Origin of the sequence: Acinetobacter sp. ANC 5054 (assembly GCF_002135295.1) — a bacterium.
GTDB lineage: Bacteria > Pseudomonadota > Gammaproteobacteria > Pseudomonadales > Moraxellaceae > Acinetobacter.
The window spans coordinates 173,014-230,684 of record NZ_NEGG01000002.1; the positions used below are offsets into that span (position 1 = coordinate 173,014).

General features: G+C 39.3%; 62 protein-coding genes, 2 tRNA genes and 1 pseudogene (1 of these 65 running past the window's edge). 29 read left to right on the forward strand and 36 right to left on the reverse strand.

The genetic code is table 11. The features are described 5' to 3' along the window. The 4 genes from B9T33_RS03115 to hemE all read right to left on the reverse strand — a co-directional run. Positions 1–1,020 carry the 5' portion of a DUF4105 domain-containing protein gene (locus B9T33_RS03115; RefSeq protein WP_086177491.1) on the reverse strand. It extends 894 nt beyond the left edge of the window, so the window shows 1,020 of its 1,914 coding nt (coding positions 1–1,020); its start codon is at positions 1,018–1,020; the stop codon falls past the left edge of the window. A gap of 77 nt (positions 1,021–1,097) precedes the next feature. After that, complete coding sequence (locus B9T33_RS03120; protein WP_086177492.1) at positions 1,098–1,568, reverse strand: DUF3015 family protein; 471 nt, start codon at positions 1,566–1,568, stop codon at positions 1,098–1,100. A gap of 151 nt (positions 1,569–1,719) precedes the next feature. Further along, positions 1,720–2,517 carry a DUF817 family protein gene (locus B9T33_RS03125; RefSeq protein WP_228145776.1) on the reverse strand — a complete coding sequence of 266 codons (798 nt, stop codon included), beginning with the start codon at positions 2,515–2,517 and terminating at the stop codon, positions 1,720–1,722. Positions 2,518–2,553: 36 nt separating this feature from the next. After that, a complete protein-coding gene (gene hemE / locus B9T33_RS03130; RefSeq protein ID WP_086177494.1) occupies positions 2,554–3,624 on the reverse strand; it encodes a uroporphyrinogen decarboxylase in 1,071 nt (356 codons plus the stop codon). A 205-nt stretch (positions 3,625–3,829) separates the two neighbouring features. On the opposite strand from hemE, the gene B9T33_RS03135 reads away from it, so the two are divergent. From B9T33_RS03135 to B9T33_RS03145, 3 genes are all read left to right on the forward strand, one after another. Next, positions 3,830–5,044, forward strand: a complete 1,215-nt coding sequence (locus B9T33_RS03135) for a L,D-transpeptidase family protein (RefSeq protein ID WP_086177495.1) — start codon at positions 3,830–3,832, stop codon at positions 5,042–5,044. Between the two features lie 142 nt (positions 5,045–5,186). Continuing rightward, complete coding sequence (locus B9T33_RS03140; RefSeq protein WP_228145770.1) at positions 5,187–6,281, forward strand: hypothetical protein; 1,095 nt, start codon at positions 5,187–5,189, stop codon at positions 6,279–6,281. A 119-nt stretch (positions 6,282–6,400) separates the two neighbouring features. Then, complete coding sequence (locus tag B9T33_RS03145) at positions 6,401–7,096, forward strand: pirin family protein (RefSeq protein ID WP_086177496.1); 696 nt, start codon at positions 6,401–6,403, stop codon at positions 7,094–7,096. A gap of 61 nt (positions 7,097–7,157) precedes the next feature. On the opposite strand, the gene B9T33_RS03150 is transcribed toward B9T33_RS03145, so the two are convergent. From B9T33_RS03150 to B9T33_RS03170, 5 genes and pseudogenes are all read right to left on the reverse strand, one after another. After that, the gene (locus B9T33_RS03150) at positions 7,158–7,832 is read right to left on the reverse strand and encodes a hypothetical protein (protein WP_086177497.1); all 675 of its coding nucleotides are present in this window, start codon (positions 7,830–7,832) and stop codon (positions 7,158–7,160) included. Between the two features lie 63 nt (positions 7,833–7,895). Further along, positions 7,896–8,525, reverse strand: coding sequence for a TetR/AcrR family transcriptional regulator (locus B9T33_RS03155; RefSeq protein ID WP_086177498.1), 630 nt, complete (start codon positions 8,523–8,525; stop codon positions 7,896–7,898). Between the two features lie 600 nt (positions 8,526–9,125). Further along, positions 9,126–10,400, reverse strand: coding sequence for a Glu/Leu/Phe/Val family dehydrogenase (locus tag B9T33_RS03160; RefSeq protein WP_086177499.1), 1,275 nt, complete (start codon positions 10,398–10,400; stop codon positions 9,126–9,128). 21 nt (positions 10,401–10,421) lie between these two features. Beyond that, positions 10,422–10,751, reverse strand: a pseudogene (locus tag B9T33_RS03165) (arginase family protein); the annotation flags it as partial. 374 nt (positions 10,752–11,125) lie between these two features. Continuing rightward, positions 11,126–11,201: transfer RNA gene (locus B9T33_RS03170), tRNA-Arg, on the reverse strand. A gap of 188 nt (positions 11,202–11,389) precedes the next feature. On the opposite strand from B9T33_RS03170, the gene B9T33_RS03175 reads away from it, so the two are divergent. From B9T33_RS03175 to B9T33_RS03210, 8 genes are all read left to right on the forward strand, one after another. Beyond that, a complete protein-coding gene (locus B9T33_RS03175) occupies positions 11,390–12,325 on the forward strand; it encodes an ABC transporter ATP-binding protein (protein WP_086177501.1) in 936 nt (311 codons plus the stop codon). Then, complete coding sequence (locus tag B9T33_RS03180; protein ID WP_086177502.1) at positions 12,322–13,095, forward strand: ABC transporter permease; 774 nt, start codon at positions 12,322–12,324, stop codon at positions 13,093–13,095. Before B9T33_RS03175 ends, B9T33_RS03180 begins: the two co-directional genes overlap by 4 nt. Then, complete coding sequence (queF, locus tag B9T33_RS03185) at positions 13,095–13,919, forward strand: NADPH-dependent 7-cyano-7-deazaguanine reductase QueF (protein WP_086177503.1); 825 nt, start codon at positions 13,095–13,097, stop codon at positions 13,917–13,919. Before B9T33_RS03180 ends, queF begins: the two co-directional genes overlap by 1 nt. Positions 13,920–13,936: 17 nt before the next feature. Continuing rightward, positions 13,937–14,587 carry a hypothetical protein gene (locus tag B9T33_RS03190; protein ID WP_086177504.1) on the forward strand — a complete coding sequence of 217 codons (651 nt, stop codon included), beginning with the start codon at positions 13,937–13,939 and terminating at the stop codon, positions 14,585–14,587. Positions 14,588–14,717: 130 nt separating this feature from the next. Next, positions 14,718–15,860 (forward strand): rod shape-determining protein RodA, encoded by a 1,143-nt coding sequence (gene rodA, locus B9T33_RS03195; RefSeq protein ID WP_086177505.1) that lies wholly within the window; start codon positions 14,718–14,720, stop codon positions 15,858–15,860. Between the two features lie 22 nt (positions 15,861–15,882). Continuing rightward, on the forward strand, positions 15,883–16,884 hold the full coding sequence (gene mltB / locus B9T33_RS03200) for a lytic murein transglycosylase B (RefSeq protein WP_086177506.1): 1,002 nt from the start codon (positions 15,883–15,885) through the stop codon (positions 16,882–16,884). Positions 16,885–17,171: 287 nt separating this feature from the next. Continuing rightward, entirely contained in the window at positions 17,172–17,786 is a 615-nt protein-coding gene (locus tag B9T33_RS03205) for a septal ring lytic transglycosylase RlpA family protein (RefSeq protein WP_086177507.1), read from the forward strand. Positions 17,787–17,962: 176 nt separating this feature from the next. Then, entirely contained in the window at positions 17,963–18,418 is a 456-nt protein-coding gene (locus B9T33_RS03210) for a DUF962 domain-containing protein (RefSeq protein ID WP_086177508.1), read from the forward strand. A gap of 92 nt (positions 18,419–18,510) precedes the next feature. Here the strand turns inward: B9T33_RS03210 and B9T33_RS03215 are convergent, their stop codons facing one another. The 6 genes from B9T33_RS03215 to rpsB all read right to left on the reverse strand — a co-directional run bounded on the left by B9T33_RS03215 (position 18,511) and on the right by rpsB (position 23,157). Further along, positions 18,511–18,828: an AzlD domain-containing protein gene (locus tag B9T33_RS03215; protein WP_086177509.1), complete on the reverse strand. Its 318-nt coding sequence runs from the start codon at positions 18,826–18,828 to the stop codon at positions 18,511–18,513. Continuing rightward, positions 18,825–19,466, reverse strand: coding sequence for an AzlC family ABC transporter permease (locus B9T33_RS03220; RefSeq protein ID WP_228145771.1), 642 nt, complete (start codon positions 19,464–19,466; stop codon positions 18,825–18,827). Before B9T33_RS03220 ends, B9T33_RS03215 begins: the two co-directional genes overlap by 4 nt. Positions 19,467–19,703: 237 nt before the next feature. After that, positions 19,704–20,534 carry an AraC family transcriptional regulator gene (locus B9T33_RS03225; RefSeq protein WP_086177511.1) on the reverse strand — a complete coding sequence of 277 codons (831 nt, stop codon included), beginning with the start codon at positions 20,532–20,534 and terminating at the stop codon, positions 19,704–19,706. 160 nt (positions 20,535–20,694) lie between these two features. Then, complete coding sequence (locus tag B9T33_RS03230) at positions 20,695–21,204, reverse strand: DUF3465 domain-containing protein (RefSeq protein ID WP_086177512.1); 510 nt, start codon at positions 21,202–21,204, stop codon at positions 20,695–20,697. 189 nt (positions 21,205–21,393) lie between these two features. Further along, entirely contained in the window at positions 21,394–22,269 is an 876-nt protein-coding gene (tsf, locus tag B9T33_RS03235; RefSeq protein WP_086177513.1) for a translation elongation factor Ts, read from the reverse strand. A gap of 141 nt (positions 22,270–22,410) precedes the next feature. Beyond that, positions 22,411–23,157, reverse strand: coding sequence for a 30S ribosomal protein S2 (rpsB, locus tag B9T33_RS03240; protein WP_086177514.1), 747 nt, complete (start codon positions 23,155–23,157; stop codon positions 22,411–22,413). A gap of 208 nt (positions 23,158–23,365) precedes the next feature. Between rpsB and map the strand changes: the two genes are divergently transcribed. Then, positions 23,366–24,193: a type I methionyl aminopeptidase gene (map, locus tag B9T33_RS03245; protein ID WP_086177515.1), complete on the forward strand. Its 828-nt coding sequence runs from the start codon at positions 23,366–23,368 to the stop codon at positions 24,191–24,193. Positions 24,194–24,459: 266 nt separating this feature from the next. Continuing rightward, positions 24,460–25,686: a pyridoxal phosphate-dependent aminotransferase gene (locus B9T33_RS03250; RefSeq protein ID WP_086177516.1), complete on the forward strand. Its 1,227-nt coding sequence runs from the start codon at positions 24,460–24,462 to the stop codon at positions 25,684–25,686. Positions 25,687–25,777: 91 nt separating this feature from the next. Here B9T33_RS03250 and B9T33_RS03255 read toward each other — a convergent pair whose 3' ends face one another. Continuing rightward, positions 25,778–26,647 carry a DMT family transporter gene (locus tag B9T33_RS03255; protein WP_086177517.1) on the reverse strand — a complete coding sequence of 290 codons (870 nt, stop codon included), beginning with the start codon at positions 26,645–26,647 and terminating at the stop codon, positions 25,778–25,780. A 127-nt stretch (positions 26,648–26,774) separates the two neighbouring features. Then, on the reverse strand, positions 26,775–27,197 hold the full coding sequence (locus tag B9T33_RS03260) for a GFA family protein (protein WP_086177518.1): 423 nt from the start codon (positions 27,195–27,197) through the stop codon (positions 26,775–26,777). Positions 27,198–27,534: 337 nt separating this feature from the next. Between B9T33_RS03260 and B9T33_RS03265 the strand changes: the two genes are divergently transcribed. Further along, positions 27,535–27,969, forward strand: a complete 435-nt coding sequence (locus B9T33_RS03265; protein ID WP_086177519.1) for a PaaI family thioesterase — start codon at positions 27,535–27,537, stop codon at positions 27,967–27,969. Positions 27,970–28,021: 52 nt separating this feature from the next. Here the strand turns inward: B9T33_RS03265 and B9T33_RS03270 are convergent, their stop codons facing one another. Then, a complete protein-coding gene (locus tag B9T33_RS03270; RefSeq protein WP_086177520.1) occupies positions 28,022–28,480 on the reverse strand; it encodes a hypothetical protein in 459 nt (152 codons plus the stop codon). Positions 28,481–28,731: 251 nt separating this feature from the next. Here B9T33_RS03270 and B9T33_RS03275 point away from each other — a divergent pair. After that, positions 28,732–28,807: transfer RNA gene (locus tag B9T33_RS03275), tRNA-Asn, on the forward strand. Positions 28,808–28,991: 184 nt separating this feature from the next. Here B9T33_RS03275 and B9T33_RS03280 read toward each other — a convergent pair. From B9T33_RS03280 to B9T33_RS03335, 12 genes are all read right to left on the reverse strand, one after another. Next, the gene (locus B9T33_RS03280) at positions 28,992–29,822 is read right to left on the reverse strand and encodes a DUF4198 domain-containing protein (protein ID WP_228145772.1); all 831 of its coding nucleotides are present in this window, start codon (positions 29,820–29,822) and stop codon (positions 28,992–28,994) included. A gap of 124 nt (positions 29,823–29,946) precedes the next feature. Then, positions 29,947–30,600: a tRNA-(ms[2]io[6]A)-hydroxylase gene (locus B9T33_RS03285; protein ID WP_086177521.1), complete on the reverse strand. Its 654-nt coding sequence runs from the start codon at positions 30,598–30,600 to the stop codon at positions 29,947–29,949. Positions 30,601–30,618: 18 nt separating this feature from the next. Beyond that, positions 30,619–31,344: a pyridoxine 5'-phosphate synthase gene (gene pdxJ, locus B9T33_RS03290; protein WP_086177522.1), complete on the reverse strand. Its 726-nt coding sequence runs from the start codon at positions 31,342–31,344 to the stop codon at positions 30,619–30,621. A 9-nt stretch (positions 31,345–31,353) separates the two neighbouring features. Beyond that, a complete protein-coding gene (gene recO, locus B9T33_RS03295) occupies positions 31,354–32,070 on the reverse strand; it encodes a DNA repair protein RecO (RefSeq protein WP_213033187.1) in 717 nt (238 codons plus the stop codon). Positions 32,071–32,078: 8 nt separating this feature from the next. Further along, entirely contained in the window at positions 32,079–32,282 is a 204-nt protein-coding gene (locus tag B9T33_RS03300) for an NF038104 family lipoprotein (protein ID WP_086177524.1), read from the reverse strand. Positions 32,283–32,313: 31 nt separating this feature from the next. Next, positions 32,314–33,342 (reverse strand): GTPase Era, encoded by a 1,029-nt coding sequence (gene era / locus B9T33_RS03305; protein WP_086177525.1) that lies wholly within the window; start codon positions 33,340–33,342, stop codon positions 32,314–32,316. Next, positions 33,342–34,040 (reverse strand): ribonuclease III, encoded by a 699-nt coding sequence (gene rnc, locus B9T33_RS03310; RefSeq protein WP_086177526.1) that lies wholly within the window; start codon positions 34,038–34,040, stop codon positions 33,342–33,344. The genes era and rnc overlap by 1 nt, the downstream gene beginning before the upstream one ends. Then, positions 34,012–34,383, reverse strand: coding sequence for a DUF4845 domain-containing protein (locus tag B9T33_RS03315; RefSeq protein ID WP_086177527.1), 372 nt, complete (start codon positions 34,381–34,383; stop codon positions 34,012–34,014). The genes rnc and B9T33_RS03315 overlap by 29 nt, the downstream gene beginning before the upstream one ends. Before the next feature lie 20 nt (positions 34,384–34,403). Next, the gene (lepB, locus tag B9T33_RS03320; protein ID WP_086177528.1) at positions 34,404–35,231 is read right to left on the reverse strand and encodes a signal peptidase I; all 828 of its coding nucleotides are present in this window, start codon (positions 35,229–35,231) and stop codon (positions 34,404–34,406) included. Positions 35,232–35,252: 21 nt separating this feature from the next. After that, complete coding sequence (lepA, locus tag B9T33_RS03325; RefSeq protein ID WP_086177529.1) at positions 35,253–37,070, reverse strand: translation elongation factor 4; 1,818 nt, start codon at positions 37,068–37,070, stop codon at positions 35,253–35,255. A gap of 175 nt (positions 37,071–37,245) precedes the next feature. Further along, positions 37,246–37,710, reverse strand: a complete 465-nt coding sequence (locus B9T33_RS03330; RefSeq protein ID WP_086177530.1) for an acyl-CoA thioesterase — start codon at positions 37,708–37,710, stop codon at positions 37,246–37,248. A 128-nt stretch (positions 37,711–37,838) separates the two neighbouring features. Then, positions 37,839–39,221, reverse strand: a complete 1,383-nt coding sequence (locus B9T33_RS03335; protein ID WP_086177531.1) for a Do family serine endopeptidase — start codon at positions 39,219–39,221, stop codon at positions 37,839–37,841. Between the two features lie 227 nt (positions 39,222–39,448). Between B9T33_RS03335 and nadB the strand changes: the two genes are divergently transcribed. After that, complete coding sequence (gene nadB / locus B9T33_RS03340) at positions 39,449–41,083, forward strand: L-aspartate oxidase (RefSeq protein WP_086177532.1); 1,635 nt, start codon at positions 39,449–39,451, stop codon at positions 41,081–41,083. Positions 41,084–41,165: 82 nt separating this feature from the next. On the opposite strand, the gene B9T33_RS03345 is transcribed toward nadB, so the two are convergent. From B9T33_RS03345 to pabC, 4 genes are all read right to left on the reverse strand, one after another. Beyond that, positions 41,166–41,585 (reverse strand): PaaI family thioesterase, encoded by a 420-nt coding sequence (locus B9T33_RS03345; RefSeq protein WP_086177616.1) that lies wholly within the window; start codon positions 41,583–41,585, stop codon positions 41,166–41,168. Between the two features lie 70 nt (positions 41,586–41,655). Beyond that, positions 41,656–42,261: a dTMP kinase gene (tmk, locus tag B9T33_RS03350; protein WP_086177533.1), complete on the reverse strand. Its 606-nt coding sequence runs from the start codon at positions 42,259–42,261 to the stop codon at positions 41,656–41,658. 9 nt (positions 42,262–42,270) lie between these two features. Then, complete coding sequence (gene mltG / locus B9T33_RS03355) at positions 42,271–43,323, reverse strand: endolytic transglycosylase MltG (protein WP_086177534.1); 1,053 nt, start codon at positions 43,321–43,323, stop codon at positions 42,271–42,273. A 1-nt stretch (position 43,324) separates the two neighbouring features. After that, the gene (gene pabC / locus B9T33_RS03360; RefSeq protein ID WP_086177535.1) at positions 43,325–44,134 is read right to left on the reverse strand and encodes an aminodeoxychorismate lyase; all 810 of its coding nucleotides are present in this window, start codon (positions 44,132–44,134) and stop codon (positions 43,325–43,327) included. A 161-nt stretch (positions 44,135–44,295) separates the two neighbouring features. On the opposite strand from pabC, the gene B9T33_RS03365 reads away from it, so the two are divergent. From B9T33_RS03365 to B9T33_RS03400, 8 genes are all read left to right on the forward strand, one after another. Continuing rightward, positions 44,296–45,303, forward strand: coding sequence for a sulfate ABC transporter substrate-binding protein (locus tag B9T33_RS03365; protein ID WP_086177536.1), 1,008 nt, complete (start codon positions 44,296–44,298; stop codon positions 45,301–45,303). Between the two features lie 174 nt (positions 45,304–45,477). Further along, the gene (locus B9T33_RS03370; protein WP_086177537.1) at positions 45,478–46,491 is read left to right on the forward strand and encodes a sulfate ABC transporter substrate-binding protein; all 1,014 of its coding nucleotides are present in this window, start codon (positions 45,478–45,480) and stop codon (positions 46,489–46,491) included. A gap of 26 nt (positions 46,492–46,517) precedes the next feature. Beyond that, complete coding sequence (locus B9T33_RS03375; protein ID WP_086177538.1) at positions 46,518–47,123, forward strand: alpha/beta hydrolase; 606 nt, start codon at positions 46,518–46,520, stop codon at positions 47,121–47,123. An 86-nt stretch (positions 47,124–47,209) separates the two neighbouring features. Then, the gene (gene cysT / locus B9T33_RS03380) at positions 47,210–48,043 is read left to right on the forward strand and encodes a sulfate ABC transporter permease subunit CysT (RefSeq protein ID WP_086177539.1); all 834 of its coding nucleotides are present in this window, start codon (positions 47,210–47,212) and stop codon (positions 48,041–48,043) included. Further along, entirely contained in the window at positions 48,040–48,927 is an 888-nt protein-coding gene (gene cysW, locus B9T33_RS03385) for a sulfate ABC transporter permease subunit CysW (RefSeq protein WP_086177540.1), read from the forward strand. The genes cysT and cysW overlap by 4 nt, the downstream gene beginning before the upstream one ends. 11 nt (positions 48,928–48,938) lie before the next feature. Continuing rightward, entirely contained in the window at positions 48,939–50,000 is a 1,062-nt protein-coding gene (locus B9T33_RS03390) for a sulfate/molybdate ABC transporter ATP-binding protein (protein ID WP_086177541.1), read from the forward strand. Between the two features lie 53 nt (positions 50,001–50,053). Then, on the forward strand, positions 50,054–50,977 hold the full coding sequence (locus tag B9T33_RS03395) for a CysB family HTH-type transcriptional regulator (protein WP_086177542.1): 924 nt from the start codon (positions 50,054–50,056) through the stop codon (positions 50,975–50,977). A 163-nt stretch (positions 50,978–51,140) separates the two neighbouring features. Continuing rightward, positions 51,141–52,367, forward strand: coding sequence for a transport of long-chain fatty acid (locus B9T33_RS03400; RefSeq protein WP_228145773.1), 1,227 nt, complete (start codon positions 51,141–51,143; stop codon positions 52,365–52,367). 80 nt (positions 52,368–52,447) lie between these two features. On the opposite strand, the gene carO is transcribed toward B9T33_RS03400, so the two are convergent. Further along, on the reverse strand, positions 52,448–53,191 hold the full coding sequence (carO, locus tag B9T33_RS03405) for an ornithine uptake porin CarO (protein WP_086177543.1): 744 nt from the start codon (positions 53,189–53,191) through the stop codon (positions 52,448–52,450). 375 nt (positions 53,192–53,566) lie between these two features. Here carO and dapD point away from each other — a divergent pair, with 375 nt between their 5' ends. The 5 genes from dapD to B9T33_RS03430 all read left to right on the forward strand — a co-directional run bounded on the left by dapD (position 53,567) and on the right by B9T33_RS03430 (position 56,905). Beyond that, positions 53,567–54,388 carry a 2,3,4,5-tetrahydropyridine-2,6-dicarboxylate N-succinyltransferase gene (gene dapD, locus B9T33_RS03410; protein ID WP_086177544.1) on the forward strand — a complete coding sequence of 274 codons (822 nt, stop codon included), beginning with the start codon at positions 53,567–53,569 and terminating at the stop codon, positions 54,386–54,388. Between the two features lie 95 nt (positions 54,389–54,483). After that, positions 54,484–55,194 carry a 7-carboxy-7-deazaguanine synthase QueE gene (queE, locus tag B9T33_RS03415; RefSeq protein WP_086177545.1) on the forward strand — a complete coding sequence of 237 codons (711 nt, stop codon included), beginning with the start codon at positions 54,484–54,486 and terminating at the stop codon, positions 55,192–55,194. 26 nt (positions 55,195–55,220) lie between these two features. Next, a complete protein-coding gene (gene queC, locus B9T33_RS03420; RefSeq protein WP_086177546.1) occupies positions 55,221–55,892 on the forward strand; it encodes a 7-cyano-7-deazaguanine synthase QueC in 672 nt (223 codons plus the stop codon). 13 nt (positions 55,893–55,905) lie between these two features. Next, positions 55,906–56,313 (forward strand): hypothetical protein, encoded by a 408-nt coding sequence (locus tag B9T33_RS03425; protein ID WP_086177547.1) that lies wholly within the window; start codon positions 55,906–55,908, stop codon positions 56,311–56,313. A gap of 133 nt (positions 56,314–56,446) precedes the next feature. After that, a complete protein-coding gene (locus B9T33_RS03430; protein WP_086177548.1) occupies positions 56,447–56,905 on the forward strand; it encodes a peroxiredoxin in 459 nt (152 codons plus the stop codon). 58 nt (positions 56,906–56,963) lie between these two features. On the opposite strand, the gene B9T33_RS03435 is transcribed toward B9T33_RS03430, so the two are convergent. Beyond that, entirely contained in the window at positions 56,964–57,563 is a 600-nt protein-coding gene (locus B9T33_RS03435; protein ID WP_086177549.1) for a LysE/ArgO family amino acid transporter, read from the reverse strand. Between the last annotated feature and the right edge of the window lie 108 nt (positions 57,564–57,671).

Sequence of the window (57,671 nt, forward strand, 5' to 3'; positions counted from 1 at the left end):
AATTTCTGTCAGTCGACGCGCTTCTCTCGCCATGTAATAGCCATGCTGTTCAGCCTGTGAAAGCAATTGTGTTTCTAATGCTGGACGATAAACCGCCGCTTGAATAATTCCCTGCTTGTCTGCTTCTTTAATCGTTTCCACTGGAATCGATGCAACTTTAAAGTGTTCTTTTAAATTTGAGTTTGGACGAACCAAGTCAATTAAGCCTAGTAAACGATAGGCACAATTATCACTCACAAAATAATAGGGAAAGCTCACATGCTTCATTTCCCAAATATGCTTAACCAATAACTGTGTTTCTTCAGGATTTAAACTCAATTCATATTCCCAAAGGTCTCGACTTTCTAAATCTCCATATTCTTTAACCTTCCTGTAATATGGCATCAGTGAATATTCACCTGGATACTGTCCCGTTAGTCCCTTCCACGCAAAGGCAAATCCATCACTATCATCGACTGTCGCGGCATAATTAACGGCATAAGAAATTAGATTTAATTCTTTCTGATCTTTAGGGTCTAGACGCAATAAAGTATGTCCAAACATCGAGCTTGGATTGCCCATAAAGTCGGTCGCATAGATCAACGTGGCTTTATAAGGTTTAATTTGTTTTAACCATTCATCTAATTCTGGACATTCTGCTTGAGGAAGTTGCTCAGACGGAATGTTCAACTGTTGAATAAGCCACTGACTACGTGCTGGGAAGCGACAACGAAAAGCTTGATTGGGTTCTGCACTTTGAAAGAGTGCCTGAATGTCAGCATCCATTTCCGCTTGCAAATCATTTTGACCATTTTCAGCTTGAAAATAACCTTGATAAGTGACTTCACTTTGTCCTTTTTGATCCGCATACATAAATCGCTGCCAACTGGTTTGCTGTTCCAGTTTGAGTGAATATGCACGTGCAATATAGCTTTGAACAGTTGAGGAAGATGCGATTGTAGACTTAAGCTCAATCACATTATTTTGTGCAAATACTACACTTGGAATAATACAGGTACAAAATAAAGCAAGGATTTTCATTATGTTATATTTAGATCCATCTATATAATTTAGATAATAAAAAACCCTGTCATTTGACAGGGTTTATCTCACAGCAATTAAACGTAAGCTTTTAGTACTTCGTCTTTTGCCATTACTTTTTGTAATGATTCTAGAACTTGAATTGAAGATTGATTTTCAGCCGAATAGATTTCAGTAAAATTAGCTTTTGATACAGCAAAGAAACGTGCTTTATCTGAAGATTGGATGTTAAGTAGTTCAGCCAAAACGTTCAGGCTTTCACCTTGACCTACCGCCATATCACGAGCAAGTGATTCTGCATTTTCATTGGTAAAAGTTACTGCTTGTGCTGTAACTGTACCTGTTCCGCTACAGCCTAGGGTACCAAATGTAATACCAAATAATTGGTTAGCAAAAAGTCCATTGGTCGTACCCGCAAGTATTTTTGGAATTTTACCTGATTGACCTGCCCAGACTTGCGAACCGATACCACAACCTACATCACGATCAGCAAAAGCAGCTGTAGAACCTAGTGCCACAACGGCAACTAAAGCTAATTTTTTTAACATAGCATTTCTCCAGGGAATTTTGTTCCATTGTTTTTTAATTATTAAAACACATGTAAAATTTATTACACTTCTGTAGATTAACTTGATCGTTCAGATAAGGCAAAGCATTTTCATCTAAAACTTTTGACTAAAAAAACAGCGTAATTTCGCCCTATTTTTTAAGTTCCCATGCGCCATTTTCATCACGGATACCTAAAATTTTAAGTACCAAAACCAAGCTCAAAAGTAACAACAAATACCATGATCCCAGTTTCCCCCAGCCAACCATGTGCCATGCATCCACTTGACTTGGGTACAGCCAAATCTTGTAAAAAGTACTGATATTCTCCGCAACCCATATGATAAAAGCCAAAATCAACAAGACGGGTAACATTGGCAACTGCATCACATGATTTTGCAGTTGAAAACTCAATTTAGTTTTCCAAAAGATCAGCACACTCCAAACAAACAACAGCACTCGGATGTCGGGTACAAAAAATTTGGTCATAAAGTTAAAGTAAGACAGCACTGCCAGAGTGAGCATATTGGAAAAGCTCGGCAGTCTTAAAAATGATACCTGATATAGCCGCAGTGAACGCGCAAAAAAACTACCTACTGCAGAATACATAAAACCTGCAAATAAAGGCACCGTTAAAAGTTTAAACACTGCAGGTTGTGGATATTGCCACGAGGCAATAGAAGGATGTGTAAGGAATATTTCCATCCCCATTGCAAGGATATGAAACAGTGCAATCACTTTGGCTTCAGCCCAAGACTCAAGTTTCAAATACAGTAAACAGATTTGAATAACTAAGGCATAAAACAATAAATAATCATAACGAAAGAAGCCAAAGTATTCCTGACTTCCCATAGATGCTGTTAAAGCAAATGCAATCAGTAGCAAGATCCCAAATAAGGCAGCCGAAGCTGCCTTAAATGAGAACTCAAAACATGATTTAAAAATCGTGATCACGGTTGAATCCTAAACCTATTTTCCTACAACGTTTTACAGATACTTCGCACTGTATTCATGTACGGTATCAATAAATGCTTTCGGATTTGCAGGATCAACCCATTGGGTAATACCATGACCCAAATTGGCGATATAACCTGTTTTTTCGCCATTGGCATAAGCATCGTCCAACATGGCACGCGTTGCTTTGGCAATGGCTTCAGGTGAACCATATAAAGTTGCAGGGTCTAAGTTACCTTGTAATGCGGCACGACCATTGACTGTTTGACGCGCGACATTCAGTGGAGTCGTCCAATCTAAACCAAATGCATCTGCACCTGTTGCAATCATCGGCTCAAGCCATTGACCGCCACCTTTGGTAAATAAAATGACAGGGACTTTTCGTCCATCTTTTTCACGCTGTAAGCCTGCAACAATTTTTTGCATATAGTTGAGTGAGAACTCAATATATTCACGATGTGCAAGTGCACCGCCCCAGCTATCAAAAATTTGAACTGCTTGTGCGCCTGCATCAATTTGTGCATTTAAATATTCAGTCACTGCCACTGCTAAACGGTCAAGTAAAGCATGTAAAACTTCTGGCTGTGCGTACATCATTTGCTTTGTGAAACGGAAGTCCTTACTAGAACCGCCTTCAATCATATAAGTTGCTAAAGTCCACGGGCTACCTGAGAAACCAATTAATGGAACCTGACCACCCAGTGCTGAACGAATGGTACTAACCGCATTCATGACATAATCAAGATCTGATTTGGCATTGAATTTTGGCAAATTTAAAACATCTTGCTCAGTACGAACGGTTTTATGAAATTTAGGACCTTCGCCTGCTTCAAAATAAAGCCCTAATCCCAACGCATCTGGAACCGTTAAAATATCTGAAAATAAAATCGCAGCGTCCAATTCATAACGACGCAAAGGTTGCAAAGTCACTTCGCATGCAAAGTCTGTATTTTTACATAGTGATAGAAAATCACCGGCTTTTGCACGAGTTTCCCGATACTCAGGTAAATAACGGCCAGCCTGACGCATCATCCATACCGGAGTGCTATCTACCGGTTCACGTAATAAAGCACGCAAGAAACGATCATTTTTTAAGGTCGTCATTCACTTTTCCAACTCTATTCAACATTCGCATCATCATATCAAAAAGGTTGTAAATATAATAACTTCTCAATGATTTAAAAACCGATCATGTTTAGGGTCAAAAATAATAATTACACAAAACAACTACTGCATCTCCACTTTTTTTCTGTAATACTTAGCCAGTTTTTAATACACAGTAAATGAATAATTCTTAAGGTTAAATTACATGTTCGTTCGCCCAATGCTCGTCCTGAGCCTAAGTTGCATATTTGCTGGTACAGCTTTTGCCGCATCTACTACTGAACAACCATTAACACCAAAAAAAGTGACTAATGTTGCAGTTCAGGATCCGATTGATCCGCTAGCGACTGAAGCTTCATCTGTAACAAGCCAGATTAGCACTCAAGAACAAGAAGATCTAAATCAAGCATCGCAAACGCTAGATACACTTCAAAAATCTGAAGATGTTAAAGCGGATATTGGTGCTGCGCCAGTGGCTCAAACAACGACCACAACCGCGACTCCAGCAGGTAAAGTAGCTTGGGGTCTCAATGATCTAAACAATGCTCAATGGTATGACAACATTGGTAAAGGTCAGTTCCCTATTTATGCACGTGCACATGTTATGCTCAACAACGCACACGCTTCACCGGGTGCAATTGATGGTACAAGTGGTAAAAACACCTTAAAAGCGATCGCATCATTCCAACAAATGAATGGTCTTAAGCCAACAGGTACATTAACCAAAGAAACTTGGGATGCTTTAATTGCTAAACAAGGTTCTAAACCTGCATTTATTGAATATACGTTGACTCAAACAGATCTTGATGGCCCGTATGCAGCATCAATTCCACACGACTATGCACTACAGGCAAAAATGAAAGGCTTGTATTACACCCGTGTGACTGAAATGTTAGGTGAAAAATTCCACATGGATGAAGATTTCTTGAAGAAATTGAATCCAAAAGCAACCTTCAAAAAAGCAGGTGAAAAACTGCTCGTTGCTAATATTCGTAACGAAGTTCCTGAAGATATCCATTTAATTGTTGCACATAAAGGCGCTAAACAACTTTACTTGTTTAACAGCCGTAACCAAATGATTGGTTCATTCCCTGCAACGATTGGTAGCTCGGATACCCCATCTCCAACAGGTACGTATAAAGTGACGGGTGTTGCACCAAACCCTTGGTACAGCTATTCACCTTCTAACTTTGTTCAAGGTAAAAATACTAAACCATTGTCTTTACCACCAGGCCCAAATGGTCCTGTAGGCAACATCTGGATTGGTTTAAGTAAAAAATCATTCGGTATTCACGGTACTCCAAACCCATCTGCGATCTCTAAAACTGCGTCACACGGTTGTATCCGTTTGACCAACTGGGATGCAAATGACCTTGGTAAAAAAGTGAAATCTGGCGTAACAGTTAAATTCTTAGAATAATTTTTTATTTTAAGATCAAAAGGTGTTTTGCTTTCGAGTAAAGCACCTTTTTTTATACATAATCAATTATAAAAAATAAATTTTTATTTTATTCAAACACTTAAATTTCATTACTTAAATATAATTTTGTGGATTTTCACCTATGTTTTTTATTTTAAAATTTCCTATTTTTCGTACATCTATAGCTATAGTCGCGCTCAATAGTCTTTCAGCATTTAGCCATGCAGAACTTGAGGTACAGGTTCAGAAGGTCATCTACATACAGGCTGAATTAGATAATGGAGATGGTTCTATTTATCCTGAAAACTGGTCTGATGAAAAGAAAATTCTGGATCAAAAATATAATCCGCATCAAGACTCATCACAGCAATATTTAAGCAATAGCCGCCATTTTGTGATTAATGGTCAAAATACAGTGCATTACTACCCTTTATCTGAATCGGCTAATCCTGCACTACTTTATACGAAGGTCGGCAATAAAAATTATTTTGCTATCGCTCAATCTTTTGGTACAGCGAAGCAACCGATTATTATCAAACCACAATTACAACATCGACTGAAAGACCATCAACTTTTCAGTATTCAGCCACATGATAAAAACTTGATCTTAATTTTCCGTAGTCGATATTTTCATACTGCCGATGAAATGGCACGGAATATTGCATTAAATCCAAATTTTAAAAGTTATTTTTACCGTAACAGCTATGAACTGATTGAAGTCACACCTCAAGGTAAAATTTTGCACCGTACTCAGTTTACCGCGCCATCCCCCGAAGATGGCATGGGATTTGGCCCGAAATATGATGCAGCAAGTGGTGATTATGAGGACAGTAAACTTGAATACAGCACCAAAACACCCGGGGTTTATCAAACTTTAAATCCTTATGATATTGAATATCGTTATGTGTATTCTCACGGTACATTGACCAAACATACTGAAAAACGCCTGCTCACACCCAGTGAACGTGCAGCGAACAAAATTGAACATGACGGCATAAATGCTGAAAAGATGGAAGATGAATATTTAGAAGCCAACCCAAATGAGCTGCCTCAAGCCAGCAGTTGTTTAAATGATTATTGGGTATTCCATGATAAAGCCGCCGCAAAAAATGTACATTGGGGCAATCCATGGTTACAGAAGCAGCCAGCCTTATATGCTACATTTTTAAGCGAATATTCAAATGGGAAAACTTACCGTTGGACAGATTTTCGCAAGCAATATTGTGATTTAAGTTAAAATAAAGTATTCAAATTATCATTGCATAATTGAAACGCTACATTGCTAATTCTGTATTTCTAACTCAATTTTAAAACATTAAAATAGCCTCAAGTTAAAAATAATATAGGAGCAACACCATGAATGCTTTTCTACATCCGAGTGAAAACCGTGGTCATGTAAAAATGGGTTGGCTTGAATCTAAACATAGTTTTTCATTTGGCGAATGGTATGACCCTAAATACATGGGCATCAGTGCTTTGCGTGTCATTAATGACGATATGATTGCAGCCCATCAAGGTTTTGGTCAACACCCCCATGACAATATGGAAATTTTGACTTGTGTGCTTAATGGTACCATTACTCACAAAGACAGCATGGGAAATCATGGTGGCATCTCTGCGGGTGAATGGCAGTTGATGAGTGCGGGTACAGGTGTTCGCCACAGTGAAATGAACCAAGGTGACGAAGATGTTCATTTACTCCAAATTTGGATTATTCCAAATGAACGTAATGCTGAACCAACATATCAACAAATTAAATGTGATCCACGTGAGCAGCCAGATCAATGGCATCTCATTGTCGGACCTAATGACAATGCAGCTATGCATATTCGTCAACAAGCGGAAGTAAAAACAGCCTTTATTCATAAAGGCCAATCTTTAGCGATTGAAGCAACACAGCATATTAACTATGTTCATGTTATTTCGGGTTCTGTACAAATTGCTGAGCATAAAGTTGAAGCTGGTGGCGCAATTGCCTTTTTAGAAGCCAGCCAAATTGAAGCTTTGGAAGATGCTCAAGTGATTTGGTTTGATTTACCTGAAGTGAAATAAGCTAACTTAAAAAAAGCCTCGCAGATGTGGGGCTTTTTTATTTCTGCATGATGATTTTGAATCAAACATGGCTTAATCGTTCACTGCGTTTATATAACCAAGCCAATATGATGGTGGGTACAATAAAGCCTGTCGCAACTAAAATGCCATGTAATACTGAAGCGTATGGTTCAGCAAGCATTGCAACCTGTTTCATGGGTGAAGTCCACGGTGACATTTGTAAGGCAAGTAAAGCGATGAAGCATAATTGCCATTTAATATTTTCACCAAATTTCAAATGTTTCTGATAGGCATAAGCCAACAAAATCGCTGAAAATCCAATTTCAAACACCCAAGACCAAATCCCCCATTTTCCCCACAAACCAAAGCCTAAATAGTGCTGTGCATAGGGATAGAGTGCCAAATCAGCATTATGCATTGGAATATCGACAATAAAATGTAAAAAGCACGATAAGGCTGCGACCATCGCAATCCTTTTATCTTTTAAGAAAAATGCACCCCAAAGTAAAGACCAAACAGCTGCCATCAAAAGCGAGTGATCCCAATCAATAAAGGTCAAATCAAAATAGAGATATGGTAGAGCATTTAAATTCGCTGTGACTTTTTCAATACCAACGGCTACCAATGTACCATTAATAATATCTAAGAAGCCTGCTCCCAATATAATGGGGATCAATGGTACATCTCGATACTTGGCTTTAAGTGCCACACCTACAGCAAAATGACCAAAGTACATTGCTCTACTCCTACTTCATTGAACAAACGTTCAGTTAAAAGTTAAATTTTTTCTACTCTCAGCTTATATCGCCGTAGGTTGCCATAACATCAAAGTATGCTGAATCATCTTTTTGCGTTCATCTATATTTGCAATATCGCAGCCTATATTGAGATTGAGTAAATACGTCAATCCATATTGAATATTCACTGCCATAAACTGCTGTGCAGCAGACGCATAATCCATGACTCGAATTTCACTATTTACTGCGCGTTGTGCCAACAATTGAGCAAGCCATTGTTGTCGAATCTGAAATAAATGGCTAACCACATGAATTTCATTTAATTGCATATTTTCACTTTCACGCAAAATAACTTTTAATAAATCCTTATTTTTCGAAAACATCACAACACAAAGCTCACAAAGTGTATTAAGCACCTGATCTAAAGGAACATTCTCAAGGTCCTGATTAAACTGACTCAGTTGTACCAAAGCGTGCTGAATACCACGATTGAGTAGTACAGATAAAATTTGCTGCTTACCCTCTGGAAAATGATGATAAAGAATACCATCTGACAACCCTGCTTGACGTGCCAATGCACGAACTGAGGTTTTGTTATAACCTTGCTCGGAAAATAACACCAAAGCATTGTCTAAAAGTTTTTGCTTGGTTTCTTCAGCTTGATCTGCTCTAGTACTAGAAATTTTAGGCATTACACTATTCACTGAACAATCGTTCAATCAATAATAAAATGTATTAAGCTAGGTTTCAAATATTAACTTTGAGTAGTTAACTTCAGGTTGAATAAAAAGGCGTAGATATTTTCAATATGAAATACTAAAAAGTAATGCTCAGCAACAACGATGCGAATGGTTAAAGTTAATACGCAAAAATCATCATGCAAGTGAGTTTAAAATAAGTAATCAAGCTTATTTCTTCATTAAAAAAGCCCGCATCTCTGCGGGCTCTATGTTGGATGGCTAGTGCTGATTTATTGTCTTAACCGAAGTTTGCGACTCAATTAGCTGTCATTGATCCGTCCAACTCATAGCAGCGTCATTATTTTTATTGACCTGCTGTAGTATCAATATAGCACTGCTGTTTTTAGACGCAAGTCGCTTTAACACTTCCAAACATTTGAACAAAATAAATACAATTGCTTTCATCTTCAAATAAGCAGAAAATGTGTTCGGTTCAAATTAACGTTGATTGGAATCACAACGGTCAAACTTAAGTCCATGTTTGCAAAAGCCATTGCTAAATCTAGCTTCACGTTAAGTTGAATAAAAACGGTTATCGGCCCTATCTGTCTCTTAGCCAGGAAAAATACCGCGTTCTTTCCGCGCTTTTAAAATACGTTCACAAGCTAAAATATAGGCCGCGGTACGCAAGGTACAGGCATTATTATTAGCACACGTCCAAACATCTTCTACCGCTTGAATCATCAATTTATCTAAACGGTCATTAATTTCGGCTTCACTCCAGAAATAGCTTGCCATATCCTGAACCCATTCAAAATAACTGACTGTCACACCGCCAGCATTACAAATTACATCTGGAACAATCATAATTTGACGTTCGCGCAAGATGTCATCTGCTTCAGGATACGTCGGACCATTAGCCCCTTCTAAAATCATTTTGGCTTTTAAACGTTGTGCGCGTTCGGCATTAATCTGACCTTCCAGTGCAGCAGGAATAATAATGTCTGTCTCTACATCCCAAAATGCTTCGTTATCAATTGAAGTTGCACCTGCAAAACCTGCAACGCCCTGATTTTTTTCTACATGTGTATGCAAGCTGTTTAAATCAATACCCATGGCATTATAAATCGTGCCTGTATGATCTTGAATACAGATAATTTTTGCATCAGATAAGGCAAATAAATTGGCAGCTTCACTCCCCACATTACCATAACCCTGAACACTGACTTTGGCACCTGCAATGTCCAAATCAATCTTTTGCGCTACTTGGCAGCCTGTAATATACACACCGCGACCCGTGGCTTTGACACGACCTAAAGATCCGCCTAAATGCACGGGCTTACCGGTTACCACACCTGTCACTGTATAGCCCTGACCTGATGAATAGGTATCCATCATCCAGCCCATCACATTGGCATTTGTACCTACATCTGGTGCTGGAATATCTTTTTGAGGCCCAATAATATGCGCAATTTCACTGGTATAACGTCGAGTTAAACGCTCTAGCTCACGTGGTGAAAGTTTACGTGGATCAACACGTACACCGCCCTTTGCACCGCCAAAAGGTAAATTTAGCACCGCAGTTTTAATGGTCATCCACGCCGAGAGCGCCATCACTTCATTTAATTCGACTTCTGGATGAAAACGGATACCGCCTTTGCCCGGCCCGCGCGATAAATTGTGCTGAACACGGTAGCCCTCAAAATGCTGAATTGTTCCGTCATCCATAATGATTGGCACATCGACAATTAAAGCGCGTTTTGGGCGTTTTAAAGTATCGACATAATCTGCCAGATCTTCACTTAAATAAGGCGCCACGCGGTCTATCTGCGCCAGAAAAGTTTGCCATGCACCGTTGCCGCCATTTGCGTAAGAGAGATTAGACATTATTGTTCCTGTATTTTTAAATTATTGTAGGTTAAATATATAACTGTGGGCGATGAAAGCTGCAAGTCTTGCAGTTCTTGCATCCTGATCATAAGTTGGATTGCACTTAGCAATATCCAGCAACTTGATTTTTCCACTGTTCTGAATGTGCTGCATAAGCTGTTCAAACATCTTTAAATCAATACCTCTGACCGCAGGCGCACTAACCCCGGGCGCAATCGATGCGGCAAAAACATCTAAATCAACTGTGATATATAACCAATCTACCGATTGTATAAATTGATCTATTTTAGATAAAACTTGTTCCAGCTGAGCTGCTTCAAGCTCATGATCAAAAATACAACGAAGATAGACATGTGAAAAGCCTGAAAAATAAGAATGATTTTAGGATTGGTCTTACATACTCTTTATATATGTAAGCTTAGCTTTAATAGCATTTATTACTATTTTAAATTTTTTTGAACTTATTAAGGGCAATCAGTTTGTGCGAGGAGTTTGGTATTTCGTTTTATTTAGCCTTTTGGCGTACTTTTATTTTTAAGAAAAACCTAATTCAAATGAAAAGTCACATCACACATAAAATACTAATTAAGGATTCCTTCAAAATTAACCATATCAAAGAAAACTAAAATATTAGAGGCTGCGATTTTTGATGAGTTGAATAGCGACTTTTGAATACTAAATGTAGAAATATCTAAAAATTAGAAAAATGTGATGTAAAAATATGGTGCGCTCAGCGGGACTCGAACCCACGCCACAGGCTTCGGAGACCTGTACTCTATCCAGTTGAGCTATGAGCGCTTATTTTGGATTGCGCACATCATAACAAAAAAAACTCCAAGGTAAAGCAACTATATATAAGTCAGCCATTTTTCTGCCTAAGCTTTGTACAACATCCTATTTTTGCAATGCAGAATTCCGTACGATTTACTTGGTTTATTTTGTCCGATATCGCACAATACTCACACTATTTATAGAGTGAAAGATTTATGACTGATGCACTGACGTTAACGCAGTTGTCAAAAACCTATAAAAATGGGTTTCAGGCACTTAAAGGTATTGATTTAACCGTACCTGAAGGTGAATTTTATGCACTTTTGGGTCCAAATGGTGCAGGTAAATCGACTACGATTAGTATTATCAGTTCACTCACTCGTAAAACCTCAGGGACTGTAGAAATTTTTGGCCATAATTTGGATACCCATCCGTCTCATGCCAAACAATGCTTAGGTGTAGTGCCACAAGAGTTTAACTTTGGTCAATTTGAAAAGACTTTTGACATTTTAGTCACTCAAGCAGGTTATTACGGTATTCCTAAAAAAGTTGCAGAACAGCGTGCTGAAGAATATTTAGAAAAATTGGGACTCTGGGAAAAGCGAAATACCCAAGGTCGTATGCTTTCTGGCGGTATGAAACGCCGTTTAATGATTGCCCGTGCGATGATGCATGAACCGAAACTTCTAATTTTGGATGAACCCACTGCGGGCGTTGACATCGAACTACGTCGTTCAATGTGGGATTTCCTGACTGAAATGAATGATAAAGGCACATCAATCATTTTAACCACACACTATTTAGAAGAAGCAGAAATGCTTTGTCGTCGTATCGCGATTATTGACCGTGGTGTCATTAAAGAAGATACAACGATGAAAGGCTTCCTAAGTCAGCTTAATGAAGAAACCTTTATTTTTGATTTGGCAGAACCCATCGAACCTTTAAATATTGAAATTATTGGTGTGCGTTTTAATTTAGTCGATCCTGTAACACTTGAAGTGACTATGGATAAAGCCCATACCATGAATGACCTATTTCAACTCATGGAATCTCAAGGGATTCAAGTACGCAGTATGCGTAATAAATCCAACCGTCTTGAAGAACTATTTGTACGTATGGTTGAAAAAAATCTTGAAGGTGCAGCACAATGAATTTTAATCAACTTTGTATTGCCCTCTATACATTGGTTCACAAAGAAATTCGCCGCTTTATGCGAATCTGGCCCCAAACATTATTACCACCAGCAATCACCATGAGTTTGTACTTTGTGATCTTTGGTAATTTAGTGGGTTCACGCATTGGACAAATGGGTGGTTTCACCTATATGCAATTCATTGTGCCCGGCTTGATTATGATGGCGGTAATTACTAATAGTTATGCCAACGTATCTTCAAGCTTCTTTAGTGCTAAATTTCAAAAAAGCATTGAAGAACTGATTATGAGTCCTGTGCCATTACACATGGTGCTTTGGGGTTATGTGATCGGTGGTGTCTGCCGTGGTGTTCTGGTCGGCATGATTGTGACTGCTATGAGCCTGTTTTTTACGGAATTGCACATCACCAATATTTTCGTAACTATATATACAGTGATTATTACTTCTTTATTGTTTTCGCTTGGCGGCTTTATTAATGCTGTCTATGCAAAATCATTTGACGATATTTCGATTATTCCGACATTCGTCCTGACTCCGCTCACTTATTTAGGCGGCGTTTTCTATGCCATCTCATCATTGAGTCCTTTTTGGCAAAATCTCTCTTTAATTAACCCTGTCGTGTATATGGTCAATGCATTCCGCTACGGTATTTTAGGCCATAGCGATGTCAATGTAGGCATTTCACTGACAGTTATTACTGCATGCTGCGTTTTACTTTATGGCGTAGCGTATCATTTACTTTCTCGTGGTTCAGGAATGCGTGAATAATGAGTGTAGAACATTCTCTCTTAGGTAAAGACACCAACTATCCAACAGCATATCAACCCGATATTCTGTTTCCGATTGCACGTGCTACAGCACGTGAAAAATATGCCCACGTTGAAGGGATTCGCCAAGGCAAAGACTGGTGGCATGTATTTGAAATTTCATGGCTAAATGTGTCTGGTGTGCCTCAAGTGGCAATTGGACGTTTAACTTTGCCTGCTAGCTCTGACAATCTCATCGAATCAAAATCCTTAAAGCTCTACTTTAATAGTATGAACTTTACCAAGTTCGAGTCACGTGATGCCTTTAAGGCAACTGTTGAAAAAGATTTATCTGCTGCGGCCAATGCACCAGTGACCATTGATCTTTTTCATGTCGATGGTGTGGAAATTTCTCAACCTGAAGGCATTTGCATTGACGATCTAGAGCCCACTGCATTAGAAAATCATCCAAATGCAGATTTATTGGCGCTTGATCAAACTGCAATAAATGGAAATGAAGAAGTTGAAGTTCAATTTTATTCACATTTATTAAGAAGTAACTGCCCAGTCACGGGTCAACCTGATTGGGGAACCGTATTTATAAGGTATAAAGGTATTCAGCCTTGTTATCGTAGTATTCTGGCTTATATTATTTCTTACCGTCAGCACAATGGTTTCCACGAACAATGTGTGGAACAGATGTTTGCCGATATTTGGCAGAACCTCAAACCAAGTAAGCTGATGGTTTATGCAACCTATACACGTCGTGGTGGATTGGACATCAACCCTTGTCGTGTATCGGATTTAACATGGATGCCTCGCCCAATTCGTTTGGCGCGACAATAAAAAATTTGAGGTTAGTGATGCCATTTTTTGGATTTATTCCGACTGAGGAACTTCTCAGCAGTATTCAAACCGGTCATGAGAAAAAAAATTCAAGTGAACCACTTTATCCTTTACGTGATAAAACTGCATTACTGATTAATGAAGAAATCATTGGTGCAACTATTTTAGCTCCTGTACATCTTTTCCCAGCAAGCGACAAGCGTGATACCGCTGAAAAACTTGCAGGTTATGTCAAATCAACCGTTGCCGTTTTACTCAAGCAATTATTAGGTAAATCGTCAAATGATGTGGTGAAACAATCCATCGAGTTTTCTGAAAAAAGTTTATTTCAAGATGCTGCAGGCAAGCATCGTGTTGGTTTAACCCTTGATTCAGGCTTAATCACTAACCTTAAAAATAGTTATGCTGAAATTAAAGCAGGCACTGACGTTAATAAAGCGGCTTTTGCTGAACTATATAAACAGTTCGCTGAAGCTGCCGTGCGTCATTTTATGAATGACTTTAATAAAACGTTGGACTTGGGCATGATTAAGCGCAAAGCAGCCGATATCGGTTCTTCTGCTGTGATTAAAGCGATTCATATTGCGATTGATAAAATTTTCCCAAATCTGACCAAAGAAGAAATGGGTGCTTTAGCAGAAGCACATGATTCGATGTTTAATCACTAATTGAATCTTTGTTCAAAAAAAACCTAGCTGCCGCTAGGTTTTTTTATTGCAAAATATTGATCTGCCTTATTTTAGTGCAAGACTGTGCTAGCATGCGCCTATAAAAAAAGCCCATAGCTTCATTATACTTATGACTTTAGATTCTCAATATAAGTTTTTGCGTCAGTCACCACGAGATGGCCTGAGTACGGCGATGCAGCCTTCAATTTGGGAACGACTACATATTGACCCTTGGCTCACAAGTTTCATATTCCTCAATGCCCTATTAGGACTTGTGACTTTATATAGTGCATCTGGTCAAGACATCGGTATGGTGACACGCCAAGGCATCAGTTTCCTGATTGGATTTCTGGTGATGTTTAGTCTGGCTCAAATACCACCCAAGGTTTACCAAAGCTTTAGTCCATTTTTTTATATCTTTGGCTTACTTTGCTTATTTGCAGTGATGTTCGTCGGTGAAGTGCGCATGGGTGCGCAGCGCTGGCTGAGTATTCCGGGTGTCGCAAGCGTACAACCCAGTGAATTTATGAAAATTGGCATGCCAATGATGATGGCATGGTATCTATCAAAGTTTTCACTTCCTCCTAAATTCAAGCACATTGTAATCAGCTTAATCCTGATTGGTTTACCCTTTTTACTTATCGCTGAACAACCTGATCTTGGAACATCGGCTCTGGTGCTTGCCAGCGGCATTTTTGTCCTATTTTTAAGTGGCTTACCGTGGTGGTTAATTGTAAGTGCGATGACAACGGTTGCCGTACTCATTCCACTGACTTGGCAATTTTTACTTCAGGATTATCAAAAAAAGCGTGTTATGACGCTCTTTGACCCAGAAGCGGATGCATTAGGTGCAGGTTGGAATATTATTCAATCAAAAACGGCGATTGGCTCAGGTGGAATCTCAGGTAAAGGCTACTTACAAGGCAGCCAATCTCACCTACATTTTTTACCTGAAGGTCATACAGATTTCATCATTGCTGCCTATTCTGAAGAATTTGGTTTCTTTGGTATCTGCATTTTAGTTTTACTCTATTTCGCCATCATTTTTCGTACACTTATGATCGGACTGAATAGCTTCCACAATTATGGTCGCTTACTTGCAGGCGGACTAGGTTTGTCTTTTTTTGTATATGTATTTGTGAATGCAGGTATGGTCAGTGGTATCTTACCCGTTACAGGTATTCCTCTACCTTTTATGAGCTATGGCGGCACAGCCATCATCACCTTAATGGCTGCTTTTGGCCTTGTAATGGCCATTCATACTCATCGTTAATAAACTTGGAAATTTTTAATTTATGTTAAATCGAAATTTATATAAAAAATTGACTCACCTTGCCGTAATTAGCGGTGCTCTTTCTCTGACCAGTTTTTGTCAGGCCAACGATTTCCAGTCTCATCCTGCATATGCAGCCTTTAAACAAAATACCATGCAAACCTATGGGCTGAGTGAAAATCAAGTTGACTGGGCAATGCAAGGCAGTAAAAATCTGCCCAATATCATCTCGATTATGAATCGTCCAGGTGAATCAAAACCCTGGTATCAATATAAAACCAATTTTCTCGCTGAAAGTACGATTCAACGTGGTATTCGTTTTAAAAACCAGTATGCAGACACATTAAACCGTGCAGAACAGCAATTTGGTGTCCCCCAGTCAGTGATTTTAGGCATTTTGGGTGTAGAAACAGGTTATGGCAGCAATAAAGGTAATTTTATTACCCGTGATGCGCTTGCAACACTCGGTTTTGGCTATGAACGTCGTGCGCAATATTTCCAAGATGAACTCGCCGCATTGATCGCATGGTCATATAAAGATGGTGTACCGACCAATTCTGTAGTCGGATCGTATGCAGGTGCCGTTGGCTACCCACAGTTTATGCCAAGTAATATTCCAAAGTTTGGAGTTGACTACGATGGAAATGGTCATGTTGACCTTCGAAACTCAGCTGTCGATGCGATTGGATCGATTGCAAATTACCTAGCAAATTATGGTTGGCAACGTAACCAACCGATTGCCTTTGCTGCTCGTTATTCTGGAAACAATCCTGATGCCATCATTGCCAAGGATTTAAATCAGCCTACTCCTTATGGCGTTTTAAAGGCTCAGGGCGTAACCCCTATGAATCCATTGGTAAAAATTGATGATTTAGATCTGGTTAATGTGATCCAACTTCAGGACAGTTATGGCCCAATTTATTACATCACTTACCCAAATTTCCAAGTCATTACGACCTACAACAAAAGCCGTATGTATGCGACTGCATTGTGGCTTTTAGGTACTGAAGTTACAGGTCGTTAAGACTTGTAACTTACTACAAAAATCAAAAGTCAATAAATTTCTCAAGCAAAATGGGTGTTTTTTAAACTTTCTAAACATCTTGTTACATTATTGACTATTTTTTAACCATTAAGTGTTATTTTTTTAGACAATTTCAAAGTATTTTAATTAAACACTAGACAGCCTCCCGATCGCATGAATATTATCCATCTCGTTAAAAGTAGTTGCAAATGTGAAATATCAGACGTGTTTACGTGGTTTTCAGCCACTTAGTTGAGCCATGAAAATATGCCATTGGGAGATAAACAATGCAGTCATCAATTATTAAATATGCCTTAGCGGTTGCCACGGCAGTTGCGCTAAGTCAGTCTCAAGCTGAGATGGTTCAATCATCGTCATTCAATCATGACAATGATAATTCTCGTCTTGCGGCACGTGTATTGAATAAAGAAGCGCAAAGCTTCAATTCAAACTTTACAAATTTAAGTAGCCTTTCAATCACTGAGCGTTCTGGCGATAAAATTCGTCGTGAAACAATCGCTGCTAAAATCGAAATCCCTGAAGACGAGCCTTCAGTGATTGAAAAGTTAAATACAGTCGCATCAAATACGGTGCGTAAATTTAGCCAAACAGGTACAGCGTCTTGGTACGGTCGTCAATTTCACGGTCGTAAAACAGCAAGCGGTGAAACATTCGATATGAATGCATTAACTGCAGCTCACCGTAGCCTGCCACTAAACTGCTTTATTCGTGTAACGAATCGCAATAATGGTAAAAGTGTTGTGGTAAAAGTAAATGATCGTGGTCCATTCCATGGTAACCGTGTTCTTGACTTGTCTTATGGTGCTGCAAAACAACTGGGTATTACCAGTGCAGGTACAGCCAATGTCAGCATTGAGCGTGTAGACGGTCCAAATTCTTAATCCCCAATTGAGTGACTACATTTAACAAAGCCACGCATCGCGTGGTTTTTTATTTGTCACTTATTTCTTCTTTCATCGTTTCACACCTTTTATAACTTGATCTCTCCCTGCCCGTTTTGGCCAACGTCTATTTCTCGTTTATATTTTAGTCATTATCGGCATGATCAAGGATTGTCATGAAATCAATTACCGAATGGTTTGATGAATACAGTGAGAGCCATCAGAACAAAACCAATAAAATAATTCATTGGATCTGTGTCCCGACCATCTATTTTTCTATTGTTGGCATCTTGGCTCACTTTAGTGCTTTATTGACTGCCGTACTTCTAGCGCTCGCATTTATTTTCTACGCACGTTTAGACATCGTATTGGCCGTTGCAATGGCTGCGTTAACCTTAGTCATGGCATGGCTCATTTGGGTACTACCCGTTGGATATGGCCTCTATATTGCGCTGTTCATTTTTGCTTGGATTGGCCAATTTTATGGACACAAAGTGGAAGGTAAAAAACCTTCTTTCTTTAAAGATCTCCAATTCTTCCTCATTGGTCCTATTTGCTGCATTGATTCCTACCTAAACAAAGTACTACCAAATTGGAAAACACGCCAAAAAACGCAAATAGCGAGCATTTAGAGCATATATAAATTTAAATTTGACGAAAAGAATGTTTTGACGCTTTTTTTGATGCTTTTCCCATATTTTTTATAAGGTTTATTTCGCCCAATTTAGAACGAAATAAAGTAGATATAAATATAGAAAAGCATCAAACTCAGGCTAATACTCAAAAGTAATTTTCGCGTTATACAAGTTACAAGAATGGTCAATAGTGCACCATAAAAATAGCTATTGCCCCACCCCCCTTTCCACTCACCACCCTCAAAAAATATTACAGGGCTCACAATAGAAATCATTAAGCACGGTGCAGCGTATTTCAACATATGCAACGTAAATTTAGGCAGGCGGATCATAGTTTTGGGTTCAAGAAATACATAGCGATTAAAAAAGGTTACAGCTGTCAACGCGAACAATAATACCCAACTCACGACTGACCCCGCTTAATATCCAACATTGCGGTAACTGCCATCCCAATCATGCCAGCAGCCAAAATGGCCGCGTCAAATTTAAACCAACTAAAAACCACTGCGAGCAAGGCAGAGATCAACATGCCAAAAATTGCTAAAGTCTCTTTTATCACCAAGATAGCCATCACAATAAAAATGACCACAATGGAAAATTCCAAATGAAAGGCAGATAAATCCGGAACGATTCGAGCTAGATAAATCCCAACCACACTAAATCCGACCCAACAGAGATAAAAACTAAAACCCGCACCAATTAAATAACGATAGCTAAAACGATGTTCGTATAACATTGCAGTAGCATAAAGTTCATCTGTCAGTAAAAAACCTAACAATATGCGCTTAACCAACGGTAATTGGATCGCATTATGACGAAGCTGTAATGCATAAATAAAATGTTGACTGGTTAAGAAAAAAATAGTCAAGATGATACTGAAGATTGAAGCACCAGCTGTAAGCATGCTTAAACTCACCAATTGGGCTGCGCCAGCAAATACCAATGCAGACATACCGAATGCTTGCATCACGCTTAAACCTGCATTTATTGCGACCGATCCCGCCAATATCCCCCAAGGAATAACAGCTAATGATAATGGCAACATATCCACCACCCCCTTCCAAAAACCCATAGGTTTTAAAGTGAGATCAATCTCATTTTTGGAGCAATTCATTTTTAAACACGTCAACTTTATTGATTAGTGAATAGAATGAAATAAATGTCGGGGTATGAATTGAACAAAATTGTGGATGACGGCTTATTTTTAATCACAGCTTAAAAATGTTTTTTCATTGATTTATGTTTTATTTATAGAACTTTAAAAATTAATCTATTTCAACTTTTAAAAATTCAGCATGTACTGTGCAGGTGTACAACCAACAGCTTTTTTAAAATGGCGGTTAAAATGACTCTGATCTGAAAATCCACATAATTGCGCTGTGAGCGCAATTTCTTGACCGCTTTTTAACAATCTCAATGCCTTGTGTAAGCGACATTGTACTAACCAAGCATGCGGCGGCAAGCCCGTATATTTTTTAAATTGCCGTAATAAATGCCACGGACTCAAACCAACAATCTCTGCCAGATCAGATAATTGATGTTCTTTTTCTGGCTCATGAGCCAATATCTCTTGAATAAGCTGTATTTTTCTCTGGGCTTCAGGCAAATTTTTTAAAGTCTGCCTTGTCATTGCATGGCGACTAATCAAATAGGCTGTGGTCGATAAAAATAAGCTTTCTTTAAACAATGAATTTTGCGATTGGATCAATAAATCAAATAACATGTTCAACTGGATTGCCAGTCCCTCATCATGTACAACCGCATGAGGAAACCAAGGTGCACTCCCTGTCGATTTAAAAAAATCACGACTGATGTCTGCCATCATCTCAGGGGTTGGGTATATTGCGCGATAGCACCACCCTGAATCTACCGCAGATGAACCCGTATGAACTTCGTCTGCATTCACTAATATAATGTCACCTTTGGGAGCGATATGCTGATGACCTGTACGCAAGAAAGATTGCGCCCCCTCATCAATTAAACCGATACAATAGCCTTCATGTGTATGCTTAGAAAATTCAGTTTCATGATAGGATGCTTTAAGCAGTTCAAGTCCACCTAGTTCTTGAACGTGCCAATAATCGACAAACTCATGTGCTTTACTTTCTTGCATAAACTATTCCACATCGCTAGCATTTCACTTTAACGACTTATTTCAAACTGCATAGAACAAAATTGCTCATTTGATTTTTTCATCTTTAAAAATGTTTCAAAATAAACAAAATTAAGATGCTTTCATCTAGGTTCAACTTGCTGTGGAAAATGATTTGAATCTATTGATATGTTTTTCCATTATGCTTTAACCAGCCATTTACATGACGACCGTTGGGATCACGATGTGTCCAGTGCATTACCCCACCTTTATCAGAATATTCATATTCTCCATTGAACTGCACTGTATCTCCCTTTTGCAGATGTTCAATTCGTGGTGCAAGATCAATATTGTGTGCAACCAAAACAGTTTGCCCATTGCTCAGTTCTAAAATGAATTTTTGATGACGGCTACCTTCATTATCATCTCTTAGTACCGCAACCACCTTACCAGCACCTTCAACCTGTATATCACTTAGTTTATTTTTAAAGGCATGTGCAATGACTTCAGTTGCATTAGAAGCTTTTGATGTCGATGTTGGAATTTGCGTTGATTCTAATTCAACTTGCGGTGTTTGCTGTATAGTTGATTGAACCGAGTCTTTATTTTGCTGTTGTAAATCAATACCGTAATACGCTGCAGCCAGCGCAATAATTACACCACCAATGGTTAAATTTGTTTTATTTGCCATAATCTTTATCGCCCAAACTAGGCTGTGTTCGCTAATTCAAGACATTATAGCCATGAAATAGGTTTTGATTAAAACCGATGTAAAAGATTTTAACTGAGCGATAGATTTACTTTAATCTTAATATTTTCAAAAACCAAAGACATAAAAAAAGCCCTCAAAAGAGGACCTTTTTTTGCAAATAATCAGTGATTATTTTGCAGCAGCTTGAGCAGCAGCAACTTCTTCAGCGAAGCTCATTTCTGCTTTTTTCTCAATACCTTCACCCACTTCGAAACGAACGAAGTTTGCAACTGTAGTGCCAGTAGCTTTAAGAACGTCTGCAACTTTCTTATCGTTATCGATAACGTACATTTGGTTCTCAAGAACAACTTCGTTAAGGTATTTCTGAACTGAACCAGTAACCATTTTTTCAACGATGTTAGCAGGTTTACCAGATTCAAGCGCTTTCGCTTCAGCAATTTCTTTTTCTTTAGCGATAAGATCAGCAGAAACACCAGCTTCGTTTACAGCAACCGGGTTGAATGCAGCAATGTGCATAGCCAAACCTTTACCAGTTTCAGCATCACCAGCGTATGCAGCTACAACACCGATTTTTAAACCGTGTTTGTAAACTGCAAGGTTTTCGCCTTCAACGATAGTTGCACGACGAACTTGGATGTTTTCACCGATTTTTTGAACAAGCGCAATACGAGCTTCTTCTACAGTGTGACCATCTTCAAGTTTCAATTCTGCAATTTGAGCAGCATCAGTTACGCCAGCAGCAAGTGCAGCAGCAGCAACTTTAGCAGAGAAACCCGCAAAGTTTTCGTCTTTAGCAACGAAGTCAGTTTGGCAGTTTACTTCTAAAAGAATAGCTTTGTTGCCTTCTTGAGCGATAGTGATCGCGCCGTCAGCAGCGATGTTACCCGCTTTTTTAGCAGCTTTAGCTTGACCAGATTTACGAAGGTTGTCGATCGCTAATTCGATGTCGCCACCAGCTTCTGTCAATGCTTTTTTACATTCCATCATTGCAAGACCAGTACGATCGCGCAATTCTTTAACCATGCTTGCTGTAACTGCAGTCATGTTAATCTCCTAAATACGGTAGAAAATGAATTCTTTTTAGAACAGAAACGGCCCAGAGCTGTCTCTTGGGCCGTCTGCATACATGACGCTTACTTTGCCACCATCACATGTCGCAAAAATGACAAGCTTACGTCAAACGCATTAAGCCTCAGAAGCAGGAGCTTCGTCGCCTTTCGCTTGTGCATTTGCTTGTGATTGAGCATATTCTTTACCAGCAAGAATCGCATCAGCCATAGCAGAAGCATAAAGAGTAACTGCACGGATCGCATCGTCGTTACCAGGAATAACGTAGTCTACGTTGTCTGGGTTAGAGTTTGTATCAACGATACCGATTACAGGAATACCAAGGTTTTTAGCTTCTTTAATTGCAATTGCTTCGTGATCAACGTCGATTACGAATAATGCGTCAGGTAAACCACCCATGTTTTTAACGCCGCCAAGACCGCGTTCAAGTTTATCCATCTCACGAGTACGTTCTAAAGCTTCACGTTTAGTAAGCTTAGCGAAAGTGCCGTCTTGAGATTGAGTTTGAAGGTCTTTTAGACGGTTGATTGACTGACGAAGAGTTTTCCAGTTAGTCAACATACCACCTAACCAACGGTGATCAACATATGGTTGGCCAGCGCGTTGAGCTTGTTCACGGATGATTGCAGAAGCTGCACGTTTAGTACCAACGAACAAAACTTTGTTCTTTTTGCTAGCCAAGTTGTTAGCAAAGTTCAAAGCATCATTTAACGCAGGAACAGTGTGTTCAAGGTTGATGATGTGAATTTTGTTGCGCGCACCAAAGATGTACTCGCGCATTTTTGGATTCCAAAAACGTGTTTGGTGACCGAAGTGTGCGCCTGCTTGAAGAAGGTCGCGCATGCTTACGTTGTAATCTGCCATTTTCTTTACCTTAAAGTTTGGGTTAGGCCTCCATATACCCGCATTCTCCACCTTTAAAAGGCACCCAGAGAAATGTGTCGATATATGTGCGGATTTTATTGCCCCATCGCACAAAGCTCGTAAAAGATATTCACGAAAAAGCATTTGATAAAATGGGCGGCTATTTATACCATAGTCACATACAAATTTCCAAAAGTTTTTAGAGATCATGAACAGTACTTACGAAGCTCCCCGTCGTTTAATCAAAACCCCTGACGAAATTGAAAAAATGCGTATTGCGGGACGACTGGCAGCAGAAGTTTTGGATATGATCAAACCGCACATTGTTCCAGGTGTGACTACCCTAGAACTTGATACGATTTGTCATGACTATATTGTCAATAAACAAGAAGCCATTCCTGCTTGTTTAGGCTACGGAGCAGCACCGGGTCGCCCAGCGTTCCAACATGTCATCTGCACTTCAGTGAACCATGTGGTATGTCACGGCATTCCATCTGAAGCGAAAAAGTTAAAAAAAGGTGACATCCTGAATATTGATGTCACTGTTATTAAAGATGGTTACCACGGCGATACCAACATGATGTACATCGTGGGTGGTGAAACCACTATTTTGGCAAATCGCCTTTGTAAAGTTGCACAAGAAGCGATGTACCGTGGTATGGCTGTCGTTAAACCAGGTGCAACTATGGGTGATATTGGTCATGCCATTCAACAATATGTTGAGTCAGAACGCTTTGGTGTTGTACGTGAATATTGTGGTCATGGTATTGGTACTGTGTTCCATGACGAACCACAAGTACTTCATTATGGCCAACCAGACACTGGTATGATTTTAGAAGAAGGCATGACCTTTACAATTGAGCCAATGGTCAATGGTGGTGACTGGAAAACTAAATTACTAGGTGACAAATGGACTGTGGTGACTAAAGATCATAGCTTGTCAGCTCAGTACGAACATACCTTACTTGTAACAAAAGATGGTGTCGAAGTTCTTACTGCTCGCCCTGAAGAAGATCTATCACGCTTTGGTCAATAAGTACGTTGTTCAATTCAATGTAATTTAAGCAAAAGGTCACCCATAGTGGTGGCCTTTTGTATTTTCTGGATTAAACCAATTCTAAACTAAACATAAAAAACTTGCCTTAAAATAAAGTAACTAAATATGATTTTATTCAATAAATGGCGTTCATATGGAGACACACTTTTTTTCACAATGTTGGTTTTGCCACTCCCCATTAGTGTGCAATTAAGCTAAGATAGTGTGCTTTTTAATTTTTAATCCCTATAAGAAGGAATACTGCCGTGGACGTACGTCTCTCTGATCGTGTAAATGCTATCAAACCGTCCCCAACTCTTGCTGTTACCAATAAAGCAGCTGAATTGAAAGCTGCGGGTAAAAACGTGATTGGTTTGGGCGCTGGCGAACCTGATTTCGACACACCACAACACATCAAAGATGCTGCAATTACTGCTATCAACAATGGTTTTACAAAATACACAGCTGTTGACGGTACTCCAGGTCTTAAAAAAGCAATTATTGCTAAATTAAAACGCGACAATAATCTTGAATATGCTGCAAACCAAATCTTGGTATCTTGCGGTGGTAAACAATCTTTCTTTAACTTAGCACTTGCTTTGTTAAATAAAGGTGACGAAGTAATCATCCCTGCTCCATACTGGGTAAGCTACCCAGACATGGTTATCATCGCTGAAGGCGTGCCTGTAGTTGTAAAATGTGGTGAAGAACAACGCTTCAAAATCACTCCTGCTCAATTAGAAGCAGCAATTACTGACAAAACTCGTTTAGTGGTTTTAAACAGCCCTTCAAACCCTACAGGTATGATCTACACTAAAGCTGAATTAGAAGCTTTAGCTGAAGTTCTTCGTAAATACCCAGAAGTTTTAGTTGCTTCTGATGATATGTACGAACCAATCCGTTGGGACGACGAATTCTACAACATCGCAACTGTTGCACCTGACCTTTACGACCGTGTAATCATTCTTAACGGTGTATCTAAAGCGTATGCAATGACTGGCTGGCGTATTGGCTATGCAGCGGGTCCTGCTAAACTGATTGGCGCAATGAAAAAAATCCAATCTCAATCAACTTCAAACCCAACTTCTATTTCGCAAGTTGCTGCTGAAGCTGCATTGAATGGTCCTCAAGACGTGCTTCAACCAATGATTAAAGCTTTCCACCGTCGTCATGACTTAGTGGTAAATGGCTTGAATGCAATCAACGGTATTACTTGCCTTCCTGCTGATGGTGCATTCTATGCATACGCAAACATCCGTCCATTGATTCGTGCGAAAGGTTTAAAATCTTGCACAGAATTCTCTGCATGGTTATTGGAAGAAACTGGTGTTGCTGTTGTTCCTGGTGATGCATTCGGTCTTGGTGGCTACATGCGTATTTCATACGCAACTGCTGACGAAGTACTTGTAGATGCGCTTGCTCGTATCAAAAAAGCTGCTGATTCAATCGAAGGCGTAGATGCTGCGATTGCTTCAATTGCTGCTGAAAAATAATTTGATTTAACCATCAAATTTAAAAACCCGCGAACTTCGCGGGTTTTTTTATATGCAATTTACGCATCAAAAAACTTTTATTTGTAAATACTTACCTCTCCAGAGAGTTATCTGATGTTGGCTGAAGCAATGAAACAGGTTTAGCAGAAGCCCAAATCACTAAGCCAATACCTGCCAAAACAATTGCAGCAGATATGATGATGCGCCAACTTAAGGGCTCACCAATAAACAACGCACCACCAATAATTGCCAAACACGGTACAGATAACTGCACGCTACTAGCGGTCACACGGTCTATCTGCTTCACTATGGCATACCAAAGTACATAAGCTCCACTAGACGCTAAACCACCTGAAAGCATCGCTAGAATGATACCTTTGGGCTGTGCGAAGCTTTGGCTGTACAAAGCAATATAAGCCAATAGGACAAAAGGAATTGCCAGTACAAAATTGGCTAAACTGCTTGCCAATGGATTTTGCATATTTTTGCCCGCAATACTGTACATGGCCCAGCCAATACCTGAGAGCACCATCATCCCTGCATAAATCAAATTGGGCGCTGAAGCACCCGGCAACAATAGAATTAAAATACCAATAATGGCGATGGCTAATCCCACTCCGCGGCGCAAGTTAATTTTCTCTCCATGGCAAAGTCCATACCCCACCATGCTGAGCTGTACTGTGCCAAACAGCAACAAGGCGCCTACACCTGCATCAATATGTAAATAGGCTAAGGAAAATGCAACAATATAGAGCGCAAGAAAAAAACCGTTTTTAATGCTCCATTCTATTTTTGTTTTATGTGCTGACAATGCATATAAAGTCAGCAAAACAGCCGCCCCGCTGCACACCCGAATCAAGCTAAAACTCATCGGATCAATCTGATGCTGTGCCAAGGCCAAACGGCATAAAATAGAATTCGCCGCAAAGGCAATCATCGCAATACAAATTTTCAGCAGCATGGTTGAGCATCCTTATTCAACGTCTACTTTAGATATATCGAATATATCTTATTAAATCTAGAGAGTTTTTCTCATGCGATTTATCAGCAATATCGATGTGTAACGCAGATAACTCAAACTCAATACCTTATTTTTTGACATCATCTGGTGAAAATAAAGCAATCACATCCGCTTCCGTGAGCTGCTCTGTAGAATGCTTGAATTGGTAAAAATCAGGCTTATTATCAATATAAATTTCTGTTGTCAGCTTTAAATCTTTTGGCTGTTCTACCATCGCAAATACATTGATATTACAATAGTTGCCATCCTGAGTTCGCCAAAAAAGTGACGTGCCACATTCGCCACAAAAACCACGCTCGCCCCAATCCGATGATTTGAATAGTTTTAAAAATTCTTGATTTTCAAACCTTAAACTACTTGGTTCAACATCAATACTCATGAGTACTCCGCTCGACTGCTTGCGACACATTGAACAATGACAAGCATGGACATCATGATTTTTGAGTACGGCTTGGAACTTGGTTTTACCGCATAAACAAGACACGTTCATTGTGAGTTCCTTCTCCATGTGAAGACTATGTAAATTACTAAATCCTTGTTTATCTTATACATAAAAAATAAAACCGTGTGTAAATTTTGTGCACCACTTTAAAAACAACAATCTCGTAAAGCTCTCCCAATGCCAACAACACTCAGCTCATTAAAATAAATACTCCTACACTATTTATGTTTCGTATGTTCAGAGCATGACTTCAATCTATGATTAGGATTTCATTGATTTTGTACTGATCAATCCAATGCTGAATATTGACGAAAAGGCTGAATTTTGTTTAATTGAACATCAAGTTCCAAAAAGAAACTAATAGATTAATTTAGAAATGAACAAAATGAATCCAAAAGAAATGTCAGGGCTACAAATTTTACAAGCGATGTGTGATGGGTATATTCCTGCGCCATCTATGAGTGAAACCATTCCAATGCTCACTGGAAAAGTTGAATTAGGTGAGGTGCATTTTCAAGTTCAGGCCGATCACAGACACCTCAATCCACTCGGTGGGGTACATGGTGGATTTGCTGCAACAGTTTTAGATTCTGTCACAGGTTGTGCGGTCTTTTCGATGTTAGAAGCAGGTGTAGGCTATGGCACAATTGATCTCAATGTCAAAATGTGTAGACCAATTCCAATCAATACCCCACTTAAAGCTTGGGGAAAAACCATTAATATCAGTAAAAATTTAGGGATTGCAGAAGGTCAAATTGTCGATGATGAAGGCAAGTTATATGCACATGCTACAGCAACTTGCATGATCATCCGTGCATAAATAGACTTGCTCGCATTTGTCGATGCGAGCAACTCAAAATTTATAAATTATTTTAAATAGCCGAATGTAATGCACGAATCAGTTGAGTATCGCTTAGGTTGATTCGATTGCTTCCCTTTTGGAAACAGTAGTATTTCAAAGCACTATCAAGCTCAACAGAAAGGACTTTTTGTTCCGAAAGCGACCATACTTTAGAACGATTTGAACCTGAAAGCGCACTTCCCGCCAATTGATATAAATACAAATCCTGTTGACGATGTAAAGGTGTTTTACATCCACCATCTTTATGCTCTTGGCGTAAACGACATGGCACATCAATCAACCATTTTTGGCTGAACCACAGTTGTAATAAATCACCTAAAGACAATTGACGATGCCCAAGTGGCCATACATCAACATATGCTTCTTCGACAGGAATTTGATATTGAGATTGATCCGCAAGTATAGAAAGGTAATTTTCTTGATAATAAGAAAAGTTTGAAAAAATTTGAGAAATAGTGAGCGTATTCATTCGCTTTCTCCGATTTAGCCATTTTAGTGCTGGCAAGTTGGGTTTAAATCCACACTGTTTAAGTTTTCACTTAAACGCTCTGTTGTTGCATTCAGACTAACAACTGATTTTTTTCATTGCAAGCCAAACTGCACAATTTTTTGGAAAATAGAATCTTTTGTTCAAATATAAAGCATACGCACTTAAATCCTGTATTAGAGCTTAATTTTAGCTTGACCCACTTTAAAATCTGCTTATAATCGCATTCAGATTCTCCAATAGCTCAGTCGGTAGAGCGACGGACTGTTAATCCGCAGGTCCCTGGTTCGAGCCCAGGTTGGAGAGCCAAATTCTAAAAAGCCCATTTCATAATGAATGGGCTTTTTTATGGCCTATAATTTTTTACTCCATAAGTCTTTCACTGCAAGTTGTTGAAATCTTTGCAGCAGATAATGTATAGCTTTTAAAAAGGATAAAAAAACCTCTATAGATGATATAGAGGTTTATAGAACTTCAATGTGCCTCTAAGCTTTTAAATCACATTAAAACTCAAAGTATATTTAAAGCGCTTCAACTCATCAGCTTTCATTGAAAAAGGTTGCTGATAATCAATTTTCAATAAATATTGCCCTTTATCTGCCAAACTAAAATTCAAATTGCCCTGCTGATCGGTTTCAAGATTTTTATATACTTTCCCATCACGGCTGTAATCCGTAGTTTGTGCCAAAATTTCAACTTTTACGTTTTCAATACCTTTGTTTTTATCTAATACTTTAAGTTGAATCAGTTGACCATTTTGAATTGCATTTGGATGGCTTAAAAATTCGATATTAAATTCAGGCTGATCCATTTTTAAAACATTGCTTGAGCTACTACGGCGTGAAACAAAGGTTTCAATAAGTTCTACAGTTTGAACTGTCTTCACTTTTGTCTTTTTAGAGAGCTGAGATGCATAAACAACATTGGCAGGTGCTGGTTTTGTAGGATCGGCATCTGCATGAATCAATGTTTTCCATTGGTTCTGATCAAAGGCAAAGCTTGTTTTATTCGCTAATTTTTCGCCTCGAATGCGGTATGTTCCGTCAGTTTTATTTTCAAGACTATAGCTACTTAATGTCTGTGTTTTTGCCCAATCAGCCTCTTTTAATTGCAATTTTTTTCCTTCAGGGGTGTAAACCGTAAAATTGAAATTTTTAATAGCAATTTCTGACACAAATGGATTGTCATAAAAACCTGAAACGATTGCGCTATGATTATTAAAGGTTTGGTAATTTAAAGGTGCGACATAAGGATAATGTGCATGGCTGCTACCCGCGACAAGAAACATTGCACAAAATAATGCATAAGATTTAGTTAAAGTCATGAGACGAATCGATTTAGAAAAATTAGACTATTCTAGTGATTCAAAACCAACAATGTAAATGATTCTTAATTTCAATTATATTGAACGTATAAAAAATCCCCCTTTCGGAGGATTAAGTGTGAAGTTAAGCAGCTTGCTTCGGCACTCCACTGTGAAAACGAAATAGTTCATCAGGTGTACTAATTAAGTTTTTTTCAACTTCACGGATATGCTCAATACGCATCTGAATATCTTCTTTCGGATTTTTCAGCTTCGATGTAGTCGCCACATCCACTGCTAATGCGAGATAGTCCTCATAATGGCGTGATTCCGACTTAAGCAAGTAACGGTAATAACGACCTAATTCTTCATCTACAAGCGGAGCAAGCGCGTAGAAACGCTCACAAGAGCGTGCTTCAACAAACGCCCCGATCACTAGAATATCAATTAAAGCTTCAGGTTCAAATGTACGCACTTCTTTACGCAAACCACCTGCATAACGTCCTGCACTAATGGCAGTCCATTCTTGACCACGTTTTTCCATCAGTTCAAGCACTTGCTCATAATGCAACATTTCTTCACGTACTAACTGAGCAAGCTTCACTTGTAAATCAGAGAAGAAACTATATCTGAACATTAAGTTCATCGCTGTACTTGCTGCTTTCTTTTCACAGTTGGCATGATCTTGCATTAAAATATCAAGATTATTCACAGCTTCATCAAGCCAAGCTTTAGGTGTTTCACAGCCTAAGAAGCCAATGACTGGCTTCATTAGTGCATCATAATCAATATTCGACATATCACTTAACTTAAAAAATTAACGTGCTGCTTTAATGGCAGCTTTCATTTGCTGTACAGACTGAGCCAAACCAATAAATACTGCATCCGCAATAATAGAATGACCAATGTTTAATTCATGGATTTGCGGAATACGTGCAATTGGAGCGACATTTTCAACGTTTAGTCCATGACCTGCATTAACTACCAAACCTTTAGAAGCAGCATACTCTGCCCCTTGAATAATGCGTTCCAATTCATGCTGCTGTGCTTCTGCTGTTTCTGCATCAGCATAAGCACCTGTATGCAATTCAATGGTTGGCGCACCACATGCAATTGCTGCATCAATCTGAGCGATATCAGCATCAATAAATAAAGAAACGTCACAACCTAATGCTGAAAGTGCCTGTGTCGCATTTTTAACATCTTCAAAATGACCGACAACATCCAAACCGCCTTCAGTCGTCACTTCTTCACGCTTTTCAGGTACAAAACATACATGCTGCGGCTTAATTTCTTTGGCAAATTCAACCATTTCAGCAGTAACAGCCATTTCTAAATTCATATGCGTTTTTAAAACAGGACGCATACGGCGTACATCATCATCTTTAATATGGCGACGGTCTTCACGTAAATGTAGGGTAATGCCCTCCGCACCTGCCTGCTCGCAGATCAACGCTGCATTTACAGGATCTGGATAAGTGGTGCCACGTGCATTACGCAATGTTGCCACATGGTCAATATTTACACCAAGCAAAGCTGCCATAATAATTTCCTAATGACGTTGAGTTTGAGAATTCTGTATCCACAATTGGCGACTCTTTAATGGTCGATCTCCCAATAATGAAGTGATCATTTGTCGATAGAGCTTCGAGAGTAATTGTAACTGTTCAGGGCTAAATTCCCTACCTTTTTCATAGTCACACATACTCAAAATATGCTGTCCAAATAAGCTTGAACGTGAAGCTTTCACAACAGGTAAAAAACCATCGGTTAAGTGAAATTGATAGTTTTCATTTTCTTGAATTTGTTGCTGATTTGAATCCGTTGAATAATCGAGTGCGTAGCCCAACTCTTCCAGCAATTCATGTTCAAATTGTCTTAAAATTTGCCTTAAGAAGAGGTCAGGATTTTCCTGTTGAGACATAAGCTGCAATTGCTCAAGCGTGTGCGCATATTGAGCAAAGGTTTGCGACATTTCAACTTCGAGTGGACAAAGTCGAAGTAAGACTTCATTTAAATAAAATCCCGAAAAAAACGCATCGCCATAAAAGAAAATCGGTTGATTAACGATTTCCAGTTTACTGAAGTTTTTTAATTCAGATTTACCTGAGGCTTGTAGACAAATAGGTTGATATTGCGGTGGTGGCGTTTGTCTTAAAATACCATCCACACGGCCATGCTCTTGTGTAAACAAGTGCACGATATGGCTTTTTTCGCGATATTTTCGATGGTGAATTAAATAACCATGCAGTACTTCATTACGCATGATTTAAATCGTTAATCCTTATTTTTTTTCTTTTTTGAATCTTCTTCGTCTTCTTCATCATCCCCATCAGGAATGATTGCACCCACGACTGCTGCTGTACCTTTAACAACACCTTTGGTGGTTTTATAAGCGACTTTAACAGGAACAGTAACGATTTTATGAATACACCCTTGTAGAAACAAAACACATGCAACTACGGCCAATACTTTCATCATTACTATTCCCTCAAAGTTTGTTGTTTAACGATTAGATATCGCTATAACCTAAGCTTTTTAATGCACGCTCATCATCAGACCACCCGCCTTTGACTTTCACCCAAAGCGTTAACATGATTTTTTGCTCGAACATTTTTTCCATATCTACACGTGCGTCCATACCGATTTTTTTCAGTTTGGCACCTTTCTCACCAATCACAATAGCCTTCTGACCAGAGCGATCGACAAAAATAGTCGCATCAATATAAGTACACGCCGCTTTTGGACGACCAGTTTTAGGATTTACCGTCGCTTCTTCAGTCTTAAATGATTCAATTTGAACTGTTAAATCATAAGGAAGCTCTTCACCCAATTGACGCATGATTTTTTCACGAATAATTTCAGATGCAAGGAAGCGCTCTGAACGATCCGTTAATTGTTCAAGTGCATAAAGAGGTGGCTGGAACGGTAAATAGTTTTCAATGGTATTGCGCAAATGATCTAAATTGGCACCGCGCAATGCAGATACAGGAACAATTTCTGCAAAATTCATCAATTTTGCACGTTCTTGAATCAATGGTAATGCATGGTTTTTATTTTCTAGCGTATCAATTTTATTGATCACTAGAATCACTGGCATATCCGCATTTTTCAGCTTTTCTAAAACTAGATCATCATTTTGTGTCCATTTGTCTGCATCAATAACGAATAGGACAAGGTTCACATCACGAAGTGCTGAATGTGCTGCACGGTTCATCATTTTATTGATAGCACGTACTTCTTTTTTATGCATCCCTGGGGTATCAACAAATACCGCCTGAGATTTTTCACGCGAGTCAATACCGACAATTTTATGTCGAGTTGTTTGCGGTTTTCGTGAAGTAATCGATAGTTTCTGACCCAAAATATGGTTCATTAGGGTCGATTTACCTACGTTCGGACGACCAACAATCGCCACAAATCCACTTTTAAAATCTGCCGGAATTTCAGTGCCTTGTGCACTAAAAAATTGGCTAATTAAATCGTTACTGTCGCCTTGCGACTCGTGATCAGCATCTACGTGATCGGAATGAGTAGTCATTAAGACTTTTGCTCCAAAATTTCTAAGATATCTGCCGCTACTGCTTGTTCAGCAAAGCGACGGCTTGATCCTTCACCAGATTTCACAGGCAAACCCACCACAGTACATTCCACTTTAAAATGCTGATTTGGTGCATCACCTTGAATATCCACAACCTCGTAAACCGGGAGAGGTTTTTTACGTGCTTGTAAATACTCTTGTAAGCGTGATTTAGGATCTTTTAGTTGATCCGTTGGTTCAATATGGTCTAAATAAGGTACATACCATTTTAGAACAATAGGTTCCAAGACTTTTAAATCCTGACAATCCACATATATCGCGCCAATAATTGATTCAACTGTATCGGCAAGTATAGACTCGCGATGATGACCGCCAGATTTCAATTCACCAGTACTTAGGATAAGTTCCTGACTGAGTTTTAAATCGTTGGCGATTTTACCTAATGCCTCCTGACGAACAAGCGTCGCACGCATACGCGTTAAACGCCCTTCATTTTCATTCGGATAGGCATGGTACAGATAATTGGCAATTATCATACCCAATAATGAATCGCCTAGATATTCTAAGCGCTCATAATTGTATTTATGGCTCACCGATCGGTGGGTCAAGGCCAGTTGTAACAATTCAGGTTGTTTAAACTGATAACCGATACGACTTGCTAAACGGGCTTCATTTAGCTTGGACTGAGCTTTGATCAAAACTTTTCTCGAACTTCAACACAATATCAATATTCAATAAGAAGGGTTTTCTTATCTCATAATCTTTTTTCACTTGTAGACTATCTACATTAGTGACCTGAGCAATCTCTTTGAAGTTTAAGTCACGTACACCATTCATGTCTAAACGCTGTGCCATTTGTGATTCAAACTTACTCGGAGCAATGTTTTTAGGACTGCTCTTCATTAAATCTTCAATTTCATTGTTGACGAGACGATCATCAACATACGGTCCCCAAACCGCGATTAACGCTTTTGCTAGAAAAGCAAATCCAATGATAGCAATTAAAATTGCAATATAAGACGTTCCCCGTTGATGTCTCATTTTATTTTCCTAATGTAAGACTAATCTATACCACCATTACGACTAAACGATGGCAGTTTAAAACCAGGTTCCTTATGCATCCATTTATAAAAAGCACGACCCGTTAAATTTTCCTCTGGTACAAATCCCCAAAAACGACTGTCAGCACTTTGATCACGATTATCCCCCATCGCGAAATAATGACCTGCAGGAACCTTAACTTCCCAATATAAACCATTTTCAGTTGAATATTTACCATTTTCAACATAGTTGATAAATGGTGCTTGACGCGCAATATTCATGCCTTCCAGTTCACGCATGGTAAAGGTGTGTGTACCCAGAGTTTCTTTATGATAAATCGATGTCGGTGTGTCTTGATTATCTTTTTCACGGCTAAATTCAACAGGTACTTTTGGTACTTTTTGACCATTAATACTCAATTGACCATGATCATAAACAATATGATCACCCGGCAAACCCACAACACGTTTAATATAACTAATAGTCGGTTGTGGTGGATAACGGAAGACAATCACATCACCACGTTCAGGTTCACCCACATTAATAATTTTCTTATTGATGATCGGTAATCGAACACCATATTCAAATTTATTCACTAGAATAAAATCGCCAGTTTCCAAGGTCGGAACCATAGAATCAGACGGAATATTGAAAGGTTCATACAAGAATGAACGCAATACTAAAACAACTGCCAATACTGGCCAGAAGTCATACGCCCAAGTAATAATGACATTTTCATTACCCTTACCTTTGGTCTGTCGTTGTTTCCAGACAAACTTATCCAATAGCCAAATCAAGAAAAAAATGACTGTGGCAGGAACAAGGATCAAATTAAAATCAAAATCCATGAGCGCATAAACCTCTATTTATTATCTTTCTACTTTCAATACAGCAAGGAACGCTTCTTGCGGGATTTCAACACTACCCACTTGTTTCATACGTTTCTTACCTTCTTTTTGTTTCGCAAGAAGTTTCTTCTTACGTGACACGTCACCACCATAACATTTTGCCAATACGTTTTTACGCATCGCTTTTACTGTTGAACGTGCAATAATTTGTGCGCCAATTGCAGCTTGAATGGCCACATCAAACATTTGACGTGGAATCAATTCTTTCATTTTTTCAACTAACGCAATACCACGATGACGTGCATCTTGACGGTGACAAATCATCGCTAAGGCATCCACCTTCTCGCCATTAATTAACACGTCAACCTTAACCAAAGATGAACTTTCAAAACGGGTAAAGTTATAGTCTAGCGACGCGAAACCGCGTGAACATGATTTCAATCTATCAAAGAAATCCATCACCACTTCTGCCATAGGAATATCAAAACTGATTGAAACTTGGTTACCCAAGAATTTCATGTCTTTTTGTACACCACGACGCTCTACACACAAGGTCATGACATTACCCAGGTATTCTTGCGGTACAAGAATATGACACTCAGCAATCGGTTCACGTAAATCTTCTACAGTTGAACCATCTGGCATTTTAGAAGGGCTGTCGATGTAAATGGTTTGACCATTTTTCATCACTGCTTCATAAATTACCGTTGGTGCAGATGAAATCAGATCAAGATCGTACTCACGCTCTAAACGTTCCTGTACGATTTCCATGTGCAGCATTCCCAAGAAGCCACAGCGGAAACCAAAACCCAATGCATCCGAACTTTCTGGCTCGAAGAACAATGCTGAGTCATTGATTTGCAATTTGTGTAGTGCTTCACGGAATGGTTCAAAGTCACTTGAATCGATTGGGAATAGTCCCGCATAAACCTGAGGCTTAACTTTCTTAAAGCCCGGTAAAGTCGCCACTTCTGGTGTGGTTGATAATGTAATGGTATCACCGACAGGTGCACCAAAAATATCTTTAATACCTGCAATAATAAAACCAACTTCGCCTGCTTCCAATACACCTGTTTCAGTGTGTTTTGGATTAAAGATACCTACAGACGTAATAATGTGTGTTTGGCCTGTTGATTTCATCAACATTTTATCGCCTTTACGCACACGTCCTTCTTTAATACGAACTAAAGAAACCACACCTAGATAGTTATCGAACCATGAGTCGACAATCAGTGCTTGAAGTGGTGCTTCACGGTCACCTTGTGGCGCTGGAATTACGTCAACAAGACGTTCAAGTACGCCATCTACACCTAAGCCTGTTTTTGCAGAACATGTTGGTGCATCGGTCGCTTCAATCCCAATAATTTCTTCAATTTCATGACATACACGTTCAGGTTCAGCCTGTGGTAAGTCAATTTTATTAAGGATCGGTAAAACTTCCAGACCTTGCTCGATTGCGGTATAGCAGTTCGCTACTGACTGTGCTTCTACACCTTGCGCAGCGTCCACAACCAGTAATGCACCTTCACATGCTGCTAAGGAGCGTGATACTTCATAAGAAAAGTCTACGTGTCCCGGAGTATCAATGAAGTTCAATTGATATTCTTGACCATTCGGATGCGTATAATACAAGGTAACCGAAGCCGCTTTAATGGTAATACCACGTTCACGCTCAAGCTCCATTGAGTCAAGAACTTGCGCTTGCATTTCACGATCTTGCAAACCACCACAGGTTTGAATGAAACGGTCAGCCAAAGTCGACTTACCATGGTCAATATGCGCAATGATCGAGAAGTTACGAATGTTTTTAATATCAACAGATTTTTTAGCTTGCGCCATGGGCTACCTTGAAAAAAATAAAGCGCTATGCAACCAATATTTAATGCACAGCAAGTCGAATAGAAATTGCCGAGGATTATAGCAGATGGATTTTTCAAAGTATCGAAAATAATGCACAGCTTTTAATGTGCCATCGCGTATTCGTGATGATTTAAGAAATAAATCGAATTACAGCCTATAACTCAACTACCGATGCATCATAGATACTAAAATCTAGCGGATTTTCTGAATCAGCTAAAGGTTGATAGGCTTGCGTGAAAGTCGGTGACATGCGTTTTGGACGACCTGTGGCAATTTCCACACATGCCCACTGAGTGCTGCCAGTAAACAAAATGCTTTTATCTTTCGGACGATAAAATACATATTGGCGAAAAGAATACAGAGCATTGATATCATTTAACCAAGTCCGCAGAATGATTTCTTCACCGTTTAACGCAGCTTTGCGATATTGCACATGATGTTCTACCGCCACCATGGCATGTTTTAATTCAACATATTCTTTAAGACCTAAACCTAATGCCTCAATATGTGCAGTTGCAACATCCTGCATCCAACTTACATACACCACATTATTAACATGATTGAGCACATCAATCTGTTCAGGTTGAACCGTTATTTTTAAATCAAAAATTGTACTCATAACTTCTTAATATCTGCATAGCTTTTGCAATAGTCTACGCAAAAAAACTACAGCGTAAATTGCAAATTACGCTATTCATTAAAAAAAACCGCTCATTCGAGCGGTTTCAAAACATAAGGATTCAAGCCTTATTGAATACGCATACCGACCATTGCTGTTTGACCTTGACGAATTAAAGATACACGAGCGATGCTACCGTTTTTAAGCTCAGATACAACTTTCACAAATTCTTCTGCATTATTAATGACTTTATTATTGATTTGAGTAATCACATCACCTGATTGAATTCGAGCTTGTGAAGCAATTCCACCAGCACGTACATCTTGAATTAAAACCCCACCTTTAATACTAAGTTGGTTTAATTCATCTGCCGATAAATTGCGAATAGACACGCCAATCACTGGACCTTTTCGTACAGGTTCAACAGTTTCTTTTGCTGGCGTATCATCTGGTGCTGTAGCCAATGTTGCTGTAATGTTATGACGTTTATCATCACGCAAAACTTCCAATTGAATACTTTGGTTTGGACCAGTTCGGTTCAAGTAATTCAATAATTCGCCAGTACGAGAAATAGGCGTACCGTTAAATTTCAAAATAACATCACTCGCTTTTAAGCCCGCCTTGGCTGCAGGTGAACCTGGCACAACTTGGGTAATTAAAGAGCCTTCAGGTTTAGATAAATTATACGACTCCGCCAAGTTGCGATCGACGTCTTGCATCATCACACCTAAATAAGCACGCGTAACTTTACCATTTTTCTTAAGTTGGTCAGCGACTTCCATGGCAACATCAATTGGAATCGAGAATGACAAGCCCATATAGCCGCCTGTACCACTAAAGATACGTGAGTTTACCCCAACGACTTCACCTGACTGATTAAACAAAGGTCCACCTGAGTTCCCTGGATTTAATGCAACATCCGTTTGAATAAATGGAACTGATGTTTCCCCCATCATATTTCGCATTTTGGCACTCACAATGCCGGCAGAAGCAGAATAATCAAATCCGAACGGTGAGCCAATTGCAAGCACAGGCTCCCCGACCCGTAATCGATCAACATTACCCGTTTTCAGTTCAGGGAAATTTGAGCCTTTTACTTTTAATAACGCAACATCGGTACGTTCATCACTACCCACTACAGTTGCATCAATTTCACGGCGGTCATTGAGTACAATCGTTACTTTAGAGGCATCCTCAACCACGTGATGATTTGTTAATAAATAACCATCTTTGCTAATAAAGAAAGCACTACCATAGGCGGTTTTTTCCTGTGGCATTTTTTGCTGCGGAATGATGACTTGATTACCAAAAAAGCGACGTAAAATATCAGGAACTTGTTGTTGAAGTAGCTCTTCTTGGCTGAGTTTTTTAACAACATTGACACTAACAACTGCAGGACTCACCTGCTCCACGAGATTTGAAAAATCTACAGGGCCTGCCGCTTGTGTCTGTGCAGCCGCAACTGTAAATACCGCTGCATATAATCCTTTTTGTACATACGATTTATTCATTGTTAGCATTCACTCAAATTTGCTTATCATTTGAAATACGTTAGTTTTTATCACATTGCAAGTCATTGCTTCGTAATAAAATGTTTGATCATTTTTTATGAAAGCAAGCTTAAGCATTCCTTAATTATTACCTATTTATGAATATTTTTCATTGTTTAGTCACTTTTTAGCCATTGCGTTTTTGTGTAAAAACGGTTGATATGACCGAACATTTTTAAAATTAGCTGATGGACATGTCTAATTTAAACACGACACATCATTTTGATGTGATTATTGTGGGAAGTGGCGGTGCTGGTCTAAGCCTCGCTTTATCATTACCAAATCATTTCAAAATTGCTGTTCTAGCAAAATCAACCTTGACCGATGCAAGTACTTATTTTGCGCAAGGTGGTGTTGCCGCAGTCCTTGATAAAACTGATTCGATTGAACAACATATTGATGACACCATGATTGCAGGTGCACATTTATGTGAAATGGATGCAGTAAAGCAAACAGTTGAAGGTGGTAAACCTTCTGTTGATTTCTTATTGAATCAAGGTGTGCAATTCACCTTAGATGAACAAGAACAACTACATCTCACGCGTGAAGGTGGTCATTCCCAGCGCCGTATTATTCATGCTGCCGATGCAACGGGACGTGCAATTTCAACCACTTTAGTTGAGCGATCACAAGAAAAATCCAATATTCAAATTTTCGAAAATTATATTGCGATAGATTTAATTACAGCGCAAAAGCTGAATCCGAATGCAGAAAATCGTGCATTAGGTCTATATGCACTTGATGAAAAAAATGAAAAAGTTCATACCTTTTTAGCACCTTTTACCGCTTTGGCTTGTGGTGGTGCAATGAAAGCGTATCTCTACACTTCTAATCCTGACATTGCAACTGGCGATGGTATCGCAATGGCTTATCGTGCAGGTTGCCGTGTTGCCAATATGGAATTTAACCAATTCCATCCGACTTGCTTGTACCATCCACAAGCTCGTTCATTTTTAATTACTGAAGCCATGCGTGGAGAAGGAGCATATTTACGTCTACCTGATGGTGAACGTTTTATGCTGCGTTTTGATGAACGTGCTGAACTTGCTCCACGTGATATCGTGGCGAGAGCAATTGACTATGAAATTAAACGCCTCGGCATCCGTCATGTTTGGTTAGACATTACCCATAAACCCGCAGAATTTGTGAAAGAACATTTCCCAACGCTTTATGCACGTCTACTCGAACTTGGCATTGATATAACCCGTGAAATGATCCCAGTTGTGCCAGCTGCACATTATACCTGTGGTGGTGTGGTCGTCGATGAACACAGCCAAACGGATATTCCAGGCCTATATGCGATTGGTGAAACTTCATATACTGGTTTGCACGGGGCTAATCGTATGGCGAGTAACTCACTGCTTGAATGTTTCGTCTATGGTATGAGTGCATCAGAACACATTAAAGCTAACTTTAGCCATCAACATATCCTTCCAACCGTACCGGATTGGGATGATTCACAAGTAACCAATCCTGATGAAGACGTCGTGATTTTACAAAACTGGGACGAACTGCGTCAGACCATGTGGAACTATGTTGGAATTGTCCGAACCACCAAGCGTTTACACCGTGCACTCCATCGTATTGAAATGCTAAAAAGTGAAATCACCGAATACTACCAAGACTATCAAGTTAGTAAAAATTTGATTGAACTGCGTAATTTGGTTTTAGTTTCAGAAATGATCGTGCGCTGTGCCATGCAACGTAAAGAATCTCGAGGTCTACATTACACCTTAGATTATCCTGAACTTGGGCCAGAGCTGCGTAAAACTGTGCTGACGCCACCAAACTTCCAAGTCGAAACACCATTGGTTAATGTTTAAGTTCCATTTTCAAAATTTATTTAAATGTATAGGTCTGAAATAGCCCTATATTTTTTTAATATCAATATTTTGCAGCACAATTTTATCGACGTGGTGGGATTGAATAGGTGCCTGTGACATGAGCCACAGGTTCCTCCATTTGATGAATTGAATAAATCCATACTTCTGCAACTATCAGTGCTTTACCCACTTTTATTAACTTACAGATGCCACGCAAATCTTGACCTGCAACCGGCTTACGCAAAAAATTGATATTCATATTAGTGGTCACAGCCAAACCAACAATACCAATTTCACCCAATATCGCCACATACATTGCAAAGTCAGCAAGGGTCATCATCGTCGGTCCAGAAATCGTGTTACCGGGTCTTAAGTCATTTTCAGCGACATGCCAAATTAAGCTCGCAGATCGATCACTAACGTCTTCAATGCTACAGCGTTGCAAACTTGGCTTAAACTCTTGTTGTAAAAACTTAATGATGTCCTGCTTGGTACTTTGCATAAAAAAAATCATCCATAACTTTTGCTATGAATAATTTTTAAATCATCTACTTAAATAATGCTATGGCATTTTAGACTTGTTGTAGAAATGACAATGCCTGCTCAAATACCTGCTCAGGTGCTTGGGTCGCATCTAAGCGTTTCATTCGCTCAGGACTTTTTTGATGAATTTCGGCAAATCCAGAACGTACTTTCTCAAAGAAAGTTGCTTTCTCTTGTTCAAAACGATCCAGCGCTCCGCGTTCTCTTGCTCGAAGCATGCCCGTTTCAATTGGCGCATCAAGCCAAAAGGTTATATCTGGCATACGCGCGACAAAACTTTCATTTAAAACATTCAGTTTTTCACGGTCCAAACCACGCCCAGCACATTGGTATGCAAAGCTTGAATCAGTAAAACGATCACACAGTACGATTTTCCCTTCCGCCAAGGCTGGCAAAATCACACGTTCTAAATGCTGGGCACGTGCAGCATACATCAACAACAATTCAGTATCATTGCTCATCGCCTCATCATGATTTACAGCTAAAAGTAGTGAACGAATTTGTTCTGCCATGGGTGTGCCACCTGGTTCACGGGTCAGCACAACATTTTTCTCTAATGCTTGGAAATGATCATGTAATTTTCGGATAAGTGTGGTTTTACCTACACCTTCCGTGCCTTCAAAGCTGATAAACATGCTCACTCCTTAATTTTTCGCACGAATCACAGATAAATACTCTTGTACCGCACGGTTATGATCTTGCAAATTGCTGGTAAATTTATGCCCACCATTCCCCGTTGCCACAAAATACACATTGTCCGATGAGTCTGGATGCATTGCAGCTTCAATGGCTTTTTGACTTGGTAAGGCAATTGGTGTTGGCGGTAAGCCATTAATCGTATAGGTATTATAAGCAGTTGGTGTACGCAAATCTTGACGCGTGATATTACCTTTATAGTTATCACCCATACCATAAATCACAGTTGGATCAGTTTGTAGGCGCATCCCTTGTTGTAGACGACGCACAAACACACCTGAAACTTGTTGTAGCTCGCTATCCACACTGGTTTCTTTTTCAATAATCGACGCCATAATTAAGGCTTCATATTTATCTTTATAAGGTAATCCAGTTGCACGGTTTTCCCATGCACGATCCAAAGCTTTCACTTGGCGAAGGTACAAATCTTTTAAAATTTTACGATCTGTTTCGCCTTTGGCAAAAAAGTAAGTGTTTGGTGCAAACAACCCTTCAGGATGTGAATAAGGAATATTCAACTCCTTTAAAATTTGCTCATAGGGCAATTTTCCAATTTCATGCGTTACGAGCGGGTCAGCATTCAACGCATCTATCAATTGCTTAAAGCTTGTGCCTTCAATTACCAAAATTCGGTTCATTTGCGCATTTTCAGAATTTGATATCAAATCCATGACTTCACGCACACTCATACCTTGATGAATTTCATAAACGCCTGCTTTCAAAGTGTCATTGATTATGAATTTCTGATATAGCTTTAAAATGATCGGAAAACTGACCTGCTTTTCTTTGGCTAAACGGTCAATAAATCCTGAATAGGTATCGCCTGTCCCAATGGCCAACATCTGCTTCTTGCCCTCAACGGGATAGCTTTTAAATAGGCTAGACCACAGTAATACAACAACCAGTACAAGTAGCCCAAGACCTGCTACCAATATAGCTTTGAGTGGTAAAGCACGTTGATTTGGCTTTTTCTTTTTCGATTTTTTTGGGGCAGTAGACATATTAACGAATCTGACTTAATTGAAGCGTATGGAAAAGTTCAATACAGGCTTGAACATCTAAATCAACTCCATCTAGAGTTGAAACAATTTTCATTGGACTCAAAGCATTACAGAAAAAAACACTCTGAAATTGGCTAATTTCATCCATCCTGACGTGGCGGGTGATACAACGTATGCCAAATTGCTGCATCCGTTTTAAAATTTCAGCACGCATCACACCATGCACGCCATTATAGCGAAGTTCAGGCGTAATCCACGTGTCATTTATACGAATGAAACAATTACTGCTCACACCTTCAACAACGGTGCCCTGCACATCGGTCACAATCGCTTCAAGCCAAGCTTTCTCATCTAGCTCAGCTTTGAGCATCACTTGTTCAAGTCGATTTAATGATTTTAGCCCGACTAAACTGGGCATGGTCAGCCCCATGGCTTGATTCAAAACACCACTGTCGATGATGTCATATTGAAAATCTGCAAGTGTTTTGGGGTAATAAAACACCCATACATCGGCAGGGTGTTCTGGCAAGCTATAACCTCGCTGCCCTTCGCCACGACTGATGACAATTTTCAAAGTGCCATTGACCGTTTCTTGTTGACGCAAAATTTTTAGTGTTTGTTCGATCAAGTCTAAATTTGCATCTAATTTTAAGCGCTCATTACTCAGCTTTAAGCGTGACAGATGCAACGCCGCCAGCTCAATTTGCCCTTGACGAATACGTGCAGTCGTAAAACAACCATCGCCATAATGAAATGCACGATCCAGCAAATCGATCTGTTCAATGCGTTGTGCATTTTTAAAACACTGCATATTCTGCTGCCCCATTCTAATAGCGCTATTTTAGAAAATTATGCACCACCATATATTTCTTTTTTGTTTATATAAAATTCTTTTTTAATTATTTTTTCTGGATTCAAACTCTCGATATTCTTGCCTCATCCAAAAAAACTTCTAGAAAAATGAGGCAAACAATGAAAATTGCAAAACTTAAAATTGGGGTAATTGCTGCACTACTTTCTGCGACAGCGTTGAGTGTTTCAGCAAAAGACTTTCTAAATGTGTCATACGATCCAACTCGTGAGCTCTATGACAATTTTAATAAAGAATTTGGTGCTTACTGGAAAAAGACCACAGGACAAGACATTAACTACAAACAATCACATGGTGGCTCAGGCAAGCAAGCCCGTGCCGTAATTGATGGCTTAGATGCAGACGTCGTGACTTTAGCCTTGGCGGCAGATATTGATGAAATTGCTGAACGTGGTTTATTGCCGAAAGATTGGCAAAAGAAATTTCCACAAAACTCTACACCGTATACTTCAACCATTGTGTTCCTTGTGCGTAAAGGCAATCCAAAAGGCATTAAAGACTGGGGTGACTTAACCAAATCGGGTGTCGAAATTATCACCCCAAACCCGAAAACTTCAGGTGGCGCACGCTGGAACTACTTAGCTGCATGGGCTTGGGCGCGACATCAACCAGCAGGGAATGATGCCAAAGCTCAAGAATTTGTTCGTCAAATCTATAAACAAACCAAAGTGCTGGATTCTGGTGCGCGCGGCGCGACAACCACTTTTGCAGAGCGCGGTATAGGTGATGTGCTATTGGCTTGGGAAAATGAAGCGCATTTAGCCGTCCGTGAACAACCCGGTAAATTTGAAATTATCACGCCTTCTTTGTCCATCTTGGCTGAGCCACCTGTCGCAATCGTAGAAAAGAATGCCAAGAAAGACGGTAATGAAAACTTGGCCAAAGCCTATCTGAACTATCTATACTCACCTGCTGGTCAAACTGTTGCGGCACAAAATTACTATCGTCCACGTAATGCCACTGTCTTAGCCAAATATAAAAATGTATTTAAGCCATTAAAACTTGTCACTATTGATAAAGAATTTGGTGGTTGGGGCAAAGTACAGAATAAGCATTTTGAAAATGGCGGTATTTTCGATCAAATTGTGAAAGCCAATAATACAAAATAATTCTTAAAAATCGAGAGCATCGCCTGATTCATATCGGTCGATGCTTTTTTTTAACTTTAAAATGTATTATCTTTTTTATTCATATAAAATTCGTTTTTAATTATTTTTTATGCATAAAGAATAGCGCTATCCTGCATCCAAGTTACAAGCATATGTAAAAAGATTGAGGTTCGCATGAGCATTTCTACAAAACTAAAAGTTGGTGTACTCGCAGCAGTAATTTCAACCATTTCATTGGGCGCTGCAGCAAGAGACTTTTTAAACGTTTCATATGATCCAACACGTGAATTGTACGAAAATGTGAATAAAGACTTCAGCAAATATTGGGAAAGCCGTACTGGTCAAAAAATTAATTTTAAACAATCACATGGTGGATCAGGTAAACAAGCGCGTTCTGTAATTGATGGTTTAGATGCTGATGTGGTGACTTTAGCTTTAGCTGCAGACATTGATGTGATTGCAGAAAAAACCAAACTACTCCCAACAGATTGGCAAAAGAAACTACCGCATAACTCAACACCTTATACCTCAACCATTGTGTTCCTTGTGCGTAAAGGCAATCCAAAAGGCATTAAAGACTGGGGCGACTTAGTTAAACCAAATGTCGGCATTATCACACCTAATCCTAAAACGTCAGGTGGTGCGCGTTGGAACTATTTAGCTGCTTGGGCATGGGCGAAGCACCAAACGGGTGGTAACGATGCAACTGCACAAGAGTTTGTACGCAAAATCTTTAAAAACACCAAAGTACTGGATTCAGGTGCGCGTGGTTCAACCACTACTTTTGCTGAACGTGGCATTGGTGATGTGTTATTGGCTTGGGAAAATGAGGCACATTTAGCCATTCGTGAACAACCGGGTAAGTTTGAAATTGTGACTCCATCACTTTCAATCTTGGCAGAACCTCCTGTTGCGATTGTTGAAAAAAATGCAGAGAAAAAAGGCAATCTGAATTTAGCCAAAGGCTATTTAAATTTCCTTTACTCGCCACGCGGTCAACAAATTGCAGCACAAAACTTCTACCGACCACGCAATGAAAAAATACTTGCACAATACACGTCTGTATTTAAGCACCTTAAATTAGTCACCATTGACACAGAATTTGGCGGTTGGGACAAAGTACAAAAAGCACATTTTGAAAATGGCGGTATTTTCGATCAAATCGTAAAAGCCAATACAGCCAAATAATTTTTTGACACAACGAGGAGTTTGACATGACACATACTGTAATTGTCCCTGGCGTAGGTGGTAGCGAACATGCTCACTGGCAGTCATGGTTGCAACGTCAGCTCATGTCATGCTCTCGCGTTCAGCAAAAAGATTGGAATCACCCTGTCCTTAAAGATTGGATTCAACCGTTTGTAAAAACAGTTCGTCCAATCCAAGGTGATATTCAAATTGTGGCACATAGCTTCGGCTGTTTAACCACAGTTGCTGCACTGGCATTGCACCCTGAACTTAATCGAAAAATTAAAAATTTAGTTTTGGTTGCACCTGCAAATCCTGTTCGCTTTGGTGAAAATGGTTTTGCACGTGACAGCGCAGCAGATTACAAAGCATTTTTTCATCAGCTTAATATTCGTGTACCCACCACCATGCTCATTAGTGAAAATGATCCATGGTTAGCATTTGAAGATGCCAAACAACTTGCAGATGCATGGAAACTCTACCCTGTAAATTTAGGGCAAGTCGGACACGTAAATGTTGCATCGGGTTTTGGCCCATTTCCTGAGATTTTCAATTATTTAATTTCAGAAAATTCTATGCAACATATCAATATTACTGATGATCACAAGCATTTATTTAAATTTGCTTTTTAAGCACTGCTAATTATGCTTGTCGCGAATTCGTTTTTTAAATTTTGCTGGCTATTTATGGTCAGCCTTTCTCTTTTTGAGGAGTAATCATGTCGCAGCGATCCCGAGTGCTGCCAGGATTTGGTCTTTCTCTAGGCTTTACCCTAGCGTATTTATCGTTAATTGTCCTAATTCCACTTTCTGCCGTATTTATCAAATCATTGGGTATCGGTTGGGATGGCCTTTGGGACATCTTAAGCTCAGAGCGTATTTTAAAATCGTTACAGCTGAGTTTTAGTGCAGCCATTATTGCCGCGCTGATCAATGTCGCCTTTGGTCTTTTACTCGCTTGGTGCTTGGTTCGTTATAACTTTCCGGGTAAACGTATTGTTGATGCCTTAGTTGACTTGCCATTTGCCTTACCTACAGCTGTAGCTGGTATTGCATTAACTTCTTTATATGCACCTACAGGTTGGATTGGTCAATACCTTGAACCTATAGGCATACAAGTCGCATATACCCCAATTGGTATTACCTTGGCATTGATCTTCATTGGTATTCCATTTGTAGTTCGTACTGTTCAGCCTGTACTCAGTGACTTGGAAACAGAGCTTGAAGAAGCGGCGTCTGCATTGGGCGCAAACCGTTTTCAGATCGTGACTAAAGTGATTTTACCTATCTTATTCCCTGCGCTTCTAACGGGCTTTGCCTTGGCATTCGCACGTGGTGTCGGTGAATATGGTTCAGTTATCTTTATTGCAGGTAACCAACCATTTAAAACGGAAATTGCCCCCTTGATGATTATTTCTCGTTTAGAAGAATATGACTATGCGGGTGCAACCACGATTGCAGTGGTCATGTTGGTGATTTCTTTTGCGATTTTGTTCCTGATTAACTTGGTACAAGCTTGGGCGAGCCGCCGTACAGGGAGAACAGCACGATGAATACCAACAGCCATGCTTTAGCTGAAAAATTACAATCTCGTGATGCAACGCGTGAACCAACTTGGGTACGTTATACCCTGTTAATTATTGCGTTAATTTTCTTTCTAAGTTGCTTAATGCTGCCACTAATCTTGGTCTTTGTTGAAGCATTTAAACAAGGTGTAGGTGTTTATTTCCAAGCACTGGTTCATCCAGATACTTTATCTGCGGTAAAACTGACCTTATTGACTGCTGTCATTGCAGTACCCCTCAATGTGGTCTTTGGTGTTGCAGCAGCATGGACGGTTGCGAAATTTAATTTCCGTGGTAAGTCGATTTTAACCACGATCATTGATATGCCATTTTCAGTATCGCCTGTGATCGCAGGCTTAATGTTGGTACTTATTTTTGGTACACAAGGTTGGTTTGGCGGCTGGCTCATGGATCACGATATTAAAATCCTATATGCCGTACCTGCCATTGTTCTTGCCACTGTGTTTATTACTGTACCGTTTGTCGCACGTGAGTTAATTCCTCTAATGGAAGCACAAGGTACAGAGGAAGAAGAAGCTGCAATTGTATTAGGTGCTTCGGGTTGGCAAACCTTTTGGAAAGTGACCCTGCCGAATATCAAATGGGGCTTAATCTACGGTGTGATTCTATGTAATGCCCGTGCAATGGGTGAGTTCGGTGCGGTGTCTGTGGTTTCAGGCCATATTCGCGGCGAAACCAACACCTTACCGCTACACGTAGAAATCCTCTATAACGAATATACCTTTAGTGCTGCTTTTGCTGTGTCTTCACTGTTAGCGCTCTTGGCAATTGTGACCCTCATTTTAAAAACATGGGTTGAAATTCGTCAGGAAAAACAAGACCAGCGTAAAGAAGATTCACAAGTTTCTTAAGGAATGACCTCATGAGTATTCAAGTAAAAAATATTGAAAAACACTTTGGTGCATTCCATGCACTTAAAAATATCTCTTTAGACTTCCCCGATGGTCAATTGGTTGCATTACTTGGACCATCTGGCTGCGGTAAAACCACACTGCTACGTATCATTGCAGGTCTTGAATCTGCGGATAATGGTCAAGTGATTTTAGAAGGTGAAGACGCAACTAAAGTTCACGTGCGTGAGCGTGAAGTTGGTTTTGTATTCCAGCACTATGCCCTATTCCGTCACATGACCGTATTTGACAATATTGCCTTTGGTTTACGTGTACGTCCACGTGCAACTCGCCCATCTGAAGCAGATATTAAGAAACGAGTAACACGCTTATTAGACTTGGTACAACTGGGCTTTTTGGCAGATCGTTATCCTGCACAGCTTTCAGGCGGTCAGCGTCAACGTATTGCGCTTGCACGTGCCTTGGCAGTTGAACCTCGCGTTTTACTGCTTGATGAACCCTTTGGTGCTTTGGATGCCAAAGTTCGTAAAGAACTGCGTCGTTGGTTACGTACCCTACATGATGAACTTCACATCACCTCAATTTTTGTCACACATGACCAAGAAGAAGCGCTTGAAGTTGCGGATCAAATCATTGTCATGAATAAAGGTAATGTTGAACAAATTGGTTCTCCACGTGAAGTGTACGAAAAACCTGCAACGCCATTCGTATTCGATTTCTTGGGACAAGCCAACCGTTTTGAAGGTCAAAGTGCAAATGGCGTGATTCAAATTGGTGAAGACCGCATTCAATTGCCTCAACCTGCCAATGCGCCACAAGGTGATGTTATTGCCTTTGCTCGCCCTGATGAGTTACGCATTCATGCACAACCTCAGGAAAATGCCATTCAAGCAACGTTTGTACGCGAACTTTGGATTGCAGGAAAAGTGATTGCAGAGCTGCATGATCGCCAAGGTAACTTGATTGAAATTTCATTGACGGCAGATGAAGCAAAAGCGCATCAATTCCGTCCAAACCAAACTGTTTGGTTAAGTGCAACTGCATTGCACTTATTTGAAAACCAAGTGGCATAAGACAAAAAGATGGGGCAAATAAAGCCCCATCCTCTTTTAAGGTATAAAAGATTATGAATTTCCAACAACTAAGAATTATTCGAGAAACTGTACGTCAGAATTTTAATTTAACTGAAGCTTCAGCAGCGCTTTACACATCGCAGTCTGGTGTAAGTAAACACATTAAAGACCTAGAGGATGAGCTAGGCGTACAACTATTTATTCGTAAAGGTAAACGTTTACTTGGTCTTACTGAACCAGGCCAATCTTTACTCGGTATTGTTGAACGTATGTTAGTCGATGCAGACAATATTAAACGTCTGGCAGACGACTTCAACAAAGTGGATGAAGGTACACTGACCATTGCAACAACACATACACAAGCACGTTATGTCTTGCCGCCAATTGTGAACCAATTCAAAAAAGAATTTCCAAAAGTACATTTAATCTTGCAACAAGCAAGTCCTGTAGAAATCACAGAAATGCTACTTCAGGGTGAAGCAGATATTGGAATTGCAACAGAGTCTTTAACCACTGAAGATAATTTGGCGAGTGTGCCGTATTACAATTGGCAGCACAGTATTATCACACCGCAAAATCACCCATTAAGTCAAAAATCAAATATTAGTATTGAAGATTTGTCGAACTATCCAATCATCACTTATCACGGTGGTTTTACAGGTCGTTCAAAAATTGATAAAGCCTTTGAAGATGCTGGTTTAGATGTGGATATCGTGATGTCTGCTCTCGATGCCGATGTTATCAAAACTTATGTTGAACTGAACATGGGTGTCGGTATTGTCAACGATGTAGCCTATGATGCAGAACGTGACTATCGTCTTAAACAAATTCCAACTGATATCTTTGGCGTAAACACTACGTGGATTGCTGTGCGTAAAGGACATTTACTTCGTGGCTACGGTTATGAGTTCATTTCACTATGCTCACCAGATGCGGACATCAAAGCGTTGAAAAGAGTGGCTTACCCTGAAGATTAAAGAAAATAATTTAAAAACGAGGACTTCAATGTCCTCTTTTTTTTGCTCATTTTTTCATCTCAATTCATATTTTATTGGTTTTTTTCACATTTTTTGCATAAACTAATCCCTACATAACAAAAAATACAATTTCAACTACACTATAAATACATGCCAGGTCTTTATGAAAACTCAATACGTTGCAGTGGCAGCTTGTATGATCTGCCCAATAAACATCATACATGCCGCTGGTCTTGATAGATCCGATCAAAGCATTGCAGCCTTTCTAGAACCAAATAATTATGCCGAATTGAGTTTGGCTGTACTAGATGCTGATATTAAAGGTGAAGTGCAATATAAAGAATTCGTTAGCGAATTAGGTGTAAATGATTTTTCAACAGGTAATCTTTCAAATCGGGAATTTATAGCTAAGTTTGCGCTTAAATTCCAGCCTTACTCCAACATTTCGACGGGTGTTATTTATGAACAACCGTTTAATACAGATATCAGTTATAAATACAGCCCAGTCCTCGCAGATGGTTCAACCATAGATATTGAGTCGGCAGATGTAGAATTTAAATCGCATAATTTAACGGGATTAGTTGGCTATCAGCCTAACTTACATTGGAACTTTTATACCGGCCTTAGTCTTCAATCCTTTAAAGGGAATTTAACGGTTTCAGGTCAACAATATGATGCATTAAATGGTTACGACGCAAAATTTAAAACGGATGATGCACTTGGTTGGTTAGTCGGTATCAGTTATCAATTACCACAATATGCACTGAAAACTAGCCTCACCTATCGCTCTAAGATTAAACATAAAAATAGCACCAGTGAATCGACACTGTACTCCAATGGTCCTTTTACCCTCACACCCAATGCAGACACGACCATTGAAACGCCTCAATCCATCAATTTTGATTTTCAAACTGCGATAAGTGCCACCAACTTAATTTATGGCAACTTGCGCTGGGTCAATTGGCAAAACTTTGTGATCCAGCCACCTCAATTTAATGCAGTACTTGACTATGCCGCGGCATTAAATCCGGAATATAGTGAATTAGCCAATCTAAATTTAATCGACTACAAAAAAGATCAATGGTCTGGAAAATTTGGATTTGCTCATCAATTTAATCCAACTTATATCGCGGGTCTCGAATATATTTGGGACAACGGTACGGGTAATCCAGCTTCCACCATAAACTCAAGCGATGGCTATCGCGGAATAGGATTAGGCACTTATATAAACATCAATTCAAATAATTTTATTGCTGCTGGAATATATTATTTGAAGTTTTTAAAACCAACTATTGCCCCAACCACTAGTACATCACAAATTGCTGGCTTATCCACTGTCGGTGACAATGATGCCATGCTCTATGGATTGAAACTGGATCACCGTTTTTAATTGTTTAATATGTCGTTTTACATCTTTAAAAAACAAAAAAACGAGCCTAAGCTCGTTTTTTAATGTAGATTCTTTTGAACTTACCAGTGGTAGCTCACACCAACTTTAGCTACTGGCATCCATTCATATTTGTCATCGTTTGCAATTTTACGTGCTTCATTATCTACAGATTCGCCGATTGAAGGTGAGCCTACTACAGAGTTTTGAAGATTGCCGTACTCTTGAAGATTTACAGTAGGGTTGCCAGTGTAATAAGCACCTACCTCACCAAATACACCAAAGTTTTTATTTAGTTTTGGTGCAAAACCTAAACCTACATAAGGTGCGATGTCATTATCATAAGATAAGTTACCTTTCACACCGCCAATGCCTGTGTAGCTTGTACCATCAACTTTAATCGTACCTTCAGCATTTTTATTATATTTATTTAGACCATATTCGTTATCAATATAACCTACACCTGCAGCAACATATAAGCCTTGCGCCCAAGGACTCGTACTTGCACCCCATGGACGAATTTCTGCATTTAAGTAGCCAACGCTGTTATCCATATCCATGTCATATTTAGTGCCATTGATTGACAAATCATCAGACCATGAAATATCACCACCGTTATAACCTAATGCAAGGCCTACGTATGGATTAGCAGTCCAAAGTAATGCACCACCATAACCAGTCGTACCCACTTCTAAACGCGCACCAGTTGGTATCAATTGGTTTTGATCAAATGCATAACCATCATGTACAACTGAAGTATCAGCCATTGCTGTACCAGCACATGCAGCCAATACCGAAGCAACTGTTAATAAACGTAATGATTTCATGTGTTTCTCCTCAAAATAAACTGTTAATTAAAATTCTTCAGTTTTCTTATAAGACACATCTTAAAAGGAAATATCGCTCAAGTTTTATGCAAATTTACTAGCTTTTTGTTAACTTTTGATACAATTATATTTTACAATTGATTAATAATGATTTTTTTATTTAAAATCGTACTTATCTTAATTAAAACTGAAATTTACACTGTAATTTTTGTGTATTTTTTAGGCAAATTCTAAATATTTGTGTAAAATATTTCTCCGCAATTTAAGCGTAATACAATTGTTTAATAATTAATTCCGATCCTATGCGGTTTTTCCATCTATTCTTAGCTCAATTTAGTGTAAAATCTTGGAAAATTTTTTTCTGGATGGAAGAACATGTCTCAGCTTTCAACAATCATTGAACAAGCATTTGAAGACCGTGCGAATTTCACAGCAGCGGACTGCTCAGCTGAAATCCGTCAAGCAGTTGAAGAAGTTATTGCTGGCCTAGATAACGGTTCATTACGTGTTGCTGAAAAAATCGATGGCGAATGGGTTGTTCACCAATGGGTGAAAAAAGCCGTATTGTTATCATTCAAATTAAATGACAACAAACCGATGGAAGCTTGTGACCTACGCTTCTACGATAAAGTTGACACTAAATTTGGTGATTGGACTGAAGAACAGTTTAAAGCTGCTGGCGTACGTGTCGTACCTCCTGCTGTTGCACGTAAAGGTTCTTTCCAAGCGAAAAACGTTGTATTGATGCCTTCATATGTAAACATTGGTGCATATGTAGACGAAGGTACTATGGTTGATACATGGGCAACTGTTGGTTCATGTGCACAAATTGGTAAAAATGTTCACTTATCTGGTGGTGTAGGTATTGGTGGTGTTCTTGAACCACTTCAAGCAAACCCAACAATCATTGAAGATAACTGCTTCATTGGTGCTCGTTCTGAAATCGTTGAAGGCGTAATCGTAGAAGAAGGTTCTGTGATTTCTATGGGCGTATTCATTGGTCAATCGACTAAGATTTATGACCGTGAAACTGGCGAAATTCACTACGGCCGCGTTCCTGCAGGTTCTGTCGTTGTTTCTGGTAGCCTACCTTCTAAATGCGGTAAATACAGCCTTTATGCTGCTGTAATCGTGAAGAAAGTGGATGCTAAAACACGTGCTAAAACTAGCCTAAACGATCTTTTACGCGAAGACTAAGTTTAAATCTATACGGAGCCTTACTTGCTCCTCGTCTCTACGGTCAGAAATGATCGTAGAGATTTTTTGTTTTTCAATATCTGGTTAATTTTGTTATGAGTACGCTTCGTTCTTCCGCTATTCCTGTTTCTGATCCGTCTGCGGGTTTACGTATCACGGAGATTTTCTATTCATTGCAAGGTGAGGCCAATACTGCTGGCTTACCGACAGTATTTATACGATTAACTGGCTGTCCTTTACGTTGTACTTATTGTGATACCACCTATTCGTTTGAAGGCGGCGAACGTCAATCATTAGAAGAAATTATTCAAACAACTTTAGATTTTAAAACCCCTTATATTTGCGTGACGGGTGGTGAGCCGCTTGCTCAACCGAACGCATTACCGTTAATGACTCTTCTTGCCGATTTAGGCTGCGAAGTTTCCCTAGAAACCAGTGGTGCTTTAGATGTCTCTAAAGTTGACCCGCGTGTTTCTAAAGTGATGGATTTAAAAACCCCGACATCGGGTGAAGTTGCACGAAATTTGCTTAGTAACTTCGATCATTTGACACAGCATGATCAAATTAAGTTTGTCATTTGCAATCGTGAAGATTATGAGTGGGCTAAACAGCAAGTTGTAGAATATCAATTAAGTGCAAAAGTCAGCACCATTTGGTTCTCTCCTGCTTTTGCAGTGGAAAAAGGCGCTATGCGTTTACCACAACTTGCACGTGATTTAGCACAATGGATTTTAGAAGACCATCTCCCTGTCCGTTTCCAATTGCAATTACATAAATTGCTTTGGAACGATGAAACTGGTCGTTAAGTGTTATAGATTTTTTGGAGAAAGACATGCGTCCTCGCGCGATTGTACTGTTATCTGGTGGTTTAGATTCGACTACTTGCCTTGCTTGGGCCCAATCTCAGTATGAATGCATTGCCCTTAGCTTTATGTATGGACAGCGTTCAACGACTGAGTTAGATGCTGCTCGTGTATTAACAAAGCAGGCAGGCATAGAACATCGAGTTATTAATATTGATTTAGGTAACTTAGGTGGTTCTGCGTTAACAGACCATAGCATTGAAGTGCCAGATCATGAACAAGATGGTATTCCTGTAACTTATGTTCCAGCACGTAACACCATTTTCTTGTCTTATGCCCTTGCTGCTGCCGAAGTATTTGGTGCAGAAGCGATAGTCATAGGCATTAACGCGGTTGATTATTCAGGTTATCCAGACTGTCGCCCTGAATTTATTGAGGCATTTGCCAATATGGCTCGACTTGCAACTAAAGTCGGCGTAGAAGGAAAACCACTTAAATTTGAAACACCTCTGTTACATTTATCCAAAGCAAATATCATTCGCTTAGGCATAGAACATGGCGTAGACTACAGTCAAACGGTGTCTTGCTATCAAGCAGATGACCAAGGTCGTGCTTGCGGTAAATGCGATAGCTGCCGTCTGCGTAAACAAGGTTTTGCAGATGCAGGTGTTCAGGATCCGACACGTTATATACCGAAATAACAAGGTAGGATTTATGAAAAATTTAAAATCAAACATTATTCTTTCTGCTGCTTTCTCGGCAGCTGCATTGTTTGCTTCAGTTGCACACGCTGACAACGACAAGCTTCAACAAGCATATAAGAGCACTAACGTAAAATCTGCGTTAATCAATGTTTGTAAAGATGAAACTGGTAAAGGTAAAAAACTAACAACTGCTGAAGTTAGCAAATACTGTACTTGTGCTGTTGAAGCAGATGGTCGTTTAACCAATGCCCAAAAATGGGAAATCCAAAGCACAATTAACCAGAAGAAAAGCCCTGCAACTTTAGCTTTTGTTCAAAAACAAAATAAAGATTTGCAAGCATGTTTCGGTCCACAGTTAACAGGTAAATTAAAATCTTTAACTGAAGAAGCAATGAAATCTGCTCAAGCTGGCAAGTAATTCTCAGCTCAAAAAAAGCCTGCATTTGCAGGCTTTTTTATTACTTTAAGTTCAAAGTAAATTCTGTATGATGGTCATATTTCACATACTTTGCTTGCAGCCTTACTGGCAATAAAAAAGAAAGGATTTTTACATGTCTGAAATCAGTTTACCGAACCAAACCTTCCCTGCCACTACAGGTGAAATCAACCTTGCTGAAGTGAAGAGCGATTGGCTCATCGTGTATTTTTATCCAAAAGATTCAACACCAGGTTGCACCACACAAGCGATTGGCTTTTCATGTTTAAAAGATCAGTTTGATGCACTAAATACAACGATTATTGGTATTTCTCGTGACTCAGTAAAAGCGCATCAAAACTTTACTGAAAAGCAAAATCTCACAATTAATCTCATCAGTGATAAAGAAGAAGCTCTATGCAATCATTTTGATGTGATTAAAGAAAAGAATATGTATGGTAAAAAAGTCATGGGGATTGAACGCTCAACCTTCATTTTCCACAATGGCAAATTAGTCAAAGAATATCGCAAGGTGAAAGCTGCAGGTCATGCTGAGCAAGTGCTTGAAGACTTAAAAACATTACAACAAGCTTAATTGACTATCAAGCCTGCTCACATCATTATGGGCAGGCTTGATTTTTTTCCTCATCGCTTTAGACCAGTAACGAAAACGCAATGCCCCACATCACCAGACCAATCATAAAGTCCAAAATTTTCCATGCTTTGGTATTTTGAAAAATGGGCAGAAGAAACCGTGCTCCATAACCTAAAACAAAGAAAAATATCCACGAAGCAGTGATTGCACCAATCGCAAAATGAAGTGCAGTCGATTCAAATTTAGTTGAAATAGAACCAATTAAAATCACCGTATCTAAATAAACATGTGGATTAAGCCACGTCAGTGCTAAACAAATAAAAATCATTTTTAGGAGCTTCGTTTCAGAGTTTTCACTAGGCACTAAACTGCCTGAGCTTTTAACAGCTTGAATAAAATGCTGTGCGCCATAAATTACTAAAAATGCTGCACCAAAGTATTTTGCCCAATCAACAATCGCTGGATGAGTCTGAATCACCTGAGAAAAACCAAGTACACCTAGCAAAATGAGTATAGAGTCAGATGCTGCACAAATGGCACAGAGCCAAAATACATACTGCTTCTTAAGTCCTTGCTTGAGAATAAATGCATTTTGCGCGCCTATCGCAATAATTAGACTAAATCCGACTGCAAGCCCTTGCATATAACTTTGCAACATTTTTTGACCACACTTTCAAAGCTTTAAATGAATATTGCTATTATCCGAGTTTATTGCTTAAAATAAGTATTTCTAAATAAATTTCAATTTAACTAAGTTTTTCTTATT

Coding starts and splice junctions, on each gene's coding strand:
- B9T33_RS03120 (WP_086177492.1), bottom strand. CDS start 1,568: ATGTTAAAAAAATTAGCTTTAGTTGCCGTTGTGGCACTAGGTTCTACA.
- hemE (WP_086177494.1), bottom strand. CDS start 3,624: ATGACGACCTTAAAAAATGATCGTTTCTTGCGTGCTTTATTACGTGAA.
- B9T33_RS03135 (WP_086177495.1), top strand. CDS start 3,830: ATGTTCGTTCGCCCAATGCTCGTCCTGAGCCTAAGTTGCATATTTGCT.
- B9T33_RS03140 (WP_228145770.1), top strand. CDS start 5,187: ATGTTTTTTATTTTAAAATTTCCTATTTTTCGTACATCTATAGCTATA.
- B9T33_RS03145 (WP_086177496.1), top strand. CDS start 6,401: ATGAATGCTTTTCTACATCCGAGTGAAAACCGTGGTCATGTAAAAATG.
- B9T33_RS03150 (WP_086177497.1), bottom strand. CDS start 7,832: ATGTACTTTGGTCATTTTGCTGTAGGTGTGGCACTTAAAGCCAAGTAT.
- B9T33_RS03155 (WP_086177498.1), bottom strand. CDS start 8,525: ATGCCTAAAATTTCTAGTACTAGAGCAGATCAAGCTGAAGAAACCAAG.
- B9T33_RS03160 (WP_086177499.1), bottom strand. CDS start 10,400: ATGTCTAATCTCTCTTACGCAAATGGCGGCAACGGTGCATGGCAAACT.
- B9T33_RS03175 (WP_086177501.1), top strand. CDS start 11,390: ATGACTGATGCACTGACGTTAACGCAGTTGTCAAAAACCTATAAAAAT.
- B9T33_RS03180 (WP_086177502.1), top strand. CDS start 12,322: ATGAATTTTAATCAACTTTGTATTGCCCTCTATACATTGGTTCACAAA.
- queF (WP_086177503.1), top strand. CDS start 13,095: ATGAGTGTAGAACATTCTCTCTTAGGTAAAGACACCAACTATCCAACA.
- B9T33_RS03190 (WP_086177504.1), top strand. CDS start 13,937: ATGCCATTTTTTGGATTTATTCCGACTGAGGAACTTCTCAGCAGTATT.
- rodA (WP_086177505.1), top strand. CDS start 14,718: ATGACTTTAGATTCTCAATATAAGTTTTTGCGTCAGTCACCACGAGAT.
- mltB (WP_086177506.1), top strand. CDS start 15,883: ATGTTAAATCGAAATTTATATAAAAAATTGACTCACCTTGCCGTAATT.
- B9T33_RS03205 (WP_086177507.1), top strand. CDS start 17,172: ATGCAGTCATCAATTATTAAATATGCCTTAGCGGTTGCCACGGCAGTT.
- B9T33_RS03210 (WP_086177508.1), top strand. CDS start 17,963: ATGAAATCAATTACCGAATGGTTTGATGAATACAGTGAGAGCCATCAG.
- B9T33_RS03220 (WP_228145771.1), bottom strand. CDS start 19,466: ATGTTGCCATTATCATTAGCTGTTATTCCTTGGGGGATATTGGCGGGA.
- B9T33_RS03225 (WP_086177511.1), bottom strand. CDS start 20,534: ATGCAAGAAAGTAAAGCACATGAGTTTGTCGATTATTGGCACGTTCAA.
- B9T33_RS03230 (WP_086177512.1), bottom strand. CDS start 21,204: ATGGCAAATAAAACAAATTTAACCATTGGTGGTGTAATTATTGCGCTG.
- tsf (WP_086177513.1), bottom strand. CDS start 22,269: ATGACTGCAGTTACAGCAAGCATGGTTAAAGAATTGCGCGATCGTACT.
- rpsB (WP_086177514.1), bottom strand. CDS start 23,157: ATGGCAGATTACAACGTAAGCATGCGCGACCTTCTTCAAGCAGGCGCA.
- map (WP_086177515.1), top strand. CDS start 23,366: ATGAACAGTACTTACGAAGCTCCCCGTCGTTTAATCAAAACCCCTGAC.
- B9T33_RS03255 (WP_086177517.1), bottom strand. CDS start 26,647: ATGCTGCTGAAAATTTGTATTGCGATGATTGCCTTTGCGGCGAATTCT.
- B9T33_RS03260 (WP_086177518.1), bottom strand. CDS start 27,197: ATGAACGTGTCTTGTTTATGCGGTAAAACCAAGTTCCAAGCCGTACTC.
- B9T33_RS03265 (WP_086177519.1), top strand. CDS start 27,535: ATGAATCCAAAAGAAATGTCAGGGCTACAAATTTTACAAGCGATGTGT.
- B9T33_RS03270 (WP_086177520.1), bottom strand. CDS start 28,480: ATGAATACGCTCACTATTTCTCAAATTTTTTCAAACTTTTCTTATTAT.
- B9T33_RS03280 (WP_228145772.1), bottom strand. CDS start 29,822: ATGACTTTAACTAAATCTTATGCATTATTTTGTGCAATGTTTCTTGTC.
- B9T33_RS03285 (WP_086177521.1), bottom strand. CDS start 30,600: ATGTCGAATATTGATTATGATGCACTAATGAAGCCAGTCATTGGCTTC.
- pdxJ (WP_086177522.1), bottom strand. CDS start 31,344: ATGGCAGCTTTGCTTGGTGTAAATATTGACCATGTGGCAACATTGCGT.
- B9T33_RS03300 (WP_086177524.1), bottom strand. CDS start 32,282: ATGATGAAAGTATTGGCCGTAGTTGCATGTGTTTTGTTTCTACAAGGG.
- era (WP_086177525.1), bottom strand. CDS start 33,342: ATGACTACTCATTCCGATCACGTAGATGCTGATCACGAGTCGCAAGGC.
- B9T33_RS03315 (WP_086177527.1), bottom strand. CDS start 34,383: ATGAGACATCAACGGGGAACGTCTTATATTGCAATTTTAATTGCTATC.
- lepB (WP_086177528.1), bottom strand. CDS start 35,231: ATGGATTTTGATTTTAATTTGATCCTTGTTCCTGCCACAGTCATTTTT.
- lepA (WP_086177529.1), bottom strand. CDS start 37,070: ATGGCGCAAGCTAAAAAATCTGTTGATATTAAAAACATTCGTAACTTC.
- B9T33_RS03330 (WP_086177530.1), bottom strand. CDS start 37,710: ATGAGTACAATTTTTGATTTAAAAATAACGGTTCAACCTGAACAGATT.
- B9T33_RS03335 (WP_086177531.1), bottom strand. CDS start 39,221: ATGAATAAATCGTATGTACAAAAAGGATTATATGCAGCGGTATTTACA.
- nadB (WP_086177532.1), top strand. CDS start 39,449: ATGGACATGTCTAATTTAAACACGACACATCATTTTGATGTGATTATT.
- B9T33_RS03345 (WP_086177616.1), bottom strand. CDS start 41,585: ATGCAAAGTACCAAGCAGGACATCATTAAGTTTTTACAACAAGAGTTT.
- tmk (WP_086177533.1), bottom strand. CDS start 42,261: ATGTTTATCAGCTTTGAAGGCACGGAAGGTGTAGGTAAAACCACACTT.
- mltG (WP_086177534.1), bottom strand. CDS start 43,323: ATGTCTACTGCCCCAAAAAAATCGAAAAAGAAAAAGCCAAATCAACGT.
- pabC (WP_086177535.1), bottom strand. CDS start 44,134: ATGCAGTGTTTTAAAAATGCACAACGCATTGAACAGATCGATTTGCTG.
- B9T33_RS03365 (WP_086177536.1), top strand. CDS start 44,296: ATGAAAATTGCAAAACTTAAAATTGGGGTAATTGCTGCACTACTTTCT.
- B9T33_RS03370 (WP_086177537.1), top strand. CDS start 45,478: ATGAGCATTTCTACAAAACTAAAAGTTGGTGTACTCGCAGCAGTAATT.
- B9T33_RS03375 (WP_086177538.1), top strand. CDS start 46,518: ATGACACATACTGTAATTGTCCCTGGCGTAGGTGGTAGCGAACATGCT.
- cysT (WP_086177539.1), top strand. CDS start 47,210: ATGTCGCAGCGATCCCGAGTGCTGCCAGGATTTGGTCTTTCTCTAGGC.
- cysW (WP_086177540.1), top strand. CDS start 48,040: ATGAATACCAACAGCCATGCTTTAGCTGAAAAATTACAATCTCGTGAT.
- B9T33_RS03390 (WP_086177541.1), top strand. CDS start 48,939: ATGAGTATTCAAGTAAAAAATATTGAAAAACACTTTGGTGCATTCCAT.
- B9T33_RS03395 (WP_086177542.1), top strand. CDS start 50,054: ATGAATTTCCAACAACTAAGAATTATTCGAGAAACTGTACGTCAGAAT.
- B9T33_RS03400 (WP_228145773.1), top strand. CDS start 51,141: ATGAAAACTCAATACGTTGCAGTGGCAGCTTGTATGATCTGCCCAATA.
- carO (WP_086177543.1), bottom strand. CDS start 53,191: ATGAAATCATTACGTTTATTAACAGTTGCTTCGGTATTGGCTGCATGT.
- dapD (WP_086177544.1), top strand. CDS start 53,567: ATGTCTCAGCTTTCAACAATCATTGAACAAGCATTTGAAGACCGTGCG.
- queE (WP_086177545.1), top strand. CDS start 54,484: ATGAGTACGCTTCGTTCTTCCGCTATTCCTGTTTCTGATCCGTCTGCG.
- queC (WP_086177546.1), top strand. CDS start 55,221: ATGCGTCCTCGCGCGATTGTACTGTTATCTGGTGGTTTAGATTCGACT.
- B9T33_RS03425 (WP_086177547.1), top strand. CDS start 55,906: ATGAAAAATTTAAAATCAAACATTATTCTTTCTGCTGCTTTCTCGGCA.
- B9T33_RS03430 (WP_086177548.1), top strand. CDS start 56,447: ATGTCTGAAATCAGTTTACCGAACCAAACCTTCCCTGCCACTACAGGT.
- B9T33_RS03435 (WP_086177549.1), bottom strand. CDS start 57,563: ATGTTGCAAAGTTATATGCAAGGGCTTGCAGTCGGATTTAGTCTAATT.